Raw genomic sequence first — 54,124 nt, 5'->3', positions numbered from 1 at the left:
GACTTGGCGCACGGGCCGGCGCACGCTGCGGATCAACAGCGCGGACATCACGGCGGACGCCACGAACACCACGAGGAACACACCCGCCAGCGCAGCCTGCACGCCGGTGGACCAGGCGGCAGCCGCCTGGCGCACCCTCACCCCTTCGGAGCGGGCGTGTGCCTTCACCGCGTCGACCATCTTGTCCATCTTCTCGGCCAGCGGACGGTCCTTGCCGTGCATCGCCGCATCGGCCGCCAGGCCGTCTTCCCGCTTGCCCGACTCCATCCTGCGCAGCGCTTCCGCGAAGCCGGCGACCAGCTCCCGGTGCATGCGGGCCGCTTCGTCCGCGTCCGTCGTGTCCATGCCCAGCCTGCGCATGGCGCCGCTGGCGGCAGCCAGGTGCTGGGCGACCTCTTCGCCGCGCTTGCGGACGGCGGCCACACGCTTGTCGTGTTCGGCGCGCTCGTATCCGCGCAGCGCGAGGTCCTCGAACTCCTCGACCTGCACCCGGAAGTCGAGGTCCGCGGAGCGGACTTCGTCCGTCGCGGTGATCAGCTCGCGCGCGAGCCGCAGGTTGTCTTCGTTCTGCTGCAGCGATGCGCGCAGGCCCCAGGCGCCGTAGCCGCCGATGGCGCACATGGCGACCAGCATCATGCACACGAGCATCCACAGGCGCGTGGCGATGCCGAAATTCGAGAACATTGCTTCCTCCTCCTGGCCAGAGGAGAGCCTAGGCAAGGGGCGCGTGGGTCCGGCCCCCCTCGGCGGGGGGGCGGTGGGCGGCCACGCATGGCAGCAGGCCTGGCTGTGGGAGGAAACCCACGATGGCGTGAATCACGCCTTGCCGGGGGCCACGTCCTTGTCGTCCTGCGCTTCCCCGCGGGGCGAACGGCGCTTCGGCAGCTTGCGGAACACCACGTCGTAGCCGTGCTTGCCGGCCCGTGCGCCCGACTCCTGCGCGAAACCGAGCGCGTTGAAGCGCGCCATCAGCATGAAGAGTTCGAGCGCGCTGAACAATTCCACGCGCCGATACACCTGACCGTGGCCGTTGCAGATGCCCGCGAGGGACTGCCGCGCGCCGTCCGGCACCGGCGGCAGGCTGGTGATGATGTCGAGGAGCCGGGGGTCGTCTTCGTGCCGCGCACGACGCGGGAGCAACCGCGTCCGCGGCGGCTCGGCTGGCTGCTCGCGAGGCGTGGGTGTCATGGTGGCTGGACTCCGCCGGGTGTCTGGTCCGCCGAGTATGCGCCCGCCGCCCTAGGGAGTTCGCTCCAGCGGCATGGCGGATCACCTTAAGGGATAGGGGTCTGGCCGCCCTTAGCGCCCGGCGGCAGCCGTTCGCCGCCATCGCGGGCGAACAGCAGCCAGTACTTCGACAGCACGTCCTCGTCCGCCGGGCGCTGCTGGAACCCGAGCGCATTGAGCCCGGCCCACAGGTACAGCAGCTGGACGGGGCCGTGCAGCGTCACTTCACGATAGACCGCGCCGGTCGAGTTGCAGATGCCGATGCGGCGCAGCGGCCCACTTCCGTCGGGCAAGCGCATCACGAGCGTGTGCACCTGCACGTCATCCGTGGCCGGGAGCAGGCCCGGGATCAAGAGCGTCTCCGGCGCGTAGGCACGGATTTCGCTCGGGCCGCCCGAGTGCGGCTCCGGCCAATCCCGCCGAGGGGGCTCGCGCCGTCGCATGCCACATGCTAGGGAACTCAGGGATGGGCGATGCTGGACAAATCGCAAGCAGGTGTGAAACGAAGACGGATCCGGTGACGACTTGTCACGCACGCGGCCCGACGGGCTGCTGCCGCGCGGCGGCAGGCCGGGTCGCGGACGTCGCGGTGCTGGGCTTCTGCGCGAGGTCCCTCATCAGGTAACGAAGGATGCTCGCGGAGCCGCTGCCCCAGCGGTGGCCGGGGGGTGCGGTGCAGGACGGCTGCTCGTTCATGGGTAATTGGAGTCCTACGCCAGGACCCGCGTTCACGCCGCAGAGGTGCGAATGTCACGCAGCTGCGGGTTTCTGCGGGGGGAAGGATGGGACGACCTTGAGCCCGATCAGTGTCGCGTCCGCGTGAAGTCCCAATGATGGGGCGGGGCGCAGACCCCGTGAGGAGACATGCATGAAAGCAGGCGAAGCCAAGCTTCCCTCCCTGTTCCAGCCTGGCCGCCTGGGCCGTTTCGCGACGCGCAACCGCATCAAGTACGGCGCCTGCTGCGTGTCCAACTACAACACCCGCGACGGCCACATCACCGAGCGCGAGCTGGCCCGCATGCGCGTGATCGCGCGCACCGGCTGCGGGATCGTCACCAACCAGGGCGCGTATCCCGACCCGCTCGGCGAAGGCAAGGCCTACTTCCGCCAGGTCGCGATCTTCGACGACAAGTTCCTGCCCCAGTTCGAGCGCATCGCGCGGGACATCAAGGAGCAGGGCGCGGTGGCCATCCAGCAGATCCTGCACGCGGGCCGCTACGGCGGCATCGACCTGGGCTACTGCATCCAGCCCTCCGACGTGCCGCAGACGCTGCCGCACTTCCGCCCGCCGAAGGTCATGACGCAGCAGGAGATCCGCGACTGCATCCGCCAGCACGCCGAGGCCGCCGACCGCGCCATCCGCGCCGGCTTCGACGGCACCGAGATCACCAGCTTCATGGGCTACCTGCTGGCCAACTTCAATTCGCGCTTCACCAACCAGCGCACCGACGAATACGGCGGCTCGCTCTTCAACCGCGGCCGCTTCATGCGCGAGCTGATCGACGGCATCAAGCAGGCCACGCCGGACCATCCGCTGATCGTGCGCCTCAACGGCGCCGAACTGATGGACAAGTGGGGCGGCAACACCGAGGACGAGTGCTTCGAGCTGATGCAGCAGGCGGTGGACGCAGGCGTGGACATGATCAGCGTCACCGTGGGCTGGCAGGAGGCGCCCGAGTCCTCCATCGGCCGCGATATCCCCCCGGGCCACTGGAACTACCTCGCCGAGCGGGCGAAGAAGAGCTTCCCCGACACGCTGATCACCTTCGGCAACCGCCTGCCCGACCCGCGCATGGCCGACGACTGCCTGCGCGAGGGCGTGTTCGATTTCTGGGAGGTGTGCCGGCCGCTGCTGGCCGACCCCGACCTGGTCCACAAGGCCGCCGAGGACCGGCTCGACGAGGTGCGGCGCTGCATCGGCTCGCTGAACTGCCTGTCGCGCCTGTTCCGCGACCTGCCCTACACCTGCACCATGAACCCGGCGTTGGGCCACGAGGTCGAGCCGGAGTACCACGTCACGCCGGCGGCGGTGAAGAAGAAGGTGATGGTGATCGGCGCCGGGCCCGCGGGCATGGAGTGCGCCATCACCGCCGCGAAGCGGGGCCACGAGGTCACCGTGTTCGACAAGGCCGGCCACATCGGCGGCAACCTGCTCGCCTATGCGCGCAACGATCTCGCGCGGCCGGACGACCTGCTGTCGGTGGTGTCGCACTACGAGGTGATGGCGCGCAAGCTCGGGATCGAACTGCGCCTCGGGACGGAGGTCCACGCGAAGTTCCTGCGCAGCGTGCTGCACCAGTACGACGTGTGCGTCGTGGCGGCCGGCGCGCGCATCGACAGGCCGCGCTACGCCCACGTGCCCGGCGCCGAACGCATGCTCGATGCGCTGGACGTGGCGCACGGCCGCGTGCAGCCCGGCAGGCGCGTGGTGGTCGTGGGCGGCGGCAAGATCGGCCTGACCCTGGCCGAGTCGCTTCGCAAGCACCAGGGCGCCGACGTCACGGTGGTGGAGCAGGACAAGCGCATCGCCGGCGACGTGAAACCCTCGTTCAAGTGGCGCCATGCGTCCTGGGTGGAGGAGCTGGGCATCCCCTGCCGCACTTCGAGCCGGCTGGTGCGGGTCGATGCCGAAGGCGCGACCATCGTCGGTGCGAAGGGCGAGCACGAGTTCCTGCCGGCCGACAGCGTCATCCTCGCGGGCGAGCTGGCGCCGGCCCATGCGCTGCTGCGCGAGTTCGAGTGGATGGTGGACGAACTGCATGGCGTGGGCGACGCGCTGGTTCCGCGCGGGCTGGAGCAGGCGATCCAGGAGGGTTTCCGCCTGGGCGTGCGGCTGTGAGCGGGCCGGACGTCGCGGCCTGGCAGGCGGCGGCGCAGCGCCGCCCGGACCTGTTCGGCCCCCTGGACGCGGGCGCGCGCGTCGCGCTGGTCGCGCGCGGGCAGCCGGGCACGATGCTCCTGTGGCAGGTGGAGGAGGAGGGCGTCACGGCCTGCGTCGAGCCTTTCCCCGGCTTCGCCGAGAGCGGCGCCGACATCGCACTGGCCGCCGACGACGCGGCCCTGGCCGGCCTGCGAGCCGCCCGCGGCGACGCCGTGTTCGGGCTGCTGCGCTCCGGCATCCGCAGCGGCGACATCGTCTGCTACATCCTGCGCCGGCGCTGCCATCTCGAGGAGCGCGGCTTCGAGGAGCTGCTCACCGAGCTGGGCTTCGCCTTCATGGGAGCCTGCCGATGATCTTCCGCAATCCGGCCGGCGCCCCCGAACTGGCCTGCGACGGCTGCGGCTGCCGCTGGTTCGACCGCATGACGGGCAGCTGCTACGAATGCGGCACGCCGGTGGCGGCGCAGGCGCTGGCCGAATACCGGCAGGCCCTGGACGCATTCGCGGCGACGAAGCGGGACTCCGCGGCGACAATGGCTTCGCCATGCCCCGCACCATCGTCTTCCTCACCAACCCGATAGCCCCGCAAGCCGCCGCCGAACTGGGCCGCCATGCCGAGGTGCGGCTCGCGAGCGCCGTCGACGCCGCCACGCTGCGCCGCGAGGCCCGCGACGCGGACTACCTCGTGGTCCGGGCCGCGCTGCCGGAGGACCTGTTCGAGCACACGCCGCGCCTGCGCGCCGCCGTGCGCCACGGGGCCGGGGTGGACATGATCCCCCTGCCGCAGGCCGGCGCCCACGGCATCGCGGTGGCGAACGTGCCCGGCGTGAACGCCGCGACCGTGGCCGAATACGCCGTGGCGCAGATGCTGAACCTCGCGCGCCGGCTGCCGCGCATCGACGCGCGGCTGCGCCAGGAATCCTGGGGCGCCGCCCGCGAGCTCGCCGACGAGGCCAGCGACCTGGGCGGCAAGACGCTGGCCATCGTCGGCATGGGCCACATCGGGCAGGCGCTGGCGCGCATCTGCGCGCACGGCTTCGGCATGCGTGTGCTGGGCGTGCGCCGCTCGCCGGCGGCGGACAGCGACACCGTGCGGCACGTGACGCTGCAGCAGGCGCTGCCGGAAGCCGACTACCTGGTGCTGGCCTGCCCGCTCACCGAGGCGACGCGCGGCCTGGTCGGCGCGGCCGAACTCGCCCTGCTGAAGCCCGGTGCGCGGCTGGTGAACGTGGCGCGCGGCCCCGTGATCGACGAGGCGGCGCTGGTCGAGGCGCTGCGCTCCGGCCGGCTCGCCGGCGCCGCCCTCGACGTGTTCGCGCGCCAGCCGCTGCCGGCCGACTCGCCCCTGCGCGCGTTGCCGACCGTGCTGCTCTCCCCGCACCTGGCCGGCATCACGCAGGAAAGCATGCGCCGCATGAGCGAGGGCGTGCTGGCGCAGCTGCTGGCGATGTTCGCCGGCGAGCTGCCGCGCCACCTGTGCAATCCCGAAGCCCGCGAGGCCATCCTGGCACGCTGGTCCACCCTGTCGTCCCGCTGAAGGAAGATCCATGTCGTTGAAGAACACGCTCATCGTCGTCGCCGCGCTGGCCGGACCCGCGTTCGCGCAGGTCGCGCCCGGCCCCTACGCCGGGCAGCAGGCGCGTGCGATCAAGGCGCTGTCCGAGGAGGACCGCACCGCCCTGCTGGAAGGGCAGGGCATGGGCGCCGCCAAGGCGGCGGAGCTCAATGGCTATCCCGGCCCCACCCACGTGCTGGAGCTCGCCAGCCACCTGCAACTGTCGCCCCAGCAGCGCGATGCCACTCGCAAGCTGCTCGCGGAGCACAAGGCGGCGGCGAGCCAGCTGGGCGCGTCCATCGTGGAGGCCGAGCGCGCGCTCGACGAGCTGTTCGCGAGCCGGCGCGCCGACGAGGCCTCGGTGCGGCGCGCCACGGCGGAGATCGCCCGCCTGCAGGGGGAGCTGCGCTTCGAGCACCTGAAGACGCATCTCGCGCAGGCGGCGCTGCTGCGGCCCGAGCAGGTCCAGTATTACGCGCGCCTGCGCGGCTACGACGGCCAGGGCGGCGGCGCGGGCGGGCACCAGCACCGCCACTGAAAAGAGAAAGGCCGCCGGCTTGCGCGGGCGGCCTGGGTCCGATGGACGCGTCGGGGATCAGTACCCGCCGTGCTCCTGCGCGGCCTTCAGCACCATCGCGATGGTGGCGGCCACGGGGATCACGGTCAGCACCGCCGCCGGAATCCAGGAAGTCGGGTGCAGGGTGCGGCCACGCAGCCGCACGCCGGCCGCCAGCAGCGAATCCGCCAGCAGCGCTATGACCAGCAGCACGACGTAGCCCAGCGAGAAGCCGGCATACAGGTATGCGTTGAGGATCAGGGCGCCGAGCAGCAGGACCGCCACACCGGAGGCCGCCGGCGGGAAGGCCACGCGGGTCCGCGGCAGGTTCACCAGCATGCAGACGCCCAGCGCCACGGCGAGCGCGCCACTGAGCTGGCCGATCTGCTGGCTGGAATCCAGCATGAGCGCCAGGCCGGTGCCCCCGGCGACGACGGCCAGCAGCAGGGGGTGGCGGGCGCCACCCTCGGGCGCCGCGCCGAACGCGGACCACACGGCCGCGATCACGGCGCCGGCGACCACCACGGCCACGGCCGTCTTGGCGACACCGAGGCTGGCGAGCGCGCCCGAGGCCACGACGGCGGCGATCACGAGGCCGACCACCAGCCGCAGGGCCGGGCGGGCGGCGCCGGAGCTTCGCTCCACGGCCAGGGCGGCGCCGGCGGCGCCCACGGCGATCCAGGGCATCCAGTCCAGGGCCACGTGCGGGACCAGCGACCACTGCGCGTGCAGCGTCGCGGCATAGGAGGCGATGAAGGCTGCAGCCACTGCCGCCACGGCGTTCAGCCGCAGCGCACGGCTTGCAGCCAGCACGGCCAGGGCCACGAGCGCGGGCACGAGGGCGCTCTGGCACAGCAGCTGAAGCACGAGCGAATTTTCCGGCATGACGATGACTACTCCTTCGGAAGAAAGACCGGCCCCGCGGGGCCGGCCGGAACGCAATTACTGCTTGATCGCTTCGATGTTGATGCGCAGGTCGACTTCGTCGGTGGCCGCGGCCGGCACGGCGTAGTTCATGCCGAAATCGGTGCGCTTGATGGTGGTGGTGGCGACGTAGCCCACGCGCTGCTCGCCCTTCATGCCCTTGCCGGCGCCGATCTGCTTGAGCTTCAGCGTCACGGGCTTGGTCACGCCGTGCAGGTTCAGGTTGCCGGAGACGGTGCCTTCGCCCTTGCCGTCCAGCCGGACGTGGGAGGAAGTGAAGGTCAGGGTCGGGAACTGCACCGAGTTGAAGAAGTCGGGGCTCTTCAGGTGCTTGTCCAGGCCTTCGTGGTTGGTGTCGATGCTGTCGGTCTTGATCGCGACGGCGATCTTGGCCTTGTCGGAAGCGTCGACGACGAGGTCGCCGGAGATGTCGTTGAAGCGGCCCATGAAGCGGCTGATGCCGCCGAGGTGGCCGATCTCGAAGAAGGCGCCGGAGTGCGCCGGGTCGATCTTGTACGTGCCGGTCGGGGCGGCGGCGCCGGCGTTCGGCGCGGCGGGGGCCTGGGCGAAGGCGCTGGCGGACATGGCCAGGCCGGCGGCGATGGCGATCGAGGCGATGCGGAAGGTCATGGAAGCTACTCTCAGGTTCAAGGTTGGGATCGGTCGGTTCCCGGTCGACGGGTCTTGCCGCCAGCGCAGCCCGCACTTTAGGAGCCAGCCCGGCTGCGGGATGTGCGTTTACGCACACGGCCCGCAATGATGCCCGGCGATGGATCCCGACGGCAGGATGCGGGAATTCTGGGTTCAGCTCCCTGTAAGACAGTTGACGGAAGTCAGCTGGCGAGGGTGCGCCGGGCGCATCGGGCTGTTGCTGATTTGACAACAAAAGGGCTAATCCGGGGGCGCTGGGCCCCGGCCGTACCGTGCCGGCGCGGGCTCAGGGCTGCGGCACGTCCAGTTCCAGCCCTTCCATCGTGCGGCGGGCGTGCTCCATCAGGTAGTCCAGGAAGGCGCGCGTGCGCGAGGGCATGAACTTGCGGCTCGGCATCGCGGCACGCAGGCTGATGCGCGCGGTGATCCAGGGCGCCAGCACCCGTTGCAGGCGCCCTTCCTTCAGCAGGGGCGCGACCAGGTCGATCGGCTGGCTGCTGATGCCGCCGCCTTCGAGGGTGGCGCGCAGCAGCGTGTCGGTGTGGTTTGCCGTCAACACAGGGGCGACCTCCAGCTCCAGCACGCGGTCCTCGTGCGACGGGTCCAGCAGTTGCAGCGGGCCGGGACGCACCCCTGGCAGCCGCAGCCGCAGCAGCCGGTGTTGCGCCAGGTCGCCCGGCGCGGCCGGTTCGCCGTACTGCGCCAGGTAGGCCGGCGAGGCGCAGAAGACCGACTGGCTGAACACGAGGGGGCGGACGATGAAGCCGGGGTCGATGTTGGCCACCCCGCTCAGCACCGCGAGGTCGTACTCGTGCACCGCGGGGTCGGGCGAATCCTCCACCTGCACGTCCACCTTCACGTGGGGATGCGCGCGCTGGAAGCCCACCACGGCCTGCGCCAGCATGTGCACGGCCACCACCGGCGGGGCCAGAACCCGCACGGTGCCGCTCATGTCGCGGTCCTGGTCCTGCACCATCGCCTCGGCGGCCTCGATCTCGCCCAGGATCCCGCGCAGCCGTTCCAGGTAGGTCTCGCCCGCCTGCGTCAGCGACAGGCTGCGGGTCGTGCGCTGCAGGAGGCGCACGCCCAGGTGGTGCTCCAGGTCGCTCACCAGCCGCGACACCACCGCGGTCGCCAGCCCCATCTTGCGGGCCGCCGCCGCGAAACCGCCTTCCTCCACCACCTGCTGGAACACCCGCATCGACTGCAGCCGGTCCATGGCCCCTCCTTGCGCAAACCGCCGGATTATGTGGGGCGACAATCGGGCCATGTCCGAGCCGCTGGAACGCCTGCTGCAAGTCGTGATGCCCTACGGCAAGTACCAGGGCACGCCGATCGCCGACCTGCCGGGGAACTACCTGAACTGGTTTGCCCGCGAGGGCTTCCCGCCCGGCGAGATCGGCCGCCTGCTGGCGCTGATGCACGAGATCGACCACAACGGCCTCAAGCACCTGCTCGACCCCCTCCGCCGTTAGGGGGGAGGCGGGGGGCCGCACTTGTTACGATCCCCGGTCTGCACCCCACTCAGGAGGACTCATGACCAATCCCCTCATCGCCGTGATCGGCGCCGGTACCATGGGCAACGGCATCGCCCAGATCTGCGCCCAGTCCGGGCTGCGCGTCATCATGGTCGACGTCAACGACGCCGCCGTGCAGCGCGGCATCGACACCGTCGGCAAGAGCCTGGCGCGCCTCGTCAGCAAGGAGAAGATGACGGAGGCGGACCGCACCGCGGCGCTGGGCCGAATCCAGGGCAGCACCGACTACGCGCCGATCGCCGCCGCCGACATCGTGATCGAGGCCGCCACCGAGAACCTGGACCTGAAACTGCGCATCCTGCGCCAGATCGACGCCCTGGTGCGCAAGGAGGCGGTCGTCGCCACCAACACCTCGTCGATCTCGATCAGCCAGCTGGCGGCGGTGGTGTCGCGGCCCGAGCGCGTGATCGGCATGCACTTCTTCAACCCGGTGCCGATGATGGCGCTGCTGGAACTGATCCGCGGCATGCAGACTTCGGACGAGACGCTGCAGCAGGCGCAGGCCTTCGCGAAGGCGGTCGGCAAGACCCCCATCGTGGCGAAGAACAGCCCCGGCTTCGTCGTCAACCGCATCCTCTGCCCGATGATCAACGAGGCGATCTTCGCGCTGCAGGAAGGGCTGGCGAGCGCGGAGGACATCGACACCGGCATGCGCCTGGGCTGCAACCAGCCGATCGGCCCGCTGGCGCTGGCCGACCTGATCGGCCTGGACACGATGCTGTCGGTGATGAACGTGTTCTACGAGGGCTTCAATGATCCCAAGTACCGCCCGGCGCCGCTGCTGAAGGAAATGGTGGCCGCCGGCCGCCTGGGCCGCAAGACCGGCCGCGGCTTCTACGACTACGCCTGAGCGCCATCGCGTGAAGTACGCATGGCTGGCCGCCGGCCTCGTCCTGGGAGGGGCCGGCTGCGCCGCGTCCGCCGCCGCGGCGGCGGACACCGAGGCGGCGCAGGCGCTGCTGCGGGCGAACAACTGCACGAAGTGCCACTCGGTGGCCGCCGACAAGGACGGGCCGTCCTTCCGGCGCACCGCGCGCGGCCTGGCCGGCCGGCCGAACGCGGAGGAGGCGCTGCTGAAGCACCTCACCAGCGGCGAGCCGGCCACCTTCCCCGACGGCCACGAGGAGCCGCACAAGGTCGTCAGGACCGTGCCGGCGAACGACCTGGCGCAGGTCCGCAACCTGGTGCGCTGGATCCTCGAACAGAAGTAGGACTCAGGCGGCGGGCTTCCCGTCGCGCCGCGCGGCCCAATCCTTCACGGCCTGCTGCCACGCCGAGGTGCGCCGGTGCGCCTCGGTGCCGGCGGAGCGCGAGTTGGCGCCGATCAGCTTGTCGATCTGCGCCTCCTGCGCCTTGCTGAATTCCTCCGGGAACAGCGGCACCACGGTGACGATGCAGTCGGCCCGCTCGCCGTCCGCGCCCGGGAAGCCCTCGCCCTTGATGCGGTAGGTGTGGTAGCCGCGCCGCAGGCGCATCTGCTGCAGGCCCGAGGGCGTGGGCACCTCGGTCCAGCGGTTGGCGATCCAGGCGAAGCCGTCCACCGGCAACTCGCAGCGCACGGTGCCGTCCTCGTCCACCGTGAAGAACTCGTGCGGCAGGAGTTCGACCCGCACCTCCAGCGCCACCTTCTCGCCGGCGTGGCGGCCGTGCAGGTTGGCCGACACGTGCAGCAGGTCCCCCGCCCGCACGCCCGCCGGGATGCGGGCGCGACAACGGTACTTGCGCGCTGGCGCCTTGCCCGTGCCTTCGCACACCGCACAGGCGTGGCGCTGCGAGCCGCGGCCGTCGCAGGCCTTGCACTTCATCGGCGAAGCGACCCAGGAGAACCACAGCGTCTGCCGCACCTGGCCCGTGCCCCGGCAGTCGCGGCACTCGCTGGCGTGCCTCTGCAGCCCCGTGGCACTGCAGGCGATGCAGTGCTCCGCGACCTCGCCCTCCAGGTCCTTGATGCAGCCGGCGATGGCCTCTTCCAGCGACAGGTGCACGGTGTGCAGCAGCGTGCGCTCCGGCGCGGGCCGCGACGGCGGCGCCGCGGCGCCGCCGTCGAAATCGGTGAGCGGGCCGAAGTTGCTGGCGCGGAAACGGCGGATCTCCTCCAGCGCGCGGTTGATGCGCTGGATCTTGCGCAGCGCATGCGGGCTGCTGTTGCGGTCCGGGTGCCAGCGGGCGGCGAGGCGCCGCCACGCGGCCTTCACCTCGGCATCGGTGGAATCGGGTGCGAGCCCCAGTTCTCGGTAGGAATCTTCGACATTCACGCTGCCACGATGGTAGCCCAGCAGGGCTTCACGATGCGGACGCTGGGTTTCCCGCCTGTCAGCGGCGTCCTACGCACAGTGCGGCTCCTGAAGCTCAGTCGACGCGCCCGCAAGACCGGACAATGCGCCAGTGCAGAGGCGATCCCAATTCGAGGCAGGAGACGTGGTCCGGCTGAAGGCCGGCGGCCCGCCCATGATCGTGCGCGCGGTGAGCGGCGATTCGGCCTATTGCCAGTGGTATGCGGGCGTGGACCTGCACCAGGGCACCTTCCTCTTCAGCTCCCTGGAAGACATCAGCCGGCACCGGCGCAGCCCGGCGCTGGTGGCGCACCCCGAGCAGGATCTGCACGGCCTCGCGGCCTTCGGTCCGCCCCCATCCTCCGCGCCCTGAGCCGCTCCGGTCCCTTCCGGCCGGGCCCGCCATGGGGCCAGCCCGCAGCGGGTTAGGATGCGCCCCGAGGAGGCAGACGCATGAAGAAAATCGGCATGGTGGGCATCGGCCTGATGGGCCATGGCATCGCGAGCAACCTGCAGAAGCACGGCCACGCGCTGGCGCTGTTCGAGCATCCCGGCAACCAGCCGCTGGAGGCACTCAAGGCGGGCGGCGCGCGCGGCTTCAGCAGCGCGAAGGAACTGGCCGCCGCCTCCGAGATCGTGGTCACCGTGCTCACCGGTTCGCCGCAGGTGGAAGCCGTGGTGACGGGCCCCGGCGGCCTGCTCGAAGGCCTGCGTCCGGGCAGCATCGTGATCGACTGCTCCACCGCCGTCCCCTCGTCCACCGTGCGGGTCGCCGCGGCGGTGCAACAGGCCGGGTCGCGCTTCCTCGATGCCCCCATGACCCGCACGCCGAAGGAGGCCGCCGAAGGCCGCCTGAACCTGCTGGTGGGCGGCGACGCCGCGCTGCTGGAGGAGTGCCGGCCGGTGCTGCAGTGCTTCGCCGAGAACATCACGCACGTCGGCCCCGTGGGCGCGGGCCACGGCATGAAACTGCTGCACAACTACGTGTCGCTGGGCATGGTCACGCTGATCGCGGAAGCCGCCGCCTGCGCGCGCCGCAGCGGCGTGGCCCTCGACGCCTTCGCCGAGGTGCTGGCCAAGGGCGGTGGCGGCGGCATCGCGCTGGAGCGCATGAAGCCCTTCCTGCTGGCGAACGATCCCACCGGACTGAAGTTCACGATCGCCAACGCGCGCAAGGACCTCGACTACTACAACGCCATGGCGTCCGATGCGGCGGCGGCGAAGGAGATCGCGGCGGCGGTGCTGTCGACGCTGGAAGGCGCGCTGGCCCGCTCGGGGGCAGACACCTTCGTTCCGGAGCTCGTCACCCTGCTCGCCGCGCCGCGCGGATAACACGCGGCCGGGCCGCCGGCCTATGGGACCTAGGTCCCACGCCAGCGCTGGCCGCGGCCCGCTTGCGAGCCGCCCCGCGCGTTACAACCCTTCCGCTGGCAGTCCCCTGCGCCTCGCCGCAGAATCGCAACACCGCGCGGAGGGTTCATGAAGCATAGTGGCTTCACCCTGGTCGAGTTCGTCGTCACGGCAGCCATCGTCGGCCTCCTGGGGGCCGTCGCGGTGCGCGCGTACCAGCAGGTCACGGAGCGCGCATCCCTCGCGCAGCAACTGGTCGACATCGGCCACATCCGCAAGGTCGTGGAGATCGAGGCGCGCGGCGGCCGGCTCGACCTGATCGGGGGCTCCCGCCCTGGCACGGCGCCCAGCGCCCTGGCCGGCCAGCTGCCGGACACGCAGTTCCAGGATGGCAGGGGATTGCGCCTGCAACTGGTGCACATGCCCGCCGACGTGCTTCGTTCCCCGGGGACGCACAGCAGCTACGGACTCGTGGCGGACACCACCGGCAGCACGGAAAGGCTCTGGCTGCTCCATCGCGAGGTCGAAAAAGCCGGCTTCGAGGCGGCCTGGCTGTCGGAGCGCAGCTTCGTCTTTCCCATCGCGGATTACGGCGAAGAGTCCGCCGCGGCGCCGCCGCCCCAGGCGCCCGCCGTGCCGGCGCCTCCCCAGGCACCTGCGGTGCCGGCGTCTCCCGCGGCGCCGCCCCTGCCCGCGGAGACGCCTGCGCCTCCGGTGGCGACTTCGCCGCCGAACGCGCCGCCGGCCTGCGGGCCCGGCGAGGAAGCGAAGGGCCAGAGCGGCAGGTGCCGTCCCGTCGCGGACGCCGGGGGGTGCCCGCCCGGCTGGCACCCGGCGGGCCAGGGCGGCAACTGCCGGCCCGACCGCAAGCCTGGAGAGGGCCGATGATCCGGACCCGGGAGGATCTCGAACTGCAGCAGGACCTGAAGGACGCGCAGCGGGAGGCCGCGGCTTCCGAGGCCGTCACCGCGCGGATGCGCGCCCAGCGCAGCGGTCCCGCCCGCCAGCTGCGGCGCACTCGCCGCCTGCGCATCGTCGCGGTCTGCGCGGTGCTCGTTTCGGCGCTCGGCTGGACCAGCCTGCGGGTCGAGGGGCCCTCGGAGGTGGACCTGCGCCACGCACCCCAGGTGATCCTCCTGATGGCGGCGGAATGGACGCACGACTACATGCGCCGGCACGGACGGGCGCCCGCGCGGCTGGGCGACGAACTTCCGGTCGCCGCCGACGTGCAGGTGCAGCCCCACCCCGGGGGCGCCCGCCTCAGCATCCGCGACAGCGAGGGGGTCGAGCACAGCACCTTCGTGTCCGCCGGGGCCCGGCCGTGATCTCCAGGCGCGACCATCGCTGGCTGGGAGACGTCCTCGTGGCTGCCGGTCGCCTGCAGCCGGCCAGGCTGCCGGCGACCCTCGCTTCCTGCACCATCGAGGAGGCCTGGACGGAGGTCTGCGCCGCGGCGGGCATGGCGCCGCCCGAACTCGCCCAGTTGCTGTCGCACCGCTTCGAGCTGCCGCTGGCCGACCTGCGCGACATCGACGGCGAAGCCGCGACCGCGCTGCCGCCGGAGGCCTACCGCGACCGCCTGATCCGCGTGCTGCGCCGCACGCCCGCGGGCATCGAGGTGGCGATCGCGGACCCGACGGATGTCGAGCTGCCACGCGTGCTGCAGTTCATGACCCGGCTGCCCGCGATCCTGAGCATCGCTCCGCCAGACGCCTTGCGCGAGCAGCCGCCGCCGGAGCCCGGCGAAGGCGAAGCGAAGACCGGCACCGAGGACATCGGCATCGACATCGACGCGGCCGCGGACTCGGAGCCGGCCATCGTGCGCCTGTGCAACCGCATCTTCCGCCTCGCCGTGGACCGCGGCGCCAGCGACATCCACATCCAGGCGCAAGGGCCCGGCGGGGTCGTGCGCATGCGCATCGACGGCGTCCTGCAGCGCGTCGCCAGCCTGCAGAACGCGGTGATGCTGCGGCTGGTCGCGCGCATCAAGCTCGTCGCCGCGATGGACCCCACCGACCGCATGCGGCCGCAGGATGGCCGGCTGCGGCTGCGCCTGCACGGGCGGACGCACGACGTGCGCATCTCCACGGTGCCCGCCAACGGCGAGGAGAAGCTCGTCGCCCGCATCCTGGGCAGCATGAAGGCGCGCACGCTGCAGGAGGGGGGCCTCGGCCAGCCCGAGCTGGACCAGCTGAGCGGGCTGCTGTCGCGCGGCCAGGGCATCGTGCTGGTCACCGGCCCGACGGGCTCCGGCAAGACCACGACCCTGTACAGCGCGCTGGCCGAACGCAACGACCCCGGCGTGAACATCTCCACGGTGGAGGATCCGGTCGAGATCCGCCTGCCCTGGCTGGCCCAGATCGAGGTCAACACCAAGGCGGACCTGACCTTCGCCAGCGCGCTGCGCTCCGTGCTGCGGCAGGACCCCGACATCGTGATGATCGGCGAGATCCGCGACCGCGAAACGGCCCAGATCGCCGTGCAGGCGGCGATCACGGGCCACATGGTGCTCGCGTCCCTGCACAGCAACGACGCAGTGACGACGGTGCCCCGCCTGCTGGACCTGGGCGTCACGCCGCAGCTGATGGGGGAGGCGCTGGCGGGCGCGTCGGCCCAGCGGCTGGTGCGCAGGTTGTGCCCGGCCTGCGCGCGGCCCGCGCCTTCGAGCGGTGGCGGCGCGCATTGGCTCGCGACCCACGCCGCCATCCCGCGGCTGATGGCCGCCAGGGGCTGCGCCGAGTGCGGCGACACCGGCTACCGGGGGCGGCTCCCGATCTGCCAGGTGATGGAGTTCACGCGGGAGATGGCGGAACTGGTCGAGACCGGCCGCCCCTTGCAGCATCTGCGTGCAATGGCCCGCCAGGGAGGCATGCGGACCCTGGCCGAAAGCGCCGCCGACCGGCTGCGCAGCGGCGAAACCAGCCTGGAGGAAGTGCTGCGCGAACTCGGCTCCGACTTCTGGCTGGACCTCGCGCGCGCCCACGGCGTGGCAGCGTACCGCGACACCTTCGTGCCCCGTGCCCCTGCGGAGGCCACGGACGCGCCGGTCCTGGTGATCTGGGCCGATGCCGGGCAGCGCAGCAAGGCCGTGGACGCCATCCGCCAGGGCGGCTACCCCGTGCTCGAAGCGGACAGCGCCGCCGGCGCCCGCGAGTTCCTGGCCCGGGATGGGGCCGCCGTGGCCATCGTGACGCGCATCTCCGGCCTGCCGCCGGCGCAGGCGCAAGCCTTGCTGGCCTTGCGCGACACCCTGGGCGGCGCCGCGATCCCCATCGTGGGCCTGCTCGAAGGCGGCGCAGCGGTGGACGCCTGCCTGCTGGAGCGCCCGGGCGTGATCGTGCGCGAGCGGCCCGCCAGCGATGCCCTGCTGCCCGCCCTGCTGCGCGAAGCCATCGCGGCGTTCGACCGCGACGTCGGTGCCGCGCTGGACCGCGGCGAGTGAAGCGCGCTCAGGCGATCGAATACCAGGCCACGCCGTCGCGCAGTTCCTTGCGCACCTCGCCCGTGTCCATCAGGTAGTTGAGGCAGGCGACCGCCTCGCCCGTCGCCATTGCGAACACGTGGCCGTCGGGCTCGCGGATCGGGCGCTTGAACAGCGCCTCGAAGGTGTCGGGCACGCGCCTCGGTTCCCGCAGCACTTCGCGCAGGCGGGCGAAGGAGCTGGCGTGGCCTTCGCGCAGCTGCGCGATGCGCGCATGCAGGCCGTGGAAGCACTCGTTGTGCGCGGGCAGCACCAGCACGTCGTCGGGCACGCGCTGCTCCAGCACCGTGAGCGAGTCGAGCCAGTCGGCCATCGGGTTCGCGTCCGGCTCGATGGGGTGCACCGAGACGTTGGACGAGATCTTCGGCAACACCTGGTCTCCGGAGATCAGCAGCTTCAGCTCGCGGCTGTAGAGGCAGGAATGCTCCGGCGAGTGGCCCTTGCCGGCCACCACTTCCCAGTCGTAGCGGCCGATGCGGATGGTTTCGCGGTCCACGATGCGCCGGAAGCTGTCCGGCAGCGCGTGGATGTTCTTGCCGAAGTTTCCGAAGCGCGCGCGGTACTCGTCCACCGCGTCGGTGCTCCAGCCCGCCTGCTGGAAGAAGCGCAGCGCGTCGGGCGGCGCGTCGCGGCTGGTGTCGGACACCAGCACGCGGCAGGCCAGGTACTCCAGGCGCGAGATCCAGAGGCGAGCGCCCGACTTGCGCGACAGCCAGCCCGCCATGCCGATGTGGTCCGGGTGCATGTGCGTGACGACGATGCGCTTGAGCGGCCCGTCGAAGGGCGGCGCGGCCAGCAGCTGCTGCCACGCGGCCGTGGTTTCCTCGGTGCGCACGCCCGTGTCGACCAGGGTCCAGCCGTCGCCGTCCTCGAGGCCCCACACGTTGATGTGGTTCAGGCGGAAGGGCATCGGCAGCCGGATCCAGTGCACCCCGGGTGCGACGGTGGTGAACCGGCCGGGTTCGGGGACGGCTTGCGGGTACTGCAGCGATTCGTAGAGCATCTGCAGAGTTTGCCCCACGCGCCGCCGCGCTGCAGCGGGCCGGCCGGAAGCCCCTCGCTCCGGGCAGGGCCGTTTCGGTTCATCATGCACTCTCGCCCCAATGGAGACCGGCATGGACGACGAAGCCTTCAACATCAGCCTGCGCAAGTTCCTCAAGATGGTCGGCGTGAGCTCGCAACGGGAGATCGAACAGGCCGTTGCCAAGGCCCTGCAGGAGGGCGCCATCTCCGGCAGCGAGAGCTTCCCGGCCAAGATGACGCTCGAAATCCCGGGCGTGAAGCTGCAGGTGCACTTCGACGGCGAGATCCGGCTGCAGTAGGGTGCGCCGCCGGGCCGGTGCCGCACGGTTGCGGTGCTGCGCGAACCGTCCTGCATGAGCCTGCGGGAACCGCCGACACGGGGGCTCCCCCACGGCAGCGCTTCGGGATTGCACAATGCCTCGATCTCGCAGTGTTCGCAGTGACAACAACAGCAAGACGTCGTCTTCCCATCGGAGCGGAATACCGGCCAGGCGCCGGCACCCATTGCCGCGTGTGGGCGCCCGCCGCGCGCGAGGTGGACGTCGTCTTCGACGGCAGGGACGCCGCGCCCGCCACGCCGCTGCGGCACGAGGGCGACGGCTACTTCTCCGCCCTGGTGGAGCAGGCCCGGCCGGGCGCGCGCTACCGTTACCGGCTGGACGGCCAGGAGGCCTTCCCCGATCCAGCGTCGCGCTGGCAGCCGGAGGGTCCGCACGGGCCCTCGGAAGTCGTCGCGCTGGACGCCTACGAATGGGGCGACGCGGACTGGCCGGGCGTGGATGCGAAAGGCCAGGTGCTCTACGAGATGCACATCGGCACCTTCACGCCCGAAGGCACCTACGCGGCGGCGGAAACGCATCTCGAATTCCTGCGCGACCTGGGCATCACCGTGCTGGAACTGATGCCGGTCAATGAGTTCAACGGTCCCTTCGGCTGGGGCTACGACGGTGTCAACCTGTTCGCGCCGACGCGCCTGTACGGCACGCCGGACGAACTGCGGCACTTCGTGGACCGCGCCCACGGGCTCGGCCTCGGGGTGATCCTCGACGTGGTCTACAACCACTTCGGCCCGAGCGGCAACTACCTCGCGCACTTCTCGCCGCACTACATCAGCAAGCGCTACAAGAACGAGTGGGGCGAGGCGATCAACTTCGACGGCGCGGAAAGCGGCCCGGTGCGCGAGTTCTTCGCCTGCAACGCCGAGTACTGGATCCGCGAGTTCCACTTCGACGGCCTGCGACTCGACGCGACGCAGTGCCTGTTCGACGCGAGCGAGACCCACATCGTCGCGGAGGTGGCGCGGCGCGCCCGCGCGGCGGCCGGCAGGCGCAGCGTGTACCTGTGCGCAGAGAACGAGCCGCAGCACGCGGAGATCGCGCGCCCGGTGGAGCGCGGCGGCCACGGCCTGGACGCGATGTGGAACGACGACTTCCACCACAGCGCGGTCGTGGCGGCCACCGGCGCCTGCGAGGCCTACTACTCGGAGACGCGCGGCACGCCGCAGGAGCTGATCTCGGCGCTGAAGTGGGGCTTCCTCTACCAGGGCCAGTGGTACCAATGGCAGAAGCAGCGGCGCGGCCATCCGGCGCTGGACCTGCCGGCCACCGCCTTCATCCAGTTCCTGCAGAACCACGACCAGGTGGCCAACAGCGCGCGCGGCCAGCGGCTGCACCAGCTGACCACGCCGGGCCGCTATCGCGCGTTGACCGCGCTGACGCTGCTCACGCCCGGCACGCCCCTGCTGTTCCAGGGCCAGGAATTCGCGGCCAGTACACCCTTCCTCTACTTCGCGCGCCACGAGGACGAACTCGACCGCCTCATCCGCAAGGGCCGGCAGGAGTTCATGACCCAGTTCCCCAACATCGCGAGCGAAGAAGGTGGCAAGCTGCTCGCACTGCCCGCCGAAGAAGAAACCTTCCGTCGATGCAAGCTGGACCACGCCGAACGAGAACGCCATGCGGATGCCGTGCGCCTGCACCGCGAGCTGCTGCGGTTGCGCCGCGAGGACCCGGTGTTCTCGCGCTGCGACGCGCAGCGCATGCACGGCGCGGTGCTGGCGCCGGAAGCTTTCCTGCTGCGCTTCTTCGGCGACGCGGGCGACGACCGCCTGCTGCTGGTGAACCTCGGCGCCACGCTGCCGCTGTATCCGATGCCCGAGCCCCTGCTGGCGCCGCCGGCCGGCATGGGCTGGAAGCTGCTGTGGCACAGCGAGGACCCGCGCTACGGCGGCAACGGAATGATCGAACCCGATGGCGAGCACGGCTGGCGGCTGCCGGCGCACGCGCTCGCCGTACTCGTACCTCATCGCATGGAGAAGGACGATGGCCGAAGCCATCCTGAACAAGATGCCCTGGGCGGGGAGCAATGAGCATCCCGAACGCCTGCTGACGCGCGAATGGCTCGTGACCAATGGCCTGGGCGGCTACGCCTCCGGCTCGATCGCGGGCGTGGCCACGCGCCGCTACCACGGCCTGCTGATCGCCGCGCTGCCCACGCCCATCGGCCGCACGGTGATGCTCAGTCACTGCGGCGAATGGGTCCGGCTGCCGGACCGCCGCACCATCCGCCTGGCCGGCGACGAGCGGCCCGAGCGGCCCTACGAGCTGCCGGAGATCCTGACCGAGTTCCGGCTCGAGATGGGCCTGCCGGTGTGGACCTACCACGTCGGCGATGCGGTGGTCGAGAAGCGCATCGTGCTCCCCTACGGCCAGAACACCGTGCACCTGAACTACCGCATGAACGGCGGCAATCACGGCGTGCGCCTGATCCTGCGGCCCCGGCTGCACTTCCGCGGCCACGAGAACCCGGTGGAGGAGTCCTATGACGATCCCTGCCGGCTGCACGTGCTGAGCAACCGCTTCGAGGTGCACTCCGAGACGAACCCGCAGCTGCCGCCGCTGCGCATGACGCTGCTCGGTCGCGACGCGCAGCTGGTGCTCGAAGGCGGCAACTTCGAGGAGTTCTTCTACCGCGTGGAGGCGGCGCGCGGCTACGCGGCGCGCGGGCGGGTGTGGACGCCGGGGCGCTTCCGCGCCGAGCTGAACCCGGGCGAGGAATGCACCCTGGTGGCCTCCACCGAGAGCTGGGACACGATCCACGCGCTCACGCCGCAGCAGGCGCGGGTGGCCGAACACGCGCGGCGCGAAAAGCTGATCGAGCGGGCCGACCCGGCCGCACGCGACGGCCGCGCCGCCGAACTCGTGCTGGCCGCCGACCAGTTCATCATCGCGCCCTTCAGCCGCCAGGCCGATGCCGCCCGTGCCCTGGCCGAAGGCGACCAGGCCCGCACGGTGATCGCCGGCTACCACTGGTTCACCGACTGGGGCCGCGACACCATGATCAGCCTGGAAGGCCTGACGCTGGCCACCGGGCGCCACGCCGAAGCGGGCTACATCCTGCGCACCTTCCTGCACTACGTGAAGGACGGCCTGATCCCCAACATGTTCCCCGAGGGGCAGAACGAAGGCCTGTACCACACGGCCGACGCCACGCTGTGGTTCTTCCACGCCATGGACCGCTACGTGCAGGCCACGGGCGACCGCCTCACGCTGCGCCACGCGATCCCGACCTTCTGCTCCATCATCGAGCACCACCTGCGCGGAACGCGCTTCAACATCGGCGTGGACCAGCGCGACGGCCTGCTGCGCCAGGGCGCCGAGGGTTACCAGCTCACCTGGATGGACGCCAAGGTGGAAGGCTGGGTGGTGACGCCGCGGCGCGGCAAGGCGGTGGAGCTGAACGCGCTGTTCTACAACGCGCTGCGGCTGATGGAGCGCTGGCTGCGCGAGGAAGGGCAGGAGCCGCACGCGCAGCAGATGGCGCAGCACGCGCAGCGGGTCTACGAAAGCTTCAACCAGCGCTTCTGGAACCCGCAGACCGGCTGCCTCTACGACGTCGTCGACGGGGAGGGTGGCGACGACGCGGCGATCCGGCCCAACCAGGTGTTCGCGATCGGGCTGCCCCATCCCGTGCTCGACCCGCAGCGCTGGCGCAGCGTGCTGGATGTGGCCCAGCGCCTGCTGGTCACGCCGGTGGGCTTGCGCTCGCTGGCGCCGGGCCACCCGGACTACAAGCCCAACTACGACGGCGACCTGCGCGCCCGCGACGCGGCCTACCACCAGGGCACGGTGTGGGGCTGGCTGGCGGGGCCCTTCGCCGACGCCTGGCTGAAGGTGCACCCGGAGGACTTCCGCGGCATCGAGCACCTGATCGACGGCTTCGCCGCCCACCTGGGAGAGGCCTGCATCGGCTCGATCAGCGAGATCTTCGACGCCGAGCCGCCGTTCACGCCGCGCGGCTGCGTCGCGCAGGCGTGGAGCGTCGCCGAGGTGCTGCGGATCCTGGTGAAGTGCCGGCACGCGCGGGAGCGGCAACAGCAGCGGTCGCCGCAGCAGCAGCCTGCCGCAGACACTGAAGCAGCTGCGTCGTCGTGGTCGGCAGCGGCCGTCCACGCATAGTGATCACCGGGCCGGCGGACCTTCGTGGCCGTGGGTGGACGTGCTGATGTACGCGGCGGCAGCGCGCAAGCTGGCCTCGGAGTTCCTCGGCACGCCGGAAGCGCCGGCGGGATCCCGGGCGGCGTACTGAGCAGGCGAGGGAAGCTCACTGCGGCGTGATGCCCGCTTCCTTCCCCGCCTTCGCCCAGATCTCGATCTGGTCCCTCAGCATCGCCGCCAGTTCGTCCGCGCTCGACCCCTGCGGCTGGAACGCCACCGCCTCCAGTTGCGCCTTCACCTCCGGCTGGGCCAGCGCGCGCGCCAGTTCGCGTGCCAGCCGGTCGACGATCTCGCGCGGCATCTTCGCGGGGCCGAACACGCCGGCCCAGGGCGTCATGGGGATCTGCTCCGCGCCCGCCTCGGGCAGCGTCGGCACCTCCGGCAACAGCCCGGCGCGCTGCGGCAGCAGCGTCGCCAGCACGCGCAGCTTGCCTTCCTTCACATGCGGCAGCAGCGTGCCGGTGGCGATCGCCATCTGCACGCGACCCGCCAGCAGGTCCATCGTCAGCGGCGCATCGCCCTTGTAGGGCACGTGGACCATGTTCACTTTCGCCTGCTGCGCGAGCCGCGCGGTCGCGATGATGCTCGTGCTGTTGCCCGAACCGTAGCTCACCTTGCCCGGGTTCGCCCGCGCGTAGTCGATCAGCTGCGCGAGGTTGCGGGCCGGCACCGCGTCGTTGACGAACACGAAGAAGCCGAAGTTGCCGACCTTGCCCACCGGCGTGAAGTCCGTCACCGGGTTGTAGGGCACCGCCTTGTGCAGCACCGGCGCGGCATTGAAACCGGTATTGGTGGCCAGCAGCAGCGTGTAGCCGTCGGGGGCCGCCTTCATGACCGCCTCGCCGGCGATGATGCCGTCCGCGCCGGCCTTGTTCTCCACCACCACCGACTGCCCGAGCCCCTGGCCCAGGGCCTGCGCCACCGAGCGCGCCACCACGTCGGCCGAGCCGCCGGGCGGGAAGGGCACGACGAGGCGGATCGGCTTGCCGGGGTACTGGGCGAAGGCGCCGTGGCCGAGCAGGCAGCAGGCGACGAGCAGGACGCGAGCGAGGGCGACGAAGCGGTGCATGGAAGCGCTCCTTTCCGCGGCGAACGCGCGCACGTTGCGCCCGCGGGCGGCGGCGTGTCAAGCCTGGAGCAACCCGGATGCGGGCGCGGCGTTCAGGCCTTCGCCGTGCGCCGGCGCGTCTTCCTCTTCTTCACGGCCGCGAGGCTGTCCTGCAGCGCATCGCCGAGCGTGCGCCGCAAGCGTCCCTGCAACAGCGCCAGCACCGCCGCCTCCTCGGGCTTGAGGGCGGCGAGCTCGTCCACGCGGCCGCCGATCTCCAGCAGGAGATTGCCTTCGACGTAGGCGTTGAGCACCTCGGGGTGGACGTAGCACTTGCGGCAGATCGTCGGCGTGTTCCCCAGCCGCTCCGCCACCCGCTCGATGGCCTGCCTGATGTTCTTCTTCTGCGTCGCCTTGGTGTCGACCGCCTCGCATTCCCGCAGGGCCAGCGCCGCCATCACCGTGCCGGCCCAAGTGCGGAAGTCCTTGGCGGTGATGTCGCTGCCGGTGACCTCGCGCAGGTAGGCGTTGACGTCCGCCGAGGTCACCTCGCGGACTTCGCCTTGCTCGTCCAGGTACTGGAACAGCCGCTGGCCCGGCAGGTCCTGGCAGGCCCGCACGATCTTCGCGATGCGCCGGTCCTTCACCTGCAGCCGCCAGGTCTTGCCGCTCTTGCCCTTGAACTGGAAGCGCAGCTCCGAGCCCTCGACCTTCACGTGCGGGTTGCGCAGCGTGGTGAGGCCGTAGCTGCGGTTCTCCCGGGCATAGTCGTCGTTGCCGACGCGGATCAGCGTGGTCTCCAGCAGGTGGACCACGGTGGCCAGCACCTTCTCGCGCGGCAGCCCGCGCAGCGCCATGTGCTCGGCCAGCCGGCCGCGGATCGCCGGCAGGGCCTGCGCGAATTCGAGCATGTGCTCGTACTTGGTGGATTCGCGCACCTCGCGGAACTGGGGGTGGTAGCGGTACTGCTTGCGCCCCCGAGCGTCGCGGCCGGTGGCCTGCAGGTGGCCGTTGGCGCGGTTGCAGATCCACACCTCGGTCCAGGCCGGCGGGATCGCGAGCTTGCGGATGCGCTCCAGCGAGGCCTCGTCGCGCAGCCGCTCGCCGCCGGGGCGCAGGTATTCGAAGGCGTCGCCCTTGCGCTCGCGCCGGATGCCGCGGTCCTCGTCGGTCACGTAGACGAGGCCGGCCGACTCCGCAGCTTCCCTCGGGTCGGCGGGGCTGGGGGTGGGCGGCTCGCGCAGCGATTCGACGGCGGTGGAATGCATGCCGCTTCCAGTATCGGAGCGGCCCTCGAACTGCTGACGTAGGACGGGTTCGACGCTTCCCGCAGGCCGGCTGGGGTGCGGCCGGGGGCGGCTTACGCGGGCGCCGTGGGCATGGCGAGCGGCAGCAGCGGCGCCGGCGCCCGGGCCGGTTCGCACTCGCGGCAGCCGCGCGCGTGCGCGTAGCGCAGGCGGGCGACGGCCACGGCCTGGGCGGCGTCCAGGAACTCACCCAGGTATTCCGTGGTGCCTTCCCGCAGGAAGCAGCCGGGCGGGCACCGGACCCGGTCGTGCACCGCGACCTCGCCGAAGGGGGACGCGTGGTAGGCAACGAAATAGCTGGCCATGTCTTGTGCCCGTCCTCTCTGAAAGGTCATCCTAGGAATGACGTGGACGCGACAACATCCCCCATAAAGGGGAAGCCCCCGCCCGGGTTTCCCGCGTTTGGCCTAAGGGTTGCCCCTCAACGGCGGGGATGCTCCACCAGCTCGCGCCGCAGGTGGGCGACGACCTTGCTCATCTCGGCGCCGTCCGGCGCCAGCAGCGTGTGGGCCGTGCCGCGGAAGAAGCGGGCCCAGCGCACGTGCCGGTCGCGCGTGTCGGTGAGTTCGATGTAGAGCGAGGCCGGGTCGCCGGCGTGGCAATGGCCGGCGACCAGGAAGCCGATGCGCAGCTCGCGGCAGATCAGCTCCAGGGCGTGCGGCGGCGCCTTGGACAGGAAGTCGGAGCTGATCAGGATGGCCTGCAATGCCGGGTCCTGCGCGAGCCGCTCGCGCAGCAGGTCGGCAATGTCGTTGCCCAGCAGGCGAAGCGAGGGCTCCTCTTCACCGGGCGTGAAGGGCAGCACGGCCACGAGTGGCCGGCGGCGCGTGGGAACGCCCGTGGCGGCGGGAAACAGGTCGATGGCGGTAGGGGTGCTCACGGAAGACTGCCGAATGCCGCGCATCGCGGCGTGCAGGACATTCTAGGAAGGTCGATGTTGGCGCCTGATGAAGCTGGACCGGGAAAGTTGAGGCGCATCTTTGCGAAATACCGCGCTTGTTTTTTCCTCGCGACCGCTATTCTTCGGCCCATGAGCAAGGCGTTCACGCGCGAGACCGACAGCGACGACGACGAGGAAGGCGGCGGCCTGCCCCCGCTGCCGGCCGGCGGCAAGAACTACATCACCCCCCAGGGCTACGCGCGGCTGCGGGCCGAACTGCTGCAGCTGATCGACGACGAGCGGCCCAAGGTGGTCGACGTGGTGCACTGGGCGGCGAGCAATGGCGACCGTTCGGAGAACGGCGACTACCTTTACGGCAAGAAGCGGCTGCGCGAGATCGACCGCCGCATCCGCTTCCTGACCAAGCGGCTGGAGATCGCCGAGGTGACGGACCCGTCGCTGCACCACGGGCACGACCAGGTGTTCTTCGGGGCCACGGTGACCTACGCGGAGGAAGACACCGGGGTGGAGCGCACCGTGACCATCCTCGGCATCGACGAGGCCGACAGCGCGCACGGCCAGGTCAGCTGGATCTCCCCGATCGCCCGCGCGCTGCTGAAGGCGCGGGAAGGGGACGTGGTGAAGCTGGTGACGCCGGCGGGGGCGAAGGAGATCGAGATCCTGCGGGTGGAGTATCCGGCGCAGAGCCAGGCGACGCACTGACCCGTGGCCGGGCCTAGATCGTCCGCGGGTCCGTCCCGCCCGGGCGGATCCGCTGCGCGTTCATCACCGAATGCGTGCGCTTCAGGTTGCGCAGCACCGATTCGAGGTGCGGGCGATCGCGCACGGACACCACGAAGCGCAGGTCGGTCGCGTCCTGCGCGCGCTCGTCGTCCATGTCGACGTGGGTGATGTCGGCCTCCGCGTTGGCCAGCGCCGCCGCCACCCGGGCCAGCGCGCCCTTGCCATTGGCCACCGTGACCAGGATGCCGGTCTCGAAGGGCCGCACCGGCTCGTCGGCCCACTCGACACCGATGAAGCGCTCGGAATCCTTGTTCTGCAGGCGCTTGGCCACCGTGCAGTCGGTGGTGTGGACGACCAGGCCCTCGCCGCGCCCCAGGTAGCCGAGGATCGTATCGCCCGGCACCGGCCGGCAGCAGCTGGCGAACTGCACCGAGGCATTCTCGCTGCCGTCCAGCGTCAGCCCGCCCTGCGACACGTGCTCGTGCGCCGTGAAGCGCTCGCGGCTGATCAGCAAGGCATCGGGCTTCTCGCCCAGCTCCGTCAGCAGCGTCATCAGCCGCTTGGCCACGATGCCGGCGATGCGCTTGCCCAGGCCCAGGTCGGTCAGCAGCTCCGCGCGGCTCTTGTTGCCGGTGAAGCGCAGCAGCTTCTCCCAGGTGCCGTGGTAGGTCTCGTCGTCCGGGGGCAGGCGCTCCATGCCCTCGGCGCGCAGCGCCTGCGCCAGCAGCTTCTCGCCCAGCTGCTGCGATTCGGCCTGCGCCAGGGTCTTCAGGTGGTGCCGGATCTTGGAGCGGGCGCGCCCCGTGCGCACGAATCCGAGCCAGGCCGGGTTGGGCGTGGACACCGGCGCCGTCACCACTTCCACCACGTCGCCGTTCTTCAGCTCGGTGCGCAGCGGCACCTGGGCGCCGTTGATGCGGGCGGCCACCGTGTGGTCGCCCACGTCGGAGTGGATCGCATAGGCGAAGTCCACCACCGTGGCGCCGCGCGGCAGGGCGAGGATCTGGCTCTTGGGCGTGAAGACGTAGACCGCGTCCGGGAACAGGTCGATCTTGACGTGGTCCCAGAATTCCGCGGCGTCCCGCGTCTCGCTCTGGATGTCCAGCAGCGACTGCAGCCACTTGGTGCCCAGCCGCTCCGTGTTTTCTTCCCTCGGCACGCTGGCCTTGTACAGCCAGTGGGCCGCCACGCCGGACTCGGCCACCAGGTGCATGGCTTCCGTGCGCAGCTGGAATTCGACGTTGACGCCCGACGGGCCCACCAGCGTCGTGTGCAGCGACTGGTAGCCGTTGATCTTCGGGATCGCGATGTGGTCCTTGAAGCGGCCCGGCACCGGCTTGTACAGCTGGTGCAGCACGCCGAGGGCGGTATAGCAGTCCGTCACCGTGGGCACGATGATGCGGAAGCCGTAGATGTCCGTCACCTGGGCGAAGGACAGGTGCTTCTCGTCCATCTTCTTGTAGATGGAGTAGAGCGTCTTCTCGCGCCCGCCGATGCGCACCTCGAGGCCGCCCGCGGCGAAGGCGTTCTCGACGTCGCGGTGCACCTTCTGGATCAGGTCGCGGCGCCGGCTGCGCGCCCTGGAGACCGCCTTGGACAGCACCGCGTAGCGCCACGGCTTGAGGTAGCGGAACGACAGCTCCTGCAGCTCGCGGTAGCTGTTGTTGAGGCCCAGCCGGTGCGCAATGGGTGCGTAGATGTCCAGCGTCTCGCCGGCGATCCGGTTCCACTTCTCGCGCGGCACGTCTTCCAGCGTGCGCATGTTGTGGCTGCGGTCGGCGAGCTTGACGAGGATGACGCGCACGTCGCGCGCCATGGCCAGCAGCATCTTGCGGAAGGACTCGGCCTGCGTTTCCTCGCGCGTGTTGAACTGCAGCTTGTCCAGCTTGGTGAGCCCGTCCACCAGGTCGGCGACGACGACGCCGAAGCGCTCGATCAGCTGCGGCTTGGTGACGCCGCAGTCCTCCATCGCGTCGTGCAGCAGCGCCGCCATCAGCGCCTGCGCATCGAGCTTCCACTCGGCGCACTGCGCGGCGACTGCGATCGGGTGGGTGATGTAGGGCTCGCCGCTGGCGCGCATCTGGCCCAGGTGCGACTCGTCGGCGAAGCGGTAGGCCTTGCGGACCAGGTCGACTTCGGACGGGTCCAGGTAGTCGAGCCGGGCCGTGAGAGCGGCAAAGCTGGCCGCGGCGGCGTTCGCCGCGGCAGGGGAGGGGAGGATCGGACTGCTGGGCCGTTTGCCGCTGCCCGAGGTCGGCTGGAGCACCGCGCTCATGGCCTTAATGTAGCCTGCGGGCCGCTTCTTCCGGCGCCACCGAATGAATAACGCCCCCGGCGGGGGCGTTATTGAGGCGGCGGGGGGCCATGGCCAGGGAGGGCGCTGGCCTCAGCCCGGGACTTTTTTCAGCATCTCGAGGCCGATCTTGCCTTCGGCGATCTCGCGCAGGGCGGTCACGCCCGGTTTGTTCTTGCTCTCGATCTTGGGCGCGTGGCCCTGGCTCAGCATGCGGGCGCGGTAGGTCGCGGCCAGCACCAGCTGGAAACGGTTGGGGATTCGCTCGAGGCAATCTTCGACGGTGATTCGGGCCATCTCATCTCTCCGGGGGTGTCAGGGGAGCCCCAAGGCGGTGAACGTCTCGGCGCGGGCGCGGCGCTGGCACAGGTATTTCAGCCGCTGCGAATGCACGATCGCTTTCAGGTCGAAAAGCGCGCGCTCAAATAACTCGTTGATTATAACGAAATCGAATTCCTTCGCCTGCGCCAGCTCGGTGGCCGCGTTCGCCAGTCGGGTTTCGATCACTTCGGCGCTGTCCTCGCCGCGCCGCTCCAGGCGGGAGCGCAGTTCGTCCCAGCTGGGCGGCAGGATGAACACCAGCACCGCGTTGGCGAAGATCCGCCGGATCTGCAGGGCGCCTTGCCAGTCGATCTCGAGGATCACGTCGGAGCCGTGGGCGATGCGGTCCTCGATCGCCTTCTTGGAGGTGCCGTAGCGCCGGCCGTGCACGTGCGCCCACTCCACGAAGGCGTCGGCCTGCACCATCTGGTCGAACTCGGCTTCCGAGACGAAGAAGTATTCCCGCCCGTGCTTTTCCTGGCCGCGCGGCGCGCGGGTGGTGTGCGATACCGAGGGCAGGACGTGCGAATCGAGTTCGAGCAGGGCCTTGACCAGGCTGGATTTGCCGGCCCCGCTCGGGGCGGCGACGACGAAGAGGTTGCCGGGGTAGTCCATGCGCGATGTTAATTGACGCCGGCCCGCCGCCGGGCCGCCCCAAGGCGGGCCAGCCCCCTCGGGGGGCAGCGACCCACACGCAGTGGGGGAGCGTGGGGGCCTTTTTTCACTCGAGGTTCTGGACCTGCTCGCGCATCTGCTCGATCAGGACCTTCATGTCGACCGAGATCCGGGTCAGCTCCAGCGCGGCGGACTTCGAGCCCAGGGTGTTCGCCTCGCGGTGCAGTTCCTGGATCAGGAAGTCCAGCCGCTTGCCGATCTCGCCGCCCTTCTTCACCAGCCGCTCGATCTCGTCGAGGTGCGCGGCCAGGCGCGTGAGCTCCTCGGCGACGTCGATGCGGATCGCGAAGGCGGTGGCTTCGGTCAGCGCGCGGTCCTGCGCCGCCTCGGGGGTGGCCGCGCCCTCCGTGAGTGCCATCGCTTCCTTCCAGCGTTCCAGGAAGCGCTGGCGCTGCTGCTCCACCAGTTGCGGGATCAGCGGCCGGGCCTGCTCCGCGAGCCCGCGCAGCTGCGCCAGGTGGCTCAGGAGCATCTTCGCCAGCCGGCCGCCTTCGCGCTCGCGCGCGGCGACCAGGTCGCCCAGGACCTGCGTGGCGAGAGCCAGCAGCGGCTCGCCCCAGTCCGTGCTGCCGCCGTCGTCGGCCGAAGCCAGGCGCAGGATCTCGCCGACCGAGAGGGCCTGCGCATCGGGCAGCCAGGTGCGCACCGTGTCCTGCACCGCGCCGAGGCGCTGCAGCACGCGCAGGGTCGGCTCGCGCACCGCGTCGGCGGCGGCGCCCTCGACGCCGGCCCGCACTTCGACCTTGCCTCGCTTGATGCGGCCCGAGATCAGCTCGCGCAGGGCGGGTTCGTGGGCGCGCAGTTCTTCCCCGAGGCGGAAGGACAGGTCCAGGAAGCGGCTGTTGACGGAGCGGATCTCGAGCCCCAGGCGCATGCCCGCCGAAGGCCTGGTGCCTTCCTGGCCGGCTGGGGCGCTGCCCGGGCTGTGCTGCGCCGAGGCGTAGCCGGTCATGCTGTAAACTGGCATGCGAAGTTTTCTTTGAAGTTCGTTGCGGGGATTTCGAGGATAGACCGGGCCTGCGGCAGGCCCCAACAATCTTCAAATTATGTCAAAGCTCAAACCAGCCCCCTTGCCGCCGGACACCGTGATCGGTGGCTATCGGGTGGTGCGCAAGCTTTCCGCAGGCGGCTTCGGGGTGGTTTACCTGGCCGTCGACAACGAGGGCCAGCAGGTCGCGATCAAGGAATACCTGCCTTCCTCCCTCGCTACCCGCCCCCCGGGCGAGCTGCTGCCGCAGGTGGCGCCCGAGAAGCTGTCGCTCTACCGGCTGGGCCTCAAGAGCTTCTTCGAAGAAGGCCGTTCGCTCGCGCAGATCTCCCACTCCTCGGTGGTGAGCGTGCTGAATTTCTTCCGCGAGAACGAAACCGTCTACATGGTGATGAACTACCTGGAGGGCGCCACCCTGCAGGATTTCATCATCACCGCGCGCGAGCTGAAGAAGCAGAAGGTCTTCCGCGAGTCCACGATCCGCTCGCTGTTCGACGAGATCCTGCGCGGCTTGCGCATCGTGCACCAGCACAAGATGTTGCACCTGGACATCAAGCCCGCCAACATCTTCATCACCGACGACAACCGCGCGGTGATGATCGACTTCGGCGCCGCGCGCGAAGTGCTGTCCAAGGAAGGCAACTTCATCCGGCCCATGTACACCCCCGGCTTCGCGGCGCCCGAGATGTACCGCCGCGACTCCTCGATGGGCCCCTGGACGGACATCTACGCCATCGGCGCCTGCATCTACGCCTGCATGCAGGGCTATCCCCCGAACGACGCGCCGCAGCGGCTGGAAAAGGACCGCCTGTCGCTCGCACTCTCCCGCCTGCGCGGCGTGTATTCCGACAACCTGATCGAGGTGGTCGAATGGTGCATGTCGCTGGATCCGCTGTCGCGGCCGCAGTCGGTGTTCGCGCTGCAGAAGGAGCTCAGCCGAGAGGGCGAACGGCGCTACACCAAGCTGTCGGTCGGTGAGAAGATGCGCCTTCAATTCGACAACATGGTGAGCGACACGAAAAAGCGCACCGGCATCGGAGCCAAAACACGGTGAAATTCTCGGTCTTCCAGGTCAGCCGCAAGGGCGGCCGTGAAAAGAACGAAGACCGCATGGGCTATTGCTACACGCGCGAGTCGGGCCTGTTCCTGCTCGCCGACGGCATGGGCGGCCATCCGGAGGGCGAGGTCGCGGCCCAGCTCGCGCTGCAGACCATTTCCGCGCTGTACCAGAAGGAAGCCCGCCCCACGGTCAAGGACGTGGCGGAGTTCCTGTCGGTGGCGCTCATGGCGGCGCACCACCAGATCATCCGCTACGCCAGCGAAAAGGGCATGCTCGACACGCCGCGCACCACCCTGGTGGCGTCCATCGTGCAGGGCACGCACGCGACGTGGGTGCACTGCGGCGATTCCCGGTTGTACGTCGTGCGCGGCGGCGAACTGCTCACCCGCACCCGCGACCACTCGTATCTCGAACAGCAGAACGCCGGCGTGATCCGCATGGACCGGATCAACCGCAACATCCTGTTCACCTGCCTCGGCTCGCCGACCAAGCCGGTGTTCGACGTCACCGGCCCCGTGCAGCTGCAGGAGGGCGACAAGATCCTGCTGTGCTCGGACGGCCTGTGGGGCAGCCTGGAAGACAAGGACATCGTGCGCGAGCTCAGCGCCAAGCCCGTGGCCGAGGCCGTGCCGGACCTGGTGGAGAGCGCCCTGCGCAACGGCGGCGAGCACTCGGACAACGTGACCGTGATCGCGCTGGAGTGGGAGACGCCGGACAGCTTCGAGTCCACCCGTGGCATCTCGACCGACAGCATCAGCGACGGCGTCTTCGCCTCGACCATCCAGGCCGGCGTGCTCGACACGCTGGTGGACGACCTCGACGACGCCGCGATCGAACGTTCGATCGCGGAGATCAACGAGGCGATCCGGCGCAGCGCGGCGAAGAAGGCCTGATCCGTCTTCCTGCGCGAGGGTCGTCCAACCCTGCGCGGGCGGGGTCCAGAGGGCGCGCGTGGCCACGTCCCGGATTTGGCGCTGCTGTCGGACGCGAGCGGCCTTCTTGCCGGATCAGACCGGGACTGTTCGTCTCAGCGACTGTCCCCCGGCGCGGATGAGAGACGCGCCCCGAGTGGACGCCGCGCCCGCGCCTCCTCCTTTATGTCGCTGAGCCGAACAGTCCCGGTCTGATCCTGCGGCGTGCGGGTTCGGGCGCAGCGGCTTCGATCGAGATTGCCGCACGCATGCTCAGTGCTGCGCGGAGGATGCGCGCTTTCCGATGGCGCAGCGCAGGACCAGGATGGGACAGTCCGCCTCGGCGACATAAAGGAGGAGGCGCGGGCGCGGCCATCGCCCGGGGCGGGGCACTCATCCGCGCCGGGGGACAGTCGCAGAGGCGGACTGTCCCATCCTGGTCCGGCCCCGGGGGCAACGGAAATTGGGGTCCGGACCAGCGGTGTAACCTTCCGGATCCGACGCAACTCGACCCGCCTCCATTCCCGCCCCCGCCGGAATGACGAAACCGGCCTGTCCTGCCGCCGTGCTCCCCGCAAGGCACAATTCCGGATCCCCCAGCTTCCTTTCCCCATGACTTTCCAACGCCCCGGCGGCCGCGCCCCCGACCAGCTCCGTCCTGTCCGCATCACGCGCGGCTTCACCATCCATGCCGAAGGCTCGGTCCTGATCGAGTTCGGCAACACGCGCGTGCTGTGCACCGCCTCGGTCGAGGAGAAGGTGCCGCCGCACAAGCGCGGCAGCGGCGAGGGCTGGGTGACCGCCGAATACGGCATGCTGCCGCGCGCCACCCACACCCGCGGCGACCGCGAAGCGGCCCGCGGCAAGCAGAGCGGCCGCACCCAGGAGATCCAGCGCCTGATCGGCCGCTCCCTGCGCGCCGTGTTCGACCTCAAGAAGCTGGGCGAACGCACCATCACCCTCGACTGCGACGTGCTGCAGGCCGACGGCGGCACCCGCACCGCTGCCATCACGGGCGCCTTCGTGGCGGCGCAGGACGCGGTCGGCAAGCTGCTGGCCGCCGGCACGCTGGCCGAGTCGCCGGTCCTCGGACCGGTCGCGGCGATCTCCGTGGGCATCGTGGAGGGCACGCCCCTGCTGGACCTGGAATACGTCGAGGACGTCGCCTGCGACACCGACATGAACATCGTGATGACCGGCGCCGGCCACTACGTCGAAGTGCAGGGCACGGCCGAAGGCGTCGCCTTCACCCGCGCCGAGATGGACGAACTGCTGCGCCTGGCCGAAAAGGGCATCTCCGAACTGGTGGGCCTGCAGCGGCAGGCGCTGGGGGTCTGACCATGAAGGTCGAGCGCATCGTCCTGGCCTCCAACAACATGGGCAAGCTCGCCGAACTGCAGGCCATGTTCGCGCCGCTGGGCATCGCGCTGGTGCGCCAGGGCGAGCTCGGCGTGCCGGAGGCCGAGGAGCCGCACCGCACCTTCGTCGAGAACGCGCTGGCCAAGGCCCGCAACGCGGCGCAGCACACCGGGCTGCCCGCGATCGCCGACGATGCGGGCCTGTGCGTCGAGGCCTTCGGCGGCCTGCCCGGTGTCGACACGGCCTATTACGCCACGCAGTTCGGCTACCCGAAGGGCGACGACAACAACGTGAAGGCGCTGCTGGAACAGATGCGCGACGTGGCCGACCGCCGCGCCGCCCTGGTCAGCACGCTGGTGGCGGTGCGCACGCCGCTGGATCCCGAGCCCCTGATCGCGGTGGGCCGCGCGCCCGGCCAGATCGCGCGGGAGCCCGCGGGAAGCCACGGCTTCGGCTTCGACCCCGTCATGTTCATCCCCGCCTTCGGGCAGACCTTCGCGCAGCTGCCGCCGGAGGTGAAGAACGCGAACAGCCACCGCGGCAAGGCCGCGCGCCAGATGGTGGAGCTGATTCGCGAGCGCTGGCTCTGAGCCCCATGAAGGACCTCGCGCACTACATGCGCCCCGGCATGCTGCAGCTGCCGGCGCTGCCGCCCCTGTCGCTCTATGTGCACCTGCCCTGGTGCCTGAAGAAGTGCCCGTACTGCGACTTCAACTCCCATGAGATGCGACCCTCGGAGCTGCCCGAGCAACGCTACCTCGACGCCCTGCGCGCCGACCTGGAAGCGGCCCTGCCCCTGATCTGGGGCCGGCAGGTGCACAGCATCTTCATCGGCGGCGGCACGCCGAGCCTGTTCACGCCGGACGGCATTGCCCGCCTGCTGTCGGACGTGCGCGCGCGGCTGAACCTGGTGCCCGAGTGCGAGATCACGCTGGAAGCGAATCCCGGCACCTTCGAGAAGGACCGCTTCAAGGCCTTCCGCGCCGCCGGCGTGACGCGCCTGTCGGTGGGCGTGCAGAGTTTCGACGACGCCAAGCTGCGCGCGCTGGGCCGCGTGCACGACAGCCGGCAGGCCATCGCCGCGGTGGAGGAAGCCGCCGCCAGCTTCGAGACCTTCAACCTCGACCTGATGTACGCGCTGCCCGGGCAGACGCTGGCGCAGCTCGAGGCCGACGTGACGCAGGCGCTGGCGCTGATGCCGCCGCACCTGTCGGTCTACCACCTCACCATCGAGCCCAACACCTACTTCGCGAAGTTCCCGCCGGCCACGCCGCCGGACGACCTGGCCTACGCCATGCTCGATCGCATCACCGAGATGACCACGGCGGCGGGACTGGCGCGCTACGAGGTGTCCGCGTACGCCAAGCCGGGGCACCGCTGCTGGCACAACTTCAACTACTGGACCTTCGGCGACTACCTGGGCATAGGCGCCGGCGCGCACAGCAAGCTCAGTTTTCCCCACCGCGTGACGCGGCAGGTGCGCAGGCGCGAGCCGAAGCTCTACATGGACGGCGCGCTGGCCGGCGACGCGGTCGCGCAGGACGAGGAGGTGCCGCGCTCCGGCCTGCCCTTCGAGTTCATGCTCAACGCGCTGCGGCTGAAGGACGGCTTCGCGCCGCAGGACTTCATCGACCGCACGGGCCTGCCGCTGTCGGCGATCGAACGGCCGCTGCGGGAAGCGGAGGCCAAGGGCCTGGTCGCGCGCGAGCTGGCGCGCGTGAAGCCGACGGAGCGCGGCTTCGATTTCCTGTCGGACCTGCAGTCGCTGTTCCTCGACTGAAGCAAAAAAAGCAGGCCCCGAAGGGCCTGTGCAAGAGACTCCACCCCGGGCGCGGGAGCGCACGGGGGGACCCGAGGGTCAGAACAGTCCGCGGTCGTGGCGATCGTGGCCGCCGCCGCGGCCGCTGTTGCCGTTGCCGTTGCCGTTGCCGTTGCCGTTGCCGTTGCCGTTGCCGTTGCCCGGTCCGCTGTTGCCGCCGCGGCCGCGGTCGTCGTCGTCGTCATCGAGCAGGAGCCCCAGGTTGATGACGCGGTTGTCGCGGCTCGGGACCGGACCGACCGTGAGGACGTCGTTCGCGAACGTGCCCGTCACCACCACCTGGTCACCCGCGGCGATGGTCGTCGGCGTCGTCGCTCCCCGCCTGTCGACCTTGACGATGGCGGCCGGGTCGGCGTGCACCTCGACGCCGCCGACGAAGAACACGGTGGGCGTTCCGGTCACGGTGCTGTTCACCGGCGCCGGCGTGGCGTCGACCCGTCCGGCGAGGGCGGCGACGGTGGAGGCCGGCAGGATCGTCAGCGACTTGGCGACCAGCGCGCCGGCGCGGCGTTCGGCCACCACCAGGACGGTCTGCGATGCGCTGGCGGCCAGGTAGGTCTGGAAGGTCGTGATGTTGAACGGGTTCGCCGTCGGATCGCGGCGATCCCAGCCCCGGACGGACACGTCCTTCAGGCGGGTATTCGCGTCCACCGTCACGTCCTGCCCCAGCACGGTGACCAGGAAGGTGTTGGTGCCGCTCGGCGTGACCCCCGTGACGTTGCCCTTCAGCGCCAGCTTGGCGTCCTCGACCTCGGCCTCGATCCGCAGGCTGGTGGCCTGGACGCTGGCGCCGTCGGCGGCCAGCGTGCCGATCACCCGGACCTCGTCGCCCACGTTGGGTAGCGGGGTTCCGGCGGGCAGCCCGCCGACATCGATCACGATCCCGCGCACGACGAAGCTGGCCGTCCCGTTCACCGAGGAGACGATGCCTTCCACTTCGACCGTGGCTCCGGCCTCCTCCAGCGGGACCTTGTTGACCTTGCGGGCGAAGTCGGCCACGAGCAGGGTGGCGGGCAATGCCGGCGCCGTGGCGGAACCGGCGGACACGATGTCGCCGTTCGCGAACGCGCTCGCGCAGTCGACGGGTGAGCCGCGCGCGCGGCAGACGGCCTTGGAGAGGTCCAGCGTCAGGCCGTTGATGCTCACCGTGGTCGTGCCCACGGTGCCGGTGGTGGTGCCGGTGCTCGTGCCCGTGGTGACCACGCTGACCACGCCCTCGGCCTTGAAGTTGGCCCGCGAGTTGCCGCTGGGCGGGTCGCTCACGGACACCAGCGTGGCGACGATGTCGCTGCTGGCGCTGTCGAACAGGAAGCCGTTCACCGTCACGTAGTTGCCCGGCGTCGTCGTGGTGGTCGCGGTGCCGGCCACGGAGGTGGTGGCGACCAGGCCCTCGGCGGAGATGATGGGCGCGCAGGGATTGACGGTGGCGGAGACGCAGGCACGGCGGTCGCTGAAGCCGGTGCCGGAGCTCAGTTGCACCACCTGACCCATGACCGTCACGGTGGCGGCGGCGTCGTCCTTGGCGTCGACGAAGCCGCGCGCCAGCGGGTGGACGTGCAGTTCGTCGGCCTCGGCCTCGTCCCGGTCGTCGCGGCCGCGGTGCTTCACGTCCACCACCATGCCGACCTCCAGGCCGGCCGCGCCGGTGGTCTCGGCGCCGGTGTCGTCGTCGATCACGCGCGCGCGCTCGGTGCGGAAGCGGTGGCCGTTGACGAACACGCTGCCGAAGGCGGTGATGACGCCGGACGACATCGTCGTGTCCGTCGCCGTGACAGGCGTGGCCGGTGCGGGCGCCGCGCCCGTCTCGCCGCCGCCCCCGCCGCCGCCGCAGGCGCTCAGGCCCGCCGCCACGGCCAGCACCAGCGCGACCGGCAGGATGCGCCGCATCGCCCAGCCCCGGGCTTCCGATTTCCTCATGTGCATCTCCTTTGGAGAACGCGGATCCCTCCCGCGTCCGAGGCGGAGAATTACATGGGAAAAATTACCATGCAACCAGACAGCAGGTTACTATTCGCAAGATTGCAGAGCCGCCATTCACGGCGGTCCGGCAAGAATGCCCGATGCCGCGCAAGCCCAAGATCGTTGCGCTGGAGCGCGAAGCCTCCGCCGCGCCACCCTTGCCACCGGATGACGTGGCGCAGGCGGTCGCGGCCGTGTTGCGGCCCACGATCCGCCTTTTGTTGCGAAGCGGGCTCGACTACCCGCGGCTGGCCTCCGAACTGAAGGCACTCTTCATCGAAGAGGCCGTGGCACAAATTGAACAGTCCGGGCATGCGACCACCGATTCGGCGATCAGCTCGCTCAGTGGCGTGCACCGCAAGGAAGTGCGCAACTGGCGCCTGGCGGGCCGGGCGCCGGCCGCGGCGCGGCCGGTGGCGCTGGGCGGGCGGGTGTTCGCGCGCTGGATTTCGGATGCCGACTACCTCACGGCCGACGGCAAGCCCCGCGCGCTGCCGCGCACCGGCGCCGCCCCGTCCTTCGACTCGCTGGTGCGGGCCGTCACGCTCGACGTCCACCCGTTCACCGTGTTGCAGGAACTGATCCGCCTCGGCATCGCCACCGTGGAGATCCAGGACGGCGGCGAACTGGTGGTGCCGGCGCACGCCGACTTCGTGCCGCCGGCCGGATCGCGCGAGGCGCTCGACCTGCTGGCCGGCAACCTCGGCGATCACGCGCGGGCCGCCGTGTCCAACGTCCTCGGCGGCGTGCCCACGCTGGAGCAGAGCGTGTTCGCCGCCGGCATCACCGACGCCTCGGCGCACAGGCTGCAGGCGCTCGCGCGCACGCTGTGGCTGCGCATGCGCACCCAGATGATCGAGGAGGCCACGCGCCTCTACGAGGCCGACCGGGAACTGCCCGAGGCGCGCGCCCGCGTGCGCTTCGGCAGCTACTTCTGGTCCGGCCCATGGGAGCCGGCCCCGGAGCCGGAACAGGACATACCAGGGGGGGAGGAACCATGAAGCCGTTGCAGCGCCTGCTGGCCGTGGTGTTCGCGCTGTTGCTGGCTGCCTGCGGCGGCGGGGGCGTCGTGGGCCTCGGCGGCAGCGAGGGCGGCGGGGTGGGCACCGGCGGCACGGGCATCGTCGCCGGCACCGTCACGGGCCTGGGCAGCGTCATCGTGGAGGACACGCGCTTCGACGAGAGCCGGGCGCTGCTGGAAACGCGGCCGGACCTGGTGAACAGCGCGCCCCTCTCGCCCGCCGACCTGCGCATCGGCCAGTACGCCTACCTGGAGCTGGATGCCGCGGGCACGCCCTCGCGGGTGCGCATCGAATCGCAGCTGGTGGGCCCCGCGCTCGCCATCAACCTGGCGACGGGCCGCTTCAGCGTCTGGGGCCAGCCGGTGGCGATCAACGCCGATCCGGGCCGCGGCCCCGTCACCGTGTTCTCCGGCTACAGCACGCTGGCCGACCTGCGCTCGGGCGACCCGGTCCAGGTGTACGGCGTGCTGCAGGCCGGCGACGGCGGCGGCGAGCTGCTGCGCGCCACGCTGGTCGAGAAGCTGCCGGCGGTGGCGGCCCTGCCGGCGCGCCTGACCGGCACGCTGCAGCAGGGCAGCGGCACCGGGCTGCTGCTCGCCGGCAGGCCGCTGGACCTCTCCGGCACCGCGAACACGCCGCCGCTGGCGGCCGGCACCGCGGTGATCGCCGTGCTGCCGTGGACGGCGCCCGAGCCGGCCCGCTGGCAGCCCTTCGCGGTGGCGCTGCTGGCGCCGGCGGCGGCGTCTTCGCTGCGTGTGAGCGGCGCGGTGCACCTGCTGCCCGACGGCCGCGCCGTGGTGCAGGGGGTGGAGGTCGACCTATCCTCGCTGGCGCCTGCGCAGCGCGAGGAGGTGCGCGAAGGCAGCTACCTGACCGTGCAGGGCCGCTCGCGCGGCGGCGACGGCCGCCGGGCCGAGGCGGACCGCATCGAATCGCTGCCGGGCAGCGGGCGCAGCGCCCAGGTGCGCGGGTCCATCACCAGCGTCGCCGGCACGGCCAGCTTCGTGGTGCGGGGCCAGGCGGTCGATGCGACGGCGGCCGAATTCGAAGGCGGCGGAGTCGCGAACCTCCTCGTCGGCGCCTTCGTGGAGGTGCAGGGCACGCAGACGGCGTCCGGCATCGTCGCGCGCCGCGTCACCTTCCCCCGCGCCACGCCGGAGCGCGCCGTGCTCGAACTGAGCGGCACCGTGCAGTCGGTGGACGCGGCCAGCCGCAGCGCGCGCCTGCAGCCGCGCGAGGGTCCGCCGGTCGAACTGCTGCTGCCCGCCGGCATCGCCCTGCCGGCCGTGGGCGACAGCGTCCGCGCGACCGGCTACTGGGACGGCAGCCGGCTGCAGGTGCGCGAGCTCGACGAACGCTCCGACGGCGCAGGCTCCGGCCGCGGCCGCTGAAGCGGATCCTGATTTGTCCCGAGGGCGCACCCGCGGCGGCACCGGTGGTGTCCTGTCCCACAAATATCTAGGCTCTCGCTGCCCCGTATCGGGCCGCAGGCAAGGCGCGGGCGCGGGTCAAGCCTGGCCGGCTTGACCCGTGCACGCAACGCGGCATGCGGCCCGATACGGGGCAGCCCGGAGGGTTCGGCGCATGCGGGGCCCTCGGCGGTCGTCCAGAGTGGGTCCAGCCGGCCAGGCTGGACCCACTCTGGCCAACCACCGATCATCCCCGCATGCACCGAACGAGAGCCTAGATATTTGTGGGACAGGACACTAGCATGCGCCGCTCGAGCCAAGGAGACCGCATGCGCATCGGCATCGCCGGCACCGGAAGGATGGGCAGCGCCATCGCCCGCCGCCTCGCGTCCCAGGGACACGAAGTCCGCGTCTGGAACCGCACGCCCGCCCGGGCGCAGCCCCTGCTGCAGGAGGGCCTGGCCTGGGCCGCCACGCCGCGCGCGCTGGCGCAGGCGAGCGAGGTCGTGGTCTCGATGCTCACCGACGGCGCGGCGCTCGACGAGGTGTACAGCGGCGACGACGGCCTGTTCACGCACCGCGGCGGCGGCACGCTCTTCATCGACATGAGCACGGTGCCGCCCGCGACGCAGCGGGAGATGGCGCGCCGCGCCGCCGAGGCGGGCGTGGCCTACCTGGAATGCCCGGTCGGGGGCAGCGTGGGCCCGGCTCAGGAGGGCAAGCTGCTCGCCTTCGTCGGCGGCGCCCCGCAGGACGTGGCCCGCGCGCGGCCTCTGCTGGACCAGCTGTGCAGGCGCGTCGAGCACGTCGGGCCGCACGGCGCCGGCGCGACCATGAAGCTCGCGGTGAACCTGCCGCTGATGGTGTACTGGCAGACGCTCGGGGAGGCGCTGTCGCTGGTGCAGCCCCTCGAGCTGGACCCGCAGCGCGTGATCGACATCCTGGCCGATTCGTCCGGCGGGCCCAACATGCTCAAGGTGCGCGGCGCGACGATCGCGCAGGCGCTGGCGGGCGCGGCGGCGGGCGCGGTGACGGTGGACGTGGCGACCATGCGCAAGGACGTGGCGGCGATGCTGGACGAGGCCCGCGCGCACGGCCGCAGGCTCCCGCTCACGGCCGAGACGCTGGCGAGCTTCGAGCGGGCGGCGCGGCGTGGGCTGGATCCGGCCGACTGCACGCAGCTGCCCGTGTGGTGGCTGGCGGAGGGCGGCTTCTTGCTGCCCGGGTCGGGGACTTAGAATCGCGCCTTCCGGAAGCGTGGCAGAGCGGTTGAATGCACCGGTCTTGAAAACCGGCGACGTCGCAAGGCGTCCGCGAGTTCGAATCTCGCCGCTTCCGCCAGGGCTTGTGCATCCCCCCGGGGCGGCCGCCCGTCACCCCTCAACGCGGCGGGCTCGAATCCGCAGGCCGGGGCCGCTCGGACCGCACCGGCGGATCGGGTGCATCCCCGCCGCGCTGGCGCATCAATTCCCGCAGCACGCTCGCCGCCCCTTCGCCGCTGTTGCCGTGCCTGGCAGCGGGTGCGGGTAGAGCGTCTTTCTCGCCGGGCGGGTTCGGGGATTCACTCATCGAACGCACATTGGATGTGAAAAGCGCGACATTTCGCTGTAGGACAAGTGCGCACTGGCGCCGACGACGCGGCTGACCCGGCGCGACGCGACCGCCTTTGCACAAGGCAACGTCGGCACCGTCCTACACCCGACCCCACTGGCCCCGCACAAAATCGGCGGCTTCGCCCTTTCATCGTGGAGTTTCCCCGCGCGACGGCCGGGGCATGCGCTTTCGGAGGATTGGATGGCAGTTCGCGTCTTTCTCGTCGAGGACCAGAGGCCCATGCAGGCCCTGCTCGCCGACCTCCTCGATTCGGTGGGTGGCTTCGAGCTCGTGGGGGTCGCCGCCAGCGAAACGAGCGCCACCGACTGGCTCTACCGCCACCAGGGTGGCTGGGACCTTGCGATCCTGGACCTGCTGCTCGGTGAAGGATCGGGCTTCACACTCCTGAGCCGCTGCAACAAGGTACCGGGCGGCGCGGTTCTGGTGTTCAGCGACTTCGTCTCGCCCGCAGTGCGCAAGCGCTGCATCCACCTGGGCGCCGACGGCGTGATCTCCAAGGCGCAGTTCGGCGAACTACGCGCCTACCTGCAGGCCTTCCCCGGACGCGTGGTGCACGCGGAAACCGCCTGAGGGACGGCTCGCATCGGGTTCTTCGCCCATGCGAGCTACTGAAGACGTCCTACACCGTGGCGTCCGGTGGACGCGGACCATCGCGGCATCGTCGAATGCATTCCGTGCCATGTCGCAAAACGAACAACAGGACCTGACCAGGGACGAGGAGCCGTCCCCCTCCGTCACCGGACAGCAGCCGCCTCAGCAGCAGGAAGCCCACGCGGGCCAAGGCTCCGAAAGCATCATGAAGCAGCTGCGCGAGTGGGAACGCCGCCGCGCCGGCAACACCATCGGCAAGCGTCGCAACGGCCTGGTCTGAGCGACCGTGCCGGTGAAAAGGCGGCCCGCGCGGGCCGCCCTTCGTCGTTGTCACTCGGCCCGTGGGGGGCGCTCGGAGAAGCGGGTGTCCGGATCCGCGATGGGCCTGGCCTCGTACACGTGCTCGGGCGCGCTGGCGGGACGCGCCTGCAGCGACTTCGTCAGGTAAGGCAGCACGCTCTGCGCGCCCGAGCCCCAGCGCCGCCCGGGCGGTGGCAGCGTGGGGTCGTGCTCGTCGTGGTTAGCGATCGGCATGGTGGTTCCCCGCCGGCCAGAGTTCGACCGCGGGACGGCGGATGAACGAGGGGTCGTCGTCCTGTCGGCGGGCGGAGTCGGGGTGCGTGAACAGCATGTCGCAACCGTGCATGTCGTCGTCGCCGCCCAGGAGGGATTCCTTCCAGCCCGCCTTGCGCACGTGGTCGGGGAAGAAGTTCACCTGCCGGTAGCCATCGAGCCGGCCGACCGCCAGCAGGACCCCGTCGCGCACGAGGCCGATCTTCACGTCCATGCGGTGGGTGGTGGGCAGCAGCTTCGCCATCGCGAACGCCTTGGCGATGCCGTCGAAGCCGGGCGGCGCGTCGTGCAGCAGTTCCATGGGCTGCGAAAGTAAGTGAGCGTTACGCGCGAGACTGTAGGACGGAGCCTCAACCGGCGACCGTTCGGCGATTACGCCCGCCCGGCGCGTGGGGTTCAGGCCCGCTGCAGCATCCCGCGCTGCTCGATGAAGCGCACCACCTCCTGCAAGCCCGCCTGGGTCTTGAGGTTGGTCATGACGTAGGGCTTGTCGCGCCGCATCCGCTTCGTGTCCGCTTCCATCACCGACAGGTCGGCGCCCACGTAGGGCGCGAGGTCGGTCTTGTTGATCACGAACAGGTCGCTCTTGGTGATGCCGGGGCCGCCCTTGCGCGGGATCTTCTCGCCCGCGGCCACGTCGATCACGTAGATGGTGAGGTCGGAGAGCTCCGGGCTGAAGGTGGCCGCGAGGTTGTCGCCCCCCGATTCCACGAACACCACGTCGGCGTCGGGGAAGGCCGCGAGCATGCGGTCGATCGCCTCGAGGTTGATCGACGCGTCCTCGCGGATCGCCGTGTGCGGGCAGCCGCCGGTCTCCACGCCCATGATGCGCTCGGCCGGCAGCGCGCCGCTCACCGTGAGCAGGCGCTGGTCTTCCTTGGTGTAGATGTCGTTGGTGATGGCGACCAGGTCGTAGCGGTCGCGCATCGCCTTGCAGAGCATCTCCAGCAGCGTCGTCTTGCCGGAACCGACCGGGCCGCCGATGCCCACGCGCAGCGGCGGGAGCTTTCGGGTGCGGCCGGGGATGTGGTGGGCGGGGAAGTTCATGAGCGGAACAGCCGGGAGTACTGGGTTTCGTGTTGCGAGGAAAGAATGGCCAGCATGGGCGTGAAGGCCTGGCGGTGGTCGTCGTCCAGCTCCAGCGCGTGCACCACGGCCTGCGGGATGTCCGCCGCGAGCCGCGCCAGGATGCGCTGGCCGGCACCCTGGCCGAGAGGCACCGCCTTGACCGCGGCCTGCACCATGTTCTCGGACCAGCCGAAGGCGAAGGCCTGCGAGATCTGGCGCGGGGCGGCCCCGGTGCCCGCCGCCGCGACCGCGAAGGCGACCGGGTAGGTGAAACCGGAATTTGCGACTTGGGGGTGACCGAAGGGAACCCCGGCCTTCACCCATTCCCCGAGCGACCGCCCCATCTGCTCCACCTGCTGCCGCAACTCGCTCGTCTCGCGCGTCTGCCGCACCCACGCGTCCAGCGCCCGCAGCCGCTGGCCATCGCCGTGCCGGGCCGCTTCCACCGCGCTGCCCACCACCGCCAGGTCCGAGCGCGCCAGGCTCGCGTGCAACTGCTCCACCAGCCAGTCGCCCGCGCTGCGCTCGTCGCCCACCAGCCCGGCCTCCACGGCCGCCTCCAGCCCTTCCGAATAGGAGAAGCCCCCGACCGGCAGCGCCGGCGAGGCGAGCCAGATCAGGTGCAGCAGGGCGGTGTCAGCGGGTGCAGGACTGTCCGTGCTCGCCATGGCGGTGGCTGTCGTGCTCGTGGTCGTGCACCTGCGTGTCGTGCTCGTGCTCGTGGTTGTGCGGCTCGGCCGGGCGGTGCAGGTGCTGGTGCTCGTCGTGCACGTGGGCGCCGTGGCCGCCATAGGCGCCGCCCTCCGGCTCGAAGGGGCCGAAGGTGTCCGCCACCAGCAGGTGCATCGCCCGCAGCATCTCGGCCAGCACGTGGTCCGGCTCGATCTTCAGGTGGTCCGGCTGCAATTCGATCGCGACGTGCCGGTTGCCGAGGTGGTAGGCGGCGCGCAGCAGGTCGAAGGCGCTGCCGCGCTCGCCCTGCCGGATCACCATCACCGGTTGCGGCGCCGCCAGCACGCGGACCACCGAGCCGTCCTCGGCGACCAGCACGTCGCCGCCGCGCACGACGGTGCCCCGGGGCAGGAACACACCGAGCTGGCGGCCCTGCGAGTCGCTGCATTCGAAGCGGCTCTTCTGGCGCACGTCCCAGTCGAGTTCCACGGTGGCGGCGCGACCGAGCAGGACCTTGGCGAGGCCGTGCCCCTGGGGGAGGATCTTGGAGACGTGCAGCATCCGACGAGTCTAGCGCCGCGGGGCCGGCCGCATGGCCTCCCGCCAGCGCCGGCCATCGTCGGACAGAAATGCCTCCAGCGCGGCCCAGGGCGCGACGAAGGCGATGCCGCAGTGCGCCATCCGCAGGCTGTAGTGGAAGCCGAACACCATGCCGCGGTCCTCCACCGCCAGCGGCACCGCCTTTTCGGCCAGTTCGAACTCGCCGCACTCGCGCCTGGCTTCCGGCAGGTCCTCGAGCTTGCGGCGGCCGCGCAGCACCTGGGGCAGCACCAGCGTGTCATACAGCGCGCTGCCGGCGGCCGCACCGTCGCGGTACTCGGGCAGCAGCCAGCGGGGCAGCGGCAGTTCCTCCCCGGTGGCGGTGTCGAAGGTGAACTGCTGCGGGCCTGCATAGCCTTCGGGGTTGCCGCAGTTGCCGTGCAGCCAGAACTGCGCCGACAGCACGCTGCCGCGCCAGTCCAGACGCTGCAGCGAGAGCGTGTCGCCGCCGGCCGGGGCGAAGCGGCCTTTGGCTCGCACCAGCGCCTGGCATTGCAGGTGGTTGTCCAGCTGCTGCAGCAGCGCGGCGCGCAGGCGCTGGTTGACCGCCGCTTCGCCGGCCCCGGGCTGGCGGATGCGCAGGGTGACGATCTGCGGGATGCCGCGGGCCGCGATGACCTCCAGCACCCGGCCCTGCTCGGACAGCGTGCGCTGCGGCACCAGGTCGACGGCGCCCAGCCGGCGCCGGTTGAAGCTGTTGTCTTCCACGCGGCGGCCCTGCAAGGCGCTGCGCTGCCCGCCGGTGCTGGTGCGCTCGCCGCGCACGGCGTCTGCGGCGCACTCCAGGCGCAGGGACCCGGTGCGGCGCCCGTCCTCGTCGTACTCCTCCCAGGCCTGCGGATCGTTCTCCCCCGGGCGCAGCACGGCCCCCACCAGGGCAGTACCCAGGTAGTAGGAACCCAGCCCGTCCCAGTTGAACTGCAGCATCACGGGCGACGCGCCCAGGCGGCCCTCCCACGTGCCGTCGCACGGCGAGCCGGCCGCCGGCGCGGCGCACGCCGCCCCCGCGGCCAGCAGGGCCGCCACCGCTACCACCCGCCGCATCAGAACAGGAAGTAGCGCTGCGCCATCGGCAGCACGGTGGCCGGATCGCAGGTCAGGAGCTGGCCGTCGGCCCGCACCGCATAGGTCTGGGGATCGATCTCCATCTTGGGCACGTAGTCGTTGTGCACCAGATGATTCTTGCGTACCCGGCGCACGTCCTTGACGGCGCTCAGGAACTTGGCCAGTCCGAAGCGCTCCTTCACGCCCGCGGCGAGGCCTGCCTGCGACACGAACGTGATGGATCCGGCGTGCAGGGCGCCGCCGAAACTGCCGAACATGGGCCGGTAGTGCACCGGCTGCGGGGTGGGGATGGATGCGTTCGCGTCGCCCATCGCCGCCAGGGCGATGAAGCCGCCCTTGAGGACCAGCGCCGGCTTGACGCCGAAGAAGGCCGGCTTCCACACCACCAGGTCGGCCCACTTGCCCGGCTCGATGCTGCCCACCTCGTGGCTGATGCCGTGCGCGATGGCCGGGTTGATCGTGTACTTGGCGACGTAGCGCTTGGCACGAAAGTTGTCGTTTCGCGGCGCGTCGCCGGGCAGCTTGCCGCGCTGCAGCTTCATCTTGTGCGCGGTCTGCCAGCAGCGCAGGATCACCTCGCCGACCCGGCCCATGGCCTGCGAGTCGCTGGAGAACATGCTGATCGCGCCCAGGTCGTGCAGGATGTCCTCGGCCGCGATGGTCTCCTTGCGGATGCGGCTTTCGGCGAAGGCCAGGTCTTCCGGAATGGCCGGGTCCAGGTGGTGGCACACCATCAGCATGTCGACGTGCTCGTCGAGCGTGTTGACGGTGTAGGGCATCGTGGGGTTGGTGGACGAGGGGAGGAAGTTCGCCTCGCCGACCACGCGCAGGATGTCCGGGGCATGGCCGCCGCCGGCGCCTTCGGTGTGGAAGGCGCAGATGCCGCGGCCCTTGGTCGCGGCGATGGTGTTCTCGACGAAGCCCGACTCGTTGAGCGTGTCCGAGTGGATCGCGACCTGGATCTCCATCTCGTCGGCCACGTCGAGGCAGTTGCTGATGGCCGCGGGCGTGGTGCCCCAGTCCTCGTGCAGCTTCAGGCCGATCGCGCCGGCCTGCACCTGTTCGCGCAGCGCCTGGGGCAGGCTCGCATTGCCCTTGCCCATGAAGCCGAGGTTCATGGGGAAGGCGTCGGCCGCCTGCAGCATGCGCTGCAGGTTCCAGGGCCCCGGCGTGCAGGTGGTGGCGAAGGTGCCCGTCGCAGGGCCGGTGCCGCCGCCGAACATGGTGGTGACGCCGGAGGCCAGCGCCTCCTCGATCTGCTGCGGGCAGATGAAGTGGATGTGGCTGTCGATGCCGCCGGCGGTGACGATCGCGCCTTCGCAGCTGATGATCTCGGTGCCGGGGCCGATGACGATGTCCACGCCCGGCTGGGTGTCGGGGTTGCCGGCCTTGCCGATGGCGGCGATCCGGCCCTCCTTCAATCCGATGTCGGCCTTGACGATGCCCCAGTGGTCGACGACGAGCGCGTTGGTCAGCACCGTGTCCACAGCACCTCCGGTGCTGTCTCCCGGACCCGCCTTCGGCGCGTTGGTGCGCTGCGATTGCGCCATGCCGTCGCGGATGGTCTTGCCGCCGCCGAACTTCACCTCCTCGCCGTAGCCCCCGGCGCGCAGGGTGAAGTCGTCCTCGACCTCGATCACGAGCTCGGTATCGGCCAGGCGGACGCGGTCGCCCGTCGTGGGGCCGAACATCTCGGCGTAGGCGCGGCGCGGGATCGTCGCCATCAGGCCTCCCGCCGGGCCGCCCCAAGGGAGGCCTGCGCGCCCTCGGGGGGCAACGACGACACGAAGTGCGGAGCGTGGGGGTCCATGTTCCTAGAGCTTTCCTTGCGTGAGGCCACGGAAGCCGTAGACCAGGCGGTGGCCGGCGTAGTCCACCAGTTCCACCGTGCGCTGCTGGCCCGGCTCGAAGCGCACGGCGGTGCCGGAGGCGATGTTCAGGCGCATGCCCCTGGCCGCCTCGCGGTCGAACTGCAGCGCGCCGTTGGTTTCGGCGAAGTGGTAGTGCGAACCGACCTGGATCGGCCGGTCGGCCGTGTTCTGCACCACCAGCACAAGGGTGCGGCGGCCGGGGTTGAGCGCGTGGTCGCCGGTGTCGGTGAACAGTTCGCCCGGGATCATGGCAGCCTCCGCCGGGCCGCCTCGAGGAGGCTGCAGGCCCCTCGGAGGGCCGCGCAGTACACGCAGTGACGAGCGTGGGCGCCCATGGCCTAGTCGCCGCGGGTGAACCAGAGGACCAGGGTGGCGATGACGGCGACCGTGATGATCCCGGCGGTGTCGGTGGGGTGCCAGTGCCAGGCCTGTGGCGCGCCGTGGCCGGGATGGGCGTGGACGGCGCCACTCAGCGCGAACAGGGCGGTGGACAGCAGGTGCTTCTTCATGGGGGTGTCTCCTGCGGGGTCAGACGATGGGCTGGTGCACGGTCACGAGCTTGGTGCCGTCGGGGAAGGTGGCTTCGACCTGGATCTCCGGGATCATCTCGGCCACGCCTTCCATGACGTCGGCGCGGGTGAGGATCGTGCGGCCCTCGCTCATGAGCTGGGCCACCGACCTGCCGTCGCGCGCGCCTTCCATCACGGCGGCGGAGATCAGCGCCATCGCTTCCGGGTAGTTGAGCCTCAGGCCGCGCGCGCGCCGACGCTCCGCCAGCAGGGCGGCGGTGAACAGCAGCAGCTTGTCTTTCTCGCGGGGCGTGAGTTCCATGGTGCGCGGCAGTGTATTGCAAGACGCGCGCCCGGGCTCCGGCACGGAAGATGCAGTTGGCCCCCGTGGGCCGCAGCATTCCCCTCCCCCCGCACCACCACGACGCGCCGCAGCGCGTGGTGAAGGTCCGCCGCGACTACAACAGCTGGGTCGCCAGCGAAACCATGGAGGACTACGCGCTGCGCTACACCCCGCAGCGCTTCCGCAAGTGGTCCACCTGGCGCGTGGCCAACACCGCCTTCGGCGCGGCGTCCTTCCTGATCCTGGAGGCCGTGGGCGCGACGCTGCTGGTGCAATACGGCTTCGCCAACGCCTTCTGGGCCATCGTCGCCACCGGCCTGATCATCTTCCTCGCCGGCCTTCCGATCAGCATCTGCGCGGCGCGCCACGGCGTGGACATGGACCTGCTCACGCGCGGGGCCGGCTTCGGCTACATCGGCTCGACGATCACCTCCCTGATCTACGCCTCCTTCACCTTCATCTTCTTCGCGCTGGAGGCGGCGGTGATGGCGTACGCGCTGGACCTGGCGCTGGGCATCCCGCCCACCTGGGGCTACCTGCTCTGCGCCCTGGTGGTGATCCCGCTGGTGACGCACGGCGTGTCCGCCATCAGCCGCCTGCAGGTGTGGACCCAGCCGCTCTGGCTGGTGATGCTGGTGGTGCCTTTCGCCTACGTCCTGGCGCGCGATCCCGGTGCCTTCGCGGGCATCACGCACTATGCCGGGGAGAAGTCGCAGGGCGCCGGCTTCGAGCTGCACCTGTTTGGTGCCGCGCTCACCGTCGGCGTCGCGCTGATCACGCAGATGGGCGAGCAGGCCGACTACCTTCGCTTCATGCCGGCGCGCAGCGCGGCGAACCGGCGCTCCTGGTGGTTCGGCGTGCTGGCGGGCGGCCCGGGCTGGGTGGTGCTGGGCGTGCTCAAGATGCTGGGAGGCGCGCTGCTCGCGTACCTGGCGATCCAGCACATGGTGCCCGCCGAGCGCGCGGTGGATCCCAACCAGATGTACCTCGCCGCCTACGAATACGTCTTTCCCCGCTACGGTTGGGCGGTCGCGGCGACGGCCCTGTTCGTCGTGATCTCGCAGCTGAAGATCAACGTCACCAATGCATACGCCGGCTCGCTGGCCTGGTCCAACTTCTTCTCTCGCCTGACGCACAGCCATCCCGGCCGCGTGGTGTGGGTGGTCTTCAACACGCTGATCGCCTTCATGCTGATGGAGATGAACGTGTTCCAGGCCCTGGCCGACGTGCTGGGCCTGTACTCGAACATCGCCATCGCCTGGATCATGGCCGTGGTGGCCGACCTGGTGGTCAGCAAGCCGCTGGGCCTGTCGCCGCCGGGCATCGAGTTCAAGAGGGCGCACCTGTACGACGTCAACCCCGTGGGCGTGGGCGCGATGGCGCTCGCCTCCGCGCTCTCGATGGTGGCCTATCTCGGCGCCTTCGGGCCCACGGCGCAAGCCTTCTCGGCGCTGATCGCGATGGGGGCGGCCTTCGTCGCCGCGCCCCTGATCGCCTGGGCTACCCGCGGCCGCTACTACCTCGCGCGCGAGCCCCAGGCCGGGTCGCGCCTGCTCGCGCGCCGCTGCGTGATCTGCGAGCGCAACTACGAAGGCCCGGACATGGCCCACTGCCCGGCCTACCAGGGGCCGATCTGCTCGCTGTGCTGCACGCTCGACGCGCGCTGCGGCGACCTGTGCAAGCCGCACGCGAGCCTGGCCGCGCAATGGACCGGGGCCCTGCGCGCGCTGCTGCCCCGGCGCGCGTGGCCCTACCTGGAGACCGGCCTGGCCCACTGGCTGCTGCTGATGCTGGTGATCGCGCCCATGCTGGGCGCGCTGTTCGGCCTGCTGTACCACCAGGAACTGCAGTCGCCGGAAACGATCGCCGCGCCGGCGCTGCGGGCCACCTTCCTCAAGGCCTATCTCGCGTTGCTGCTGGTGGCGGGCCTGATCGCCTGGTGGCTGGTGCTGGCGCACAAGAGCCGGCAGGTGGCGCAGGAGGAATCGAACCGCCAGACCCACCTCCTGGTGCGCGAGATCGATTCGCACCGCCAGACCGACGCCGCGCTGCAGCGCGCGCGCCAGTCGGCGGAACAGGCGCGCCACGCCGCGGAACAGGCCAACCAGGCCAAGAGCCGTTACGTCAGCGCGATCAGCCACGAGTTGCGCACGCCCCTGAACAGCATCCTCGGCTACGCCCAGCTGATGGCGGAGGACGCCGCCATTCCGCCGCACCGCAAGCACGCGGTCCACGTGATCCGGCGCGGCGGCGAGCACCTGCTCTCGCTGATCGAGGGCACGCTGGACATCGCGCGCATCGAGTCCGGCAAGCTCACGCTGAACGTGAAGCCGATGCGCTTCGCCGACTTCGTGCACGAGCTGGCCAGCCTGTTCGAGGTGCAGGCCGCCGCCAAGGGGCTCGCCTTCCGCTTCGAGGTGGAGGGCAACCTGCCGGAGGTGGTCCGCGCCGACGAGAACCGGGTGCGCCAGATCCTGATCAACCTCCTGGGCAACGCGATCAAGTTCACCGCGGCGGGCCAGGTCCTGTTCCGCGTGCGCCATGCGCGCGAGATGGCGGTGGTGGAGATCGAGGACACCGGCCCGGGCCTCAGCGCGCAGGAAGTGGCGAACATCTTCGAGCCCTTCGCGCGCGCCGCCGGCGCCAGCCAGCTTGCGGGCTCGGGGCTCGGGCTGACCATCGCCAAGATGCTCACCGACGTGATGGGCGGCGAGCTCAGCGTCCGCAGCACGCCCGGCGCGGGCGCGGTGTTCCGCGTGCGGCTGTTCCTGCCCGAGGTGCACGCGGTCGTCCTGCCGGCCGCCGCGGCCACGCCGCAGCCGCGGCATGGCTACGAAGGCGCGCGCCGCCGCATCCTGGTGGTCGACAACGAGGAGGCAGACCGCGACGTGCTGGTCGCGCTGCTGGAGCCGCTCGGCTTCGAGCTGCGCACGGCGGCCAGCGGCCACGATGCGCTGGACCTGCTCGCGGCCGGCCTGCAGCCCGATGCGATCCTGATGGACCTGGCGATGCCCGGCATCGACGGCTGGGAGACGATCCGCCGCATCCGCCGGCTGCAGCCCGGGCAGCCGAAGATCGCCGTGGTCTCGGCCAACGCCTTCGACCGCGGCCTGGACAACGACGTCGGCATCCCGCCCGAGGATTTCCTGGTGAAGCCCGTGCGCCACGGCGAACTGCTCGATTGGCTGGAGCGGCAGCTCGCCTTGCGCTGGCTGCGGGAGCCGGCGCGCGCGCCGGCCGTGCCGCCGCCCGCCGCCGCGTGGGCCTGGCCGCGCGCCGAACTGCTGGCACCGCTGCAGCAGGCGGTGCAGCTCGGGTACTACCGCGGCATCCTCAACCAGCTCGATGCGATCGAGCGGGCGCAGCCCGAATGCGGCGCGTTCGCGAATGCGCTGCGCGAGCTGGCGCGGCAGTTCCGCTTCGAGGCGATCGCGCGCGAGCTGGCGCGTTCCACCGCCGCCCCCGAAGGAGCCCTGCGATGAACAGCCTGCCGGACCGCGCCGAGAGCGATGTCGTGCTGGTGGTCGACGACATCCCCGACAACCTCTCGGTGCTGCACGACGCGCTCGACGAATCGGGCTATACGGTGCTGGTGGCGACCAGCGGGGAAGCGGCCCTGCAGCGCGCGGCGCAGGCCCTGCCCGACATCGTGCTGCTCGACGCGATGATGCCGGGCCTGGACGGCTTCGAGGTGGCGCGCCGGTTGAAGGCGCAGGCGCACACGGCGCACATCCCGATCATCTTCATGACCGGCCTCACGGAGACCGAGCACCTGGTGGCCGCGCTGGACGCGGGCGGCGTCGACTACGTCACCAAGCCGATCAAGCCGCGCGAGGTGCTGGCGCGCATGGGCGTGCACCTGCAGGGCGCCCGGCTCGCGCGCCAGGCGCGCAACGCGCTCGACGCCTTCGGCTATGCGAGCATCACGGTGCGCCCTGCCGACGGCCGCCTCATGTGGCAGACCCCGCTGGCGCGCGAGCTGCTGCTGTCGTACTTCGGCACCAGCGCGCCGGAGACGCCGGCGGCCATCCTCGAGTGGCTGCGGCGACACCTGCACGACGCCGTGCGCCAGATCGAGCCGCCGCGCCTGGGCGTGGAGCGGGGCGCGCGGCGCCTGTCGATCCGCCTGCACCGCCAGACCGGCGACGACGACTGGCTGATCGTGATGCGCGAGGTCTCCGACGGCGCCATCATCGAGTCCATGGGCCTGTCGCTGAAGCTCACGCTGCGCGAGGCGGAAGTCCTGTACTGGGTGGTGAAGGGCAAGATCAACCGCGACATCGCCGACATCCTCGGCGCGAGCCCGGCCACCGTGAAGAAGCACCTCGAGCGCATCTTCGCCAAGCTGGGAGTGGAGACGCGCACGGCGGCGGCCGGCATGGCGATGAACCGCATCCGGCAGCTGCACCCGAATTTCGAGGGCTAGGCACCCCCTCTCCTCCATCGTGAGGAGGCCTCCCTGCGACGGATTGCACGCTTCGCGGCACACGCACGCATCGCGCGGTGCGGAATAGCACATGCCGCCTTACGCGGGCTGCCTACAGTCCGTTCCGTCGGCTGCGCAGGCCGACATCCCCCAGACCAGGGAGCGGAACCAGCTCAGATCGAAAGGAAGAACCATGAACCGCAAGATCGCCCTCACGCTCGTCCTCACCTCTTTCGTGGCAGGCAGCGCCTTCGCCGAAGGCCCCATCGGTCAGGCCGAACCCTTCAAGGGCGCCATGACCCGCCAGCAGGTCCAGGCCGAACTGCAGCAGTACAAGGGCAGCGGCATCGACCTCCACGCGGACGGCTACGACCACCTGCGCGGCTTCAGCAGCAAGCGCACGCGGGCCGAAGTGACCGCCGAGTACATCGCCTCGCGCGACGTGGTTTCCGCGCTGAACGGCGAAGACAGCGGCTCGCGCTACCTGGCCCGCCGCGAACTGCCCCGCACGTTTGGCCCGCAACTCGCCGCGCTGCCCGGCAGCAGCGACTAAGCCCACGGAGTCTCCTCGCCCGCCACCGCGGGCTTGCCAAGCGCCGCATCCGCGGCGCTTTTTTTTTGGGTTCTTCGCCGGTTCCGGTGAAAGTCCGAGTCTCGTTCGGCGGGCAGTTGCCTTGTGGTTGAAAGTGGTGCTTGACCCGCTGGCCGGTTGTTGTTGCCTGTGGGACCGGACCAGGACGGGCCTGTCCGCCTCGGCGACTGTCCCCCGGCGCGGATGAGAGCCCGGGCCCTTAAGCTCGCCGCGCCCGCGCCTCCTCCTTTATGTCGCCGAGGCGGACAGTGACCCGTCCTGCTTTAGGTTGACACCTGTTCGGGACTTGTTGCCGGCCGCCGGTGGGCGGCCAGAGACGCCCGGTGCCTGGCATCGGGCGTTTCGTATTTTAGGGATAGGTGTGGCCGCTTCTCGTTGTACAGGCGCACGGATTCACTCACCATGCGCCTCGCTTGCTTGAGATCGGCTGGAGTCTGCAGCAGGTATTCCA

Annotated in this window: 58 protein-coding genes and 1 tRNA gene (1 of these 59 cut by a window edge); 31 read left to right on the top strand and 28 right to left on the bottom strand. The window is 70.7% G+C overall.

What is annotated here, in order from left to right; all coding sequences use genetic code 11:
* The 3 genes from JJ685_RS18970 to JJ685_RS18960 form a co-directional block, all read right to left on the bottom strand.
* A protein-coding gene (locus JJ685_RS18970) for a methyl-accepting chemotaxis protein (RefSeq protein ID WP_236599122.1) crosses the window boundary here: on the bottom strand, nucleotides 1-684 show its start. The gene continues 993 nt to the left of window position 1, outside the view; only the first 684 of its 1,677 coding nucleotides appear in the window; it begins with the start codon at nucleotides 682-684; its stop codon lies off the left edge, out of view.
* A gap of 132 nt (nucleotides 685-816) precedes the next feature.
* Nucleotides 817-1,188 carry a hypothetical protein gene (locus JJ685_RS18965; protein ID WP_201675905.1) on the bottom strand — a complete coding sequence of 124 codons (372 nt, stop codon included), beginning with the start codon at nucleotides 1,186-1,188 and terminating at the stop codon, nucleotides 817-819.
* An 86-nt stretch (nucleotides 1,189-1,274) separates the two neighbouring features.
* Nucleotides 1,275-1,580, bottom strand: a complete 306-nt coding sequence (locus tag JJ685_RS18960; RefSeq protein ID WP_201675904.1) for a hypothetical protein — start codon at nucleotides 1,578-1,580, stop codon at nucleotides 1,275-1,277.
* Nucleotides 1,581-2,095: 515 nt separating this feature from the next.
* Here JJ685_RS18960 and JJ685_RS18955 point away from each other — a divergent pair.
* From JJ685_RS18955 to JJ685_RS18935, 5 genes are read left to right on the top strand one after another with little or no spacing between them, the layout of a single operon-like run.
* A complete protein-coding gene (locus JJ685_RS18955) occupies nucleotides 2,096-4,066 on the top strand; it encodes an oxidoreductase (RefSeq protein ID WP_201675903.1) in 1,971 nt (656 codons plus the stop codon).
* Nucleotides 4,063-4,461, top strand: coding sequence for a hypothetical protein (locus tag JJ685_RS18950; RefSeq protein WP_201675902.1), 399 nt, complete (start codon nucleotides 4,063-4,065; stop codon nucleotides 4,459-4,461). Before JJ685_RS18955 ends, JJ685_RS18950 begins: the two co-directional genes overlap by 4 nt.
* A complete protein-coding gene (locus JJ685_RS18945) occupies nucleotides 4,458-4,688 on the top strand; it encodes a hypothetical protein (RefSeq protein WP_201675901.1) in 231 nt (76 codons plus the stop codon). The genes JJ685_RS18950 and JJ685_RS18945 overlap by 4 nt, the downstream gene beginning before the upstream one ends.
* Nucleotides 4,652-5,644 (top strand): NAD(P)-dependent oxidoreductase, encoded by a 993-nt coding sequence (locus JJ685_RS18940; RefSeq protein ID WP_201675900.1) that lies wholly within the window; start codon nucleotides 4,652-4,654, stop codon nucleotides 5,642-5,644. Before JJ685_RS18945 ends, JJ685_RS18940 begins: the two co-directional genes overlap by 37 nt.
* A gap of 10 nt (nucleotides 5,645-5,654) precedes the next feature.
* On the top strand, nucleotides 5,655-6,200 hold the full coding sequence (locus JJ685_RS18935; RefSeq protein WP_201675899.1) for a Spy/CpxP family protein refolding chaperone: 546 nt from the start codon (nucleotides 5,655-5,657) through the stop codon (nucleotides 6,198-6,200).
* Between the two features lie 57 nt (nucleotides 6,201-6,257).
* Here the strand turns inward: JJ685_RS18935 and JJ685_RS18930 are convergent, their stop codons facing one another.
* The 3 genes from JJ685_RS18930 to JJ685_RS18920 form a co-directional block, all read right to left on the bottom strand.
* A complete protein-coding gene (locus tag JJ685_RS18930; RefSeq protein WP_201675898.1) occupies nucleotides 6,258-7,103 on the bottom strand; it encodes a hypothetical protein in 846 nt (281 codons plus the stop codon).
* A 57-nt stretch (nucleotides 7,104-7,160) separates the two neighbouring features.
* Entirely contained in the window at nucleotides 7,161-7,772 is a 612-nt protein-coding gene (locus tag JJ685_RS18925) for a YceI family protein (RefSeq protein ID WP_201675897.1), read from the bottom strand.
* Between the two features lie 307 nt (nucleotides 7,773-8,079).
* A complete protein-coding gene (locus JJ685_RS18920; protein ID WP_201675896.1) occupies nucleotides 8,080-9,012 on the bottom strand; it encodes a LysR family transcriptional regulator in 933 nt (310 codons plus the stop codon).
* Between the two features lie 49 nt (nucleotides 9,013-9,061).
* On the opposite strand from JJ685_RS18920, the gene JJ685_RS18915 reads away from it, so the two are divergent.
* From JJ685_RS18915 to JJ685_RS18905, 3 genes are all read left to right on the top strand, one after another.
* Nucleotides 9,062-9,268 carry a DUF3820 family protein gene (locus JJ685_RS18915; protein WP_201675895.1) on the top strand — a complete coding sequence of 69 codons (207 nt, stop codon included), beginning with the start codon at nucleotides 9,062-9,064 and terminating at the stop codon, nucleotides 9,266-9,268.
* Nucleotides 9,269-9,329: 61 nt separating this feature from the next.
* Nucleotides 9,330-10,181 (top strand): 3-hydroxybutyryl-CoA dehydrogenase, encoded by an 852-nt coding sequence (locus JJ685_RS18910; protein ID WP_201675894.1) that lies wholly within the window; start codon nucleotides 9,330-9,332, stop codon nucleotides 10,179-10,181.
* Between the two features lie 10 nt (nucleotides 10,182-10,191).
* Complete coding sequence (locus JJ685_RS18905) at nucleotides 10,192-10,542, top strand: c-type cytochrome (protein WP_330901804.1); 351 nt, start codon at nucleotides 10,192-10,194, stop codon at nucleotides 10,540-10,542.
* A 3-nt stretch (nucleotides 10,543-10,545) separates the two neighbouring features.
* Here JJ685_RS18905 and JJ685_RS18900 read toward each other — a convergent pair whose 3' ends face one another.
* Complete coding sequence (locus JJ685_RS18900) at nucleotides 10,546-11,586, bottom strand: DnaJ C-terminal domain-containing protein (protein WP_201675893.1); 1,041 nt, start codon at nucleotides 11,584-11,586, stop codon at nucleotides 10,546-10,548.
* A gap of 163 nt (nucleotides 11,587-11,749) precedes the next feature.
* On the opposite strand from JJ685_RS18900, the gene JJ685_RS18895 reads away from it, so the two are divergent.
* From JJ685_RS18895 to JJ685_RS18875, 5 genes are all read left to right on the top strand, one after another.
* Nucleotides 11,750-11,977: a YodC family protein gene (locus JJ685_RS18895; protein ID WP_201675892.1), complete on the top strand. Its 228-nt coding sequence runs from the start codon at nucleotides 11,750-11,752 to the stop codon at nucleotides 11,975-11,977.
* A gap of 80 nt (nucleotides 11,978-12,057) precedes the next feature.
* The gene (locus JJ685_RS18890; RefSeq protein WP_201675891.1) at nucleotides 12,058-12,936 is read left to right on the top strand and encodes an NAD(P)-dependent oxidoreductase; all 879 of its coding nucleotides are present in this window, start codon (nucleotides 12,058-12,060) and stop codon (nucleotides 12,934-12,936) included.
* 147 nt (nucleotides 12,937-13,083) lie between these two features.
* Nucleotides 13,084-13,842: a pilin gene (locus JJ685_RS18885; RefSeq protein ID WP_201675890.1), complete on the top strand. Its 759-nt coding sequence runs from the start codon at nucleotides 13,084-13,086 to the stop codon at nucleotides 13,840-13,842.
* Nucleotides 13,839-14,279: a hypothetical protein gene (locus tag JJ685_RS18880; protein WP_201675889.1), complete on the top strand. Its 441-nt coding sequence runs from the start codon at nucleotides 13,839-13,841 to the stop codon at nucleotides 14,277-14,279. Before JJ685_RS18885 ends, JJ685_RS18880 begins: the two co-directional genes overlap by 4 nt.
* A gap of 38 nt (nucleotides 14,280-14,317) precedes the next feature.
* The gene (locus JJ685_RS18875) at nucleotides 14,318-16,396 is read left to right on the top strand and encodes a GspE/PulE family protein (RefSeq protein WP_201675888.1); all 2,079 of its coding nucleotides are present in this window, start codon (nucleotides 14,318-14,320) and stop codon (nucleotides 16,394-16,396) included.
* A gap of 7 nt (nucleotides 16,397-16,403) precedes the next feature.
* Here JJ685_RS18875 and JJ685_RS18870 read toward each other — a convergent pair whose 3' ends face one another.
* The gene (locus tag JJ685_RS18870; RefSeq protein WP_201675887.1) at nucleotides 16,404-17,438 is read right to left on the bottom strand and encodes an MBL fold metallo-hydrolase; all 1,035 of its coding nucleotides are present in this window, start codon (nucleotides 17,436-17,438) and stop codon (nucleotides 16,404-16,406) included.
* Between the two features lie 112 nt (nucleotides 17,439-17,550).
* Here JJ685_RS18870 and JJ685_RS18865 point away from each other — a divergent pair, with 112 nt between their 5' ends.
* Genes JJ685_RS18865 through JJ685_RS18855 form a run of 3 tightly spaced genes read left to right on the top strand, consistent with a single transcriptional unit; the run spans nucleotide 17,551 to nucleotide 21,915 of the window.
* A complete protein-coding gene (locus JJ685_RS18865) occupies nucleotides 17,551-17,757 on the top strand; it encodes a DUF6494 family protein (protein ID WP_201675886.1) in 207 nt (68 codons plus the stop codon).
* Nucleotides 17,758-17,774: 17 nt separating this feature from the next.
* Nucleotides 17,775-19,826: a malto-oligosyltrehalose trehalohydrolase gene (gene treZ, locus JJ685_RS18860; RefSeq protein WP_330901803.1), complete on the top strand. Its 2,052-nt coding sequence runs from the start codon at nucleotides 17,775-17,777 to the stop codon at nucleotides 19,824-19,826.
* Nucleotides 19,780-21,915 carry an amylo-alpha-1,6-glucosidase gene (locus JJ685_RS18855; protein WP_201675884.1) on the top strand — a complete coding sequence of 712 codons (2,136 nt, stop codon included), beginning with the start codon at nucleotides 19,780-19,782 and terminating at the stop codon, nucleotides 21,913-21,915. The genes treZ and JJ685_RS18855 overlap by 47 nt, the downstream gene beginning before the upstream one ends.
* A gap of 145 nt (nucleotides 21,916-22,060) precedes the next feature.
* Here JJ685_RS18855 and JJ685_RS18850 read toward each other — a convergent pair whose 3' ends face one another.
* The 4 genes from JJ685_RS18850 to JJ685_RS18835 form a co-directional block, all read right to left on the bottom strand.
* Nucleotides 22,061-23,023 carry a Bug family tripartite tricarboxylate transporter substrate binding protein gene (locus JJ685_RS18850; protein WP_201675883.1) on the bottom strand — a complete coding sequence of 321 codons (963 nt, stop codon included), beginning with the start codon at nucleotides 23,021-23,023 and terminating at the stop codon, nucleotides 22,061-22,063.
* 92 nt (nucleotides 23,024-23,115) lie between these two features.
* Nucleotides 23,116-24,270, bottom strand: coding sequence for a DNA topoisomerase IB (locus JJ685_RS18845; protein ID WP_201675882.1), 1,155 nt, complete (start codon nucleotides 24,268-24,270; stop codon nucleotides 23,116-23,118).
* A gap of 92 nt (nucleotides 24,271-24,362) precedes the next feature.
* Nucleotides 24,363-24,614: a hypothetical protein gene (locus JJ685_RS18840; protein ID WP_201675881.1), complete on the bottom strand. Its 252-nt coding sequence runs from the start codon at nucleotides 24,612-24,614 to the stop codon at nucleotides 24,363-24,365.
* Between the two features lie 116 nt (nucleotides 24,615-24,730).
* Nucleotides 24,731-25,189 (bottom strand): hypothetical protein, encoded by a 459-nt coding sequence (locus tag JJ685_RS18835; RefSeq protein WP_201675880.1) that lies wholly within the window; start codon nucleotides 25,187-25,189, stop codon nucleotides 24,731-24,733.
* Nucleotides 25,190-25,339: 150 nt separating this feature from the next.
* Between JJ685_RS18835 and greB the strand changes: the two genes are divergently transcribed.
* Complete coding sequence (greB, locus tag JJ685_RS18830; protein WP_201675879.1) at nucleotides 25,340-25,912, top strand: transcription elongation factor GreB; 573 nt, start codon at nucleotides 25,340-25,342, stop codon at nucleotides 25,910-25,912.
* Between the two features lie 13 nt (nucleotides 25,913-25,925).
* Here greB and JJ685_RS18825 read toward each other — a convergent pair whose 3' ends face one another.
* The 4 genes from JJ685_RS18825 to JJ685_RS18810 form a co-directional block, all read right to left on the bottom strand.
* A complete protein-coding gene (locus JJ685_RS18825; protein ID WP_201675878.1) occupies nucleotides 25,926-28,208 on the bottom strand; it encodes a RelA/SpoT family protein in 2,283 nt (760 codons plus the stop codon).
* A gap of 111 nt (nucleotides 28,209-28,319) precedes the next feature.
* Nucleotides 28,320-28,523, bottom strand: coding sequence for a DNA-directed RNA polymerase subunit omega (gene rpoZ, locus JJ685_RS18820; RefSeq protein ID WP_201675877.1), 204 nt, complete (start codon nucleotides 28,521-28,523; stop codon nucleotides 28,320-28,322).
* 18 nt (nucleotides 28,524-28,541) lie between these two features.
* Nucleotides 28,542-29,162 (bottom strand): guanylate kinase, encoded by a 621-nt coding sequence (gene gmk, locus JJ685_RS18815; RefSeq protein ID WP_201675876.1) that lies wholly within the window; start codon nucleotides 29,160-29,162, stop codon nucleotides 28,542-28,544.
* A 106-nt stretch (nucleotides 29,163-29,268) separates the two neighbouring features.
* A complete protein-coding gene (locus JJ685_RS18810) occupies nucleotides 29,269-30,189 on the bottom strand; it encodes a YicC/YloC family endoribonuclease (RefSeq protein ID WP_201675875.1) in 921 nt (306 codons plus the stop codon).
* A 79-nt stretch (nucleotides 30,190-30,268) separates the two neighbouring features.
* Between JJ685_RS18810 and JJ685_RS18805 the strand changes: the two genes are divergently transcribed.
* The 5 genes from JJ685_RS18805 to hemW all read left to right on the top strand — a co-directional run bounded on the left by JJ685_RS18805 (nucleotide 30,269) and on the right by hemW (nucleotide 35,320).
* On the top strand, nucleotides 30,269-31,264 hold the full coding sequence (locus tag JJ685_RS18805; RefSeq protein ID WP_201675874.1) for a serine/threonine protein kinase: 996 nt from the start codon (nucleotides 30,269-30,271) through the stop codon (nucleotides 31,262-31,264).
* Nucleotides 31,261-32,163, top strand: coding sequence for a PP2C family protein-serine/threonine phosphatase (locus JJ685_RS18800; RefSeq protein ID WP_201675873.1), 903 nt, complete (start codon nucleotides 31,261-31,263; stop codon nucleotides 32,161-32,163). Before JJ685_RS18805 ends, JJ685_RS18800 begins: the two co-directional genes overlap by 4 nt.
* 630 nt (nucleotides 32,164-32,793) lie before the next feature.
* Entirely contained in the window at nucleotides 32,794-33,519 is a 726-nt protein-coding gene (gene rph / locus JJ685_RS18795; RefSeq protein ID WP_201675872.1) for a ribonuclease PH, read from the top strand.
* 2 nt (nucleotides 33,520-33,521) lie between these two features.
* Nucleotides 33,522-34,130: an RdgB/HAM1 family non-canonical purine NTP pyrophosphatase gene (gene rdgB / locus JJ685_RS18790; RefSeq protein WP_201675871.1), complete on the top strand. Its 609-nt coding sequence runs from the start codon at nucleotides 33,522-33,524 to the stop codon at nucleotides 34,128-34,130.
* A 5-nt stretch (nucleotides 34,131-34,135) separates the two neighbouring features.
* Nucleotides 34,136-35,320 (top strand): radical SAM family heme chaperone HemW, encoded by a 1,185-nt coding sequence (hemW, locus tag JJ685_RS18785; RefSeq protein WP_201675870.1) that lies wholly within the window; start codon nucleotides 34,136-34,138, stop codon nucleotides 35,318-35,320.
* Nucleotides 35,321-35,398: 78 nt separating this feature from the next.
* Here the strand turns inward: hemW and JJ685_RS18780 are convergent, their stop codons facing one another.
* Nucleotides 35,399-37,276 carry a DUF5666 domain-containing protein gene (locus JJ685_RS18780; RefSeq protein ID WP_201675869.1) on the bottom strand — a complete coding sequence of 626 codons (1,878 nt, stop codon included), beginning with the start codon at nucleotides 37,274-37,276 and terminating at the stop codon, nucleotides 35,399-35,401.
* Nucleotides 37,277-37,419: 143 nt separating this feature from the next.
* Between JJ685_RS18780 and JJ685_RS18775 the strand changes: the two genes are divergently transcribed.
* From JJ685_RS18775 to JJ685_RS18750, 6 genes are all read left to right on the top strand, one after another.
* Nucleotides 37,420-38,319, top strand: coding sequence for a DUF6502 family protein (locus tag JJ685_RS18775; RefSeq protein ID WP_201675868.1), 900 nt, complete (start codon nucleotides 37,420-37,422; stop codon nucleotides 38,317-38,319).
* Nucleotides 38,316-39,731 (top strand): DUF5666 domain-containing protein, encoded by a 1,416-nt coding sequence (locus JJ685_RS18770; RefSeq protein ID WP_201675867.1) that lies wholly within the window; start codon nucleotides 38,316-38,318, stop codon nucleotides 39,729-39,731. The genes JJ685_RS18775 and JJ685_RS18770 overlap by 4 nt, the downstream gene beginning before the upstream one ends.
* Nucleotides 39,732-40,078: 347 nt before the next feature.
* On the top strand, nucleotides 40,079-40,987 hold the full coding sequence (locus JJ685_RS18765; RefSeq protein WP_201675866.1) for an NAD(P)-dependent oxidoreductase: 909 nt from the start codon (nucleotides 40,079-40,081) through the stop codon (nucleotides 40,985-40,987).
* Nucleotides 40,988-41,000: 13 nt separating this feature from the next.
* Nucleotides 41,001-41,090, top strand: a tRNA-Ser gene (locus tag JJ685_RS18760).
* Nucleotides 41,091-41,543: 453 nt separating this feature from the next.
* Nucleotides 41,544-41,933 carry a response regulator gene (locus JJ685_RS18755; RefSeq protein WP_201675865.1) on the top strand — a complete coding sequence of 130 codons (390 nt, stop codon included), beginning with the start codon at nucleotides 41,544-41,546 and terminating at the stop codon, nucleotides 41,931-41,933.
* 109 nt (nucleotides 41,934-42,042) lie between these two features.
* Nucleotides 42,043-42,234 (top strand): hypothetical protein, encoded by a 192-nt coding sequence (locus tag JJ685_RS18750; protein ID WP_201675864.1) that lies wholly within the window; start codon nucleotides 42,043-42,045, stop codon nucleotides 42,232-42,234.
* A 50-nt stretch (nucleotides 42,235-42,284) separates the two neighbouring features.
* On the opposite strand, the gene JJ685_RS18745 is transcribed toward JJ685_RS18750, so the two are convergent.
* The 10 genes from JJ685_RS18745 to JJ685_RS18700 all read right to left on the bottom strand — a co-directional run bounded on the left by JJ685_RS18745 (nucleotide 42,285) and on the right by JJ685_RS18700 (nucleotide 48,634).
* Nucleotides 42,285-42,488: a hypothetical protein gene (locus JJ685_RS18745; protein ID WP_201675863.1), complete on the bottom strand. Its 204-nt coding sequence runs from the start codon at nucleotides 42,486-42,488 to the stop codon at nucleotides 42,285-42,287.
* Nucleotides 42,475-42,828, bottom strand: a complete 354-nt coding sequence (locus tag JJ685_RS18740; RefSeq protein ID WP_201675862.1) for a hypothetical protein — start codon at nucleotides 42,826-42,828, stop codon at nucleotides 42,475-42,477. Before JJ685_RS18740 ends, JJ685_RS18745 begins: the two co-directional genes overlap by 14 nt.
* 95 nt (nucleotides 42,829-42,923) lie before the next feature.
* The gene (ureG, locus tag JJ685_RS18735; RefSeq protein ID WP_201675861.1) at nucleotides 42,924-43,574 is read right to left on the bottom strand and encodes an urease accessory protein UreG; all 651 of its coding nucleotides are present in this window, start codon (nucleotides 43,572-43,574) and stop codon (nucleotides 42,924-42,926) included.
* Entirely contained in the window at nucleotides 43,571-44,263 is a 693-nt protein-coding gene (locus tag JJ685_RS18730) for an urease accessory protein UreF (RefSeq protein WP_201675860.1), read from the bottom strand. Before JJ685_RS18730 ends, ureG begins: the two co-directional genes overlap by 4 nt.
* Nucleotides 44,232-44,828 (bottom strand): urease accessory protein UreE, encoded by a 597-nt coding sequence (gene ureE, locus JJ685_RS18725; protein WP_201675859.1) that lies wholly within the window; start codon nucleotides 44,826-44,828, stop codon nucleotides 44,232-44,234. Before ureE ends, JJ685_RS18730 begins: the two co-directional genes overlap by 32 nt.
* Nucleotides 44,829-44,837: 9 nt before the next feature.
* Nucleotides 44,838-45,911 (bottom strand): hypothetical protein, encoded by a 1,074-nt coding sequence (locus tag JJ685_RS18720; RefSeq protein ID WP_201675858.1) that lies wholly within the window; start codon nucleotides 45,909-45,911, stop codon nucleotides 44,838-44,840.
* Complete coding sequence (ureC, locus tag JJ685_RS18715; RefSeq protein ID WP_201675857.1) at nucleotides 45,911-47,656, bottom strand: urease subunit alpha; 1,746 nt, start codon at nucleotides 47,654-47,656, stop codon at nucleotides 45,911-45,913. Before ureC ends, JJ685_RS18720 begins: the two co-directional genes overlap by 1 nt.
* 90 nt (nucleotides 47,657-47,746) lie before the next feature.
* Nucleotides 47,747-48,052, bottom strand: coding sequence for an urease subunit beta (locus tag JJ685_RS18710; RefSeq protein ID WP_201675856.1), 306 nt, complete (start codon nucleotides 48,050-48,052; stop codon nucleotides 47,747-47,749).
* Between the two features lie 89 nt (nucleotides 48,053-48,141).
* Nucleotides 48,142-48,312: a hypothetical protein gene (locus JJ685_RS18705; RefSeq protein WP_201675855.1), complete on the bottom strand. Its 171-nt coding sequence runs from the start codon at nucleotides 48,310-48,312 to the stop codon at nucleotides 48,142-48,144.
* A gap of 19 nt (nucleotides 48,313-48,331) precedes the next feature.
* Nucleotides 48,332-48,634: an urease subunit gamma gene (locus JJ685_RS18700; RefSeq protein ID WP_201675854.1), complete on the bottom strand. Its 303-nt coding sequence runs from the start codon at nucleotides 48,632-48,634 to the stop codon at nucleotides 48,332-48,334.
* 50 nt (nucleotides 48,635-48,684) lie between these two features.
* Between JJ685_RS18700 and JJ685_RS18695 the strand changes: the two genes are divergently transcribed.
* The 3 genes from JJ685_RS18695 to JJ685_RS18685 all read left to right on the top strand — a co-directional run bounded on the left by JJ685_RS18695 (nucleotide 48,685) and on the right by JJ685_RS18685 (nucleotide 53,634).
* Nucleotides 48,685-52,137, top strand: coding sequence for a hybrid sensor histidine kinase/response regulator (locus JJ685_RS18695; RefSeq protein WP_201675853.1), 3,453 nt, complete (start codon nucleotides 48,685-48,687; stop codon nucleotides 52,135-52,137).
* Nucleotides 52,134-53,081: a response regulator transcription factor gene (locus JJ685_RS18690; RefSeq protein WP_201675852.1), complete on the top strand. Its 948-nt coding sequence runs from the start codon at nucleotides 52,134-52,136 to the stop codon at nucleotides 53,079-53,081. Before JJ685_RS18695 ends, JJ685_RS18690 begins: the two co-directional genes overlap by 4 nt.
* A 193-nt stretch (nucleotides 53,082-53,274) precedes the next feature.
* Nucleotides 53,275-53,634, top strand: coding sequence for a DUF4148 domain-containing protein (locus tag JJ685_RS18685; protein WP_201675851.1), 360 nt, complete (start codon nucleotides 53,275-53,277; stop codon nucleotides 53,632-53,634).
* A gap of 302 nt (nucleotides 53,635-53,936) precedes the next feature.
* Here the strand turns inward: JJ685_RS18685 and JJ685_RS18680 are convergent.
* Nucleotides 53,937-54,124: integrase core domain-containing protein (locus JJ685_RS18680; protein ID WP_201675850.1), on the bottom strand; the 188-nt coding region annotated here is incomplete at its 5' end.

Source organism: Ramlibacter monticola (genome assembly GCF_016722785.1).
GTDB classification, from domain to species: Bacteria; Pseudomonadota; Gammaproteobacteria; order Burkholderiales; family Burkholderiaceae_C; genus Ramlibacter; species Ramlibacter monticola.
The sequence above is the reverse complement of the archived record's forward strand: the minus strand, read 5'-3'. Positions and strand labels throughout refer to the sequence as shown.

Coding starts and splice junctions, on each gene's coding strand:
- JJ685_RS18965 (WP_201675905.1), bottom strand. CDS start 1,188: ATGACACCCACGCCTCGCGAGCAGCCAGCCGAGCCGCCGCGGACGCGG.
- JJ685_RS18955 (WP_201675903.1), top strand. CDS start 2,096: ATGAAAGCAGGCGAAGCCAAGCTTCCCTCCCTGTTCCAGCCTGGCCGC.
- JJ685_RS18945 (WP_201675901.1), top strand. CDS start 4,458: ATGATCTTCCGCAATCCGGCCGGCGCCCCCGAACTGGCCTGCGACGGC.
- JJ685_RS18940 (WP_201675900.1), top strand. CDS start 4,652: ATGCCCCGCACCATCGTCTTCCTCACCAACCCGATAGCCCCGCAAGCC.
- JJ685_RS18935 (WP_201675899.1), top strand. CDS start 5,655: ATGTCGTTGAAGAACACGCTCATCGTCGTCGCCGCGCTGGCCGGACCC.
- JJ685_RS18930 (WP_201675898.1), bottom strand. CDS start 7,103: ATGCCGGAAAATTCGCTCGTGCTTCAGCTGCTGTGCCAGAGCGCCCTC.
- JJ685_RS18925 (WP_201675897.1), bottom strand. CDS start 7,772: ATGACCTTCCGCATCGCCTCGATCGCCATCGCCGCCGGCCTGGCCATG.
- JJ685_RS18920 (WP_201675896.1), bottom strand. CDS start 9,012: ATGGACCGGCTGCAGTCGATGCGGGTGTTCCAGCAGGTGGTGGAGGAA.
- JJ685_RS18915 (WP_201675895.1), top strand. CDS start 9,062: ATGTCCGAGCCGCTGGAACGCCTGCTGCAAGTCGTGATGCCCTACGGC.
- JJ685_RS18910 (WP_201675894.1), top strand. CDS start 9,330: ATGACCAATCCCCTCATCGCCGTGATCGGCGCCGGTACCATGGGCAAC.
- JJ685_RS18890 (WP_201675891.1), top strand. CDS start 12,058: ATGAAGAAAATCGGCATGGTGGGCATCGGCCTGATGGGCCATGGCATC.
- JJ685_RS18885 (WP_201675890.1), top strand. CDS start 13,084: ATGAAGCATAGTGGCTTCACCCTGGTCGAGTTCGTCGTCACGGCAGCC.
- JJ685_RS18880 (WP_201675889.1), top strand. CDS start 13,839: ATGATCCGGACCCGGGAGGATCTCGAACTGCAGCAGGACCTGAAGGAC.
- JJ685_RS18870 (WP_201675887.1), bottom strand. CDS start 17,438: ATGCTCTACGAATCGCTGCAGTACCCGCAAGCCGTCCCCGAACCCGGC.
- JJ685_RS18865 (WP_201675886.1), top strand. CDS start 17,551: ATGGACGACGAAGCCTTCAACATCAGCCTGCGCAAGTTCCTCAAGATG.
- JJ685_RS18855 (WP_201675884.1), top strand. CDS start 19,780: ATGGCCGAAGCCATCCTGAACAAGATGCCCTGGGCGGGGAGCAATGAG.
- JJ685_RS18850 (WP_201675883.1), bottom strand. CDS start 23,023: ATGCACCGCTTCGTCGCCCTCGCTCGCGTCCTGCTCGTCGCCTGCTGC.
- JJ685_RS18845 (WP_201675882.1), bottom strand. CDS start 24,270: ATGCATTCCACCGCCGTCGAATCGCTGCGCGAGCCGCCCACCCCCAGC.
- JJ685_RS18840 (WP_201675881.1), bottom strand. CDS start 24,614: ATGGCCAGCTATTTCGTTGCCTACCACGCGTCCCCCTTCGGCGAGGTC.
- greB (WP_201675879.1), top strand. CDS start 25,340: ATGAGCAAGGCGTTCACGCGCGAGACCGACAGCGACGACGACGAGGAA.
- JJ685_RS18825 (WP_201675878.1), bottom strand. CDS start 28,208: ATGAGCGCGGTGCTCCAGCCGACCTCGGGCAGCGGCAAACGGCCCAGC.
- rpoZ (WP_201675877.1), bottom strand. CDS start 28,523: ATGGCCCGAATCACCGTCGAAGATTGCCTCGAGCGAATCCCCAACCGT.
- gmk (WP_201675876.1), bottom strand. CDS start 29,162: ATGGACTACCCCGGCAACCTCTTCGTCGTCGCCGCCCCGAGCGGGGCC.
- JJ685_RS18810 (WP_201675875.1), bottom strand. CDS start 30,189: ATGCCAGTTTACAGCATGACCGGCTACGCCTCGGCGCAGCACAGCCCG.
- JJ685_RS18805 (WP_201675874.1), top strand. CDS start 30,269: ATGTCAAAGCTCAAACCAGCCCCCTTGCCGCCGGACACCGTGATCGGT.
- rph (WP_201675872.1), top strand. CDS start 32,794: ATGACTTTCCAACGCCCCGGCGGCCGCGCCCCCGACCAGCTCCGTCCT.
- rdgB (WP_201675871.1), top strand. CDS start 33,522: ATGAAGGTCGAGCGCATCGTCCTGGCCTCCAACAACATGGGCAAGCTC.
- hemW (WP_201675870.1), top strand. CDS start 34,136: ATGAAGGACCTCGCGCACTACATGCGCCCCGGCATGCTGCAGCTGCCG.
- JJ685_RS18780 (WP_201675869.1), bottom strand. CDS start 37,276: ATGAGGAAATCGGAAGCCCGGGGCTGGGCGATGCGGCGCATCCTGCCG.
- JJ685_RS18775 (WP_201675868.1), top strand. CDS start 37,420: ATGCCGCGCAAGCCCAAGATCGTTGCGCTGGAGCGCGAAGCCTCCGCC.
- JJ685_RS18770 (WP_201675867.1), top strand. CDS start 38,316: ATGAAGCCGTTGCAGCGCCTGCTGGCCGTGGTGTTCGCGCTGTTGCTG.
- JJ685_RS18765 (WP_201675866.1), top strand. CDS start 40,079: ATGCGCATCGGCATCGCCGGCACCGGAAGGATGGGCAGCGCCATCGCC.
- JJ685_RS18755 (WP_201675865.1), top strand. CDS start 41,544: ATGGCAGTTCGCGTCTTTCTCGTCGAGGACCAGAGGCCCATGCAGGCC.
- JJ685_RS18750 (WP_201675864.1), top strand. CDS start 42,043: ATGTCGCAAAACGAACAACAGGACCTGACCAGGGACGAGGAGCCGTCC.
- JJ685_RS18745 (WP_201675863.1), bottom strand. CDS start 42,488: ATGCCGATCGCTAACCACGACGAGCACGACCCCACGCTGCCACCGCCC.
- JJ685_RS18740 (WP_201675862.1), bottom strand. CDS start 42,828: ATGGAACTGCTGCACGACGCGCCGCCCGGCTTCGACGGCATCGCCAAG.
- ureG (WP_201675861.1), bottom strand. CDS start 43,574: ATGAACTTCCCCGCCCACCACATCCCCGGCCGCACCCGAAAGCTCCCG.
- JJ685_RS18730 (WP_201675860.1), bottom strand. CDS start 44,263: ATGGCGAGCACGGACAGTCCTGCACCCGCTGACACCGCCCTGCTGCAC.
- ureE (WP_201675859.1), bottom strand. CDS start 44,828: ATGCTGCACGTCTCCAAGATCCTCCCCCAGGGGCACGGCCTCGCCAAG.
- JJ685_RS18720 (WP_201675858.1), bottom strand. CDS start 45,911: ATGCGGCGGGTGGTAGCGGTGGCGGCCCTGCTGGCCGCGGGGGCGGCG.
- ureC (WP_201675857.1), bottom strand. CDS start 47,656: ATGGCGACGATCCCGCGCCGCGCCTACGCCGAGATGTTCGGCCCCACG.
- JJ685_RS18710 (WP_201675856.1), bottom strand. CDS start 48,052: ATGATCCCGGGCGAACTGTTCACCGACACCGGCGACCACGCGCTCAAC.
- JJ685_RS18705 (WP_201675855.1), bottom strand. CDS start 48,312: ATGAAGAAGCACCTGCTGTCCACCGCCCTGTTCGCGCTGAGTGGCGCC.
- JJ685_RS18700 (WP_201675854.1), bottom strand. CDS start 48,634: ATGGAACTCACGCCCCGCGAGAAAGACAAGCTGCTGCTGTTCACCGCC.
- JJ685_RS18695 (WP_201675853.1), top strand. CDS start 48,685: ATGCAGTTGGCCCCCGTGGGCCGCAGCATTCCCCTCCCCCCGCACCAC.
- JJ685_RS18690 (WP_201675852.1), top strand. CDS start 52,134: ATGAACAGCCTGCCGGACCGCGCCGAGAGCGATGTCGTGCTGGTGGTC.
- JJ685_RS18685 (WP_201675851.1), top strand. CDS start 53,275: ATGAACCGCAAGATCGCCCTCACGCTCGTCCTCACCTCTTTCGTGGCA.